56 protein-coding genes and 1 tRNA gene (2 of these 57 running past the window's edge) are annotated in these 56318 nt (G+C 71.0%); 23 read left to right on the top strand and 34 right to left on the bottom strand.

Annotated features, from left to right (window positions below):
* The 4 genes from arc to ACX80K_RS02760 all read right to left on the bottom strand — a co-directional run.
* Window positions 1-61, bottom strand: the start of a protein-coding gene (gene arc, locus ACX80K_RS02745; protein ID WP_459270330.1) for a proteasome ATPase. It extends 1697 nt beyond the left edge of the window; the window shows 61 of its 1758 coding nt (coding positions 1-61); it begins with the start codon at window positions 59-61; its stop codon lies off the left edge, out of view.
* Between the two features lie 294 nt (window positions 62-355).
* A complete protein-coding gene (locus ACX80K_RS02750) occupies window positions 356-1426 on the bottom strand; it encodes a tRNA (adenine-N1)-methyltransferase (RefSeq protein ID WP_459270331.1) in 1071 nt (356 codons plus the stop codon).
* Window positions 1427-1531: 105 nt separating this feature from the next.
* A complete protein-coding gene (locus tag ACX80K_RS02755; RefSeq protein ID WP_459270332.1) occupies window positions 1532-2686 on the bottom strand; it encodes a site-2 protease family protein in 1155 nt (384 codons plus the stop codon).
* A complete protein-coding gene (locus ACX80K_RS02760; RefSeq protein ID WP_459270333.1) occupies window positions 2683-3456 on the bottom strand; it encodes an HAD family hydrolase in 774 nt (257 codons plus the stop codon). The genes ACX80K_RS02755 and ACX80K_RS02760 overlap by 4 nt, the downstream gene beginning before the upstream one ends.
* Before the next feature lie 114 nt (window positions 3457-3570).
* Here ACX80K_RS02760 and ACX80K_RS02765 point away from each other — a divergent pair, with 114 nt between their 5' ends.
* A complete protein-coding gene (locus ACX80K_RS02765) occupies window positions 3571-4452 on the top strand; it encodes a PAC2 family protein (RefSeq protein WP_459270673.1) in 882 nt (293 codons plus the stop codon).
* 183 nt (window positions 4453-4635) lie between these two features.
* Window positions 4636-4893 (top strand): hypothetical protein, encoded by a 258-nt coding sequence (locus ACX80K_RS02770; RefSeq protein ID WP_459270334.1) that lies wholly within the window; start codon window positions 4636-4638, stop codon window positions 4891-4893.
* Between the two features lie 44 nt (window positions 4894-4937).
* Here ACX80K_RS02770 and mshC read toward each other — a convergent pair whose 3' ends face one another.
* Window positions 4938-6212, bottom strand: a complete 1275-nt coding sequence (gene mshC, locus ACX80K_RS02775; RefSeq protein ID WP_459270335.1) for a cysteine--1-D-myo-inosityl 2-amino-2-deoxy-alpha-D-glucopyranoside ligase — start codon at window positions 6210-6212, stop codon at window positions 4938-4940.
* A 23-nt stretch (window positions 6213-6235) separates the two neighbouring features.
* On the bottom strand, window positions 6236-7060 hold the full coding sequence (locus ACX80K_RS02780) for an undecaprenyl-diphosphate phosphatase (RefSeq protein WP_459270336.1): 825 nt from the start codon (window positions 7058-7060) through the stop codon (window positions 6236-6238).
* A gap of 50 nt (window positions 7061-7110) precedes the next feature.
* Here ACX80K_RS02780 and ACX80K_RS02785 point away from each other — a divergent pair, with 50 nt between their 5' ends.
* A complete protein-coding gene (locus ACX80K_RS02785) occupies window positions 7111-8043 on the top strand; it encodes an aldo/keto reductase (RefSeq protein WP_459270337.1) in 933 nt (310 codons plus the stop codon).
* A gap of 56 nt (window positions 8044-8099) precedes the next feature.
* Here ACX80K_RS02785 and ACX80K_RS02790 read toward each other — a convergent pair whose 3' ends face one another.
* Complete coding sequence (locus ACX80K_RS02790; protein ID WP_459270338.1) at window positions 8100-8408, bottom strand: hypothetical protein; 309 nt, start codon at window positions 8406-8408, stop codon at window positions 8100-8102.
* A 41-nt stretch (window positions 8409-8449) separates the two neighbouring features.
* On the opposite strand from ACX80K_RS02790, the gene ACX80K_RS02795 reads away from it, so the two are divergent.
* A complete protein-coding gene (locus ACX80K_RS02795; RefSeq protein WP_104179649.1) occupies window positions 8450-8683 on the top strand; it encodes a DUF5703 family protein in 234 nt (77 codons plus the stop codon).
* 91 nt (window positions 8684-8774) lie between these two features.
* Here the strand turns inward: ACX80K_RS02795 and ACX80K_RS02800 are convergent, their stop codons facing one another.
* The 3 genes from ACX80K_RS02800 to ACX80K_RS02810 all read right to left on the bottom strand — a co-directional run bounded on the left by ACX80K_RS02800 (window position 8775) and on the right by ACX80K_RS02810 (window position 11478).
* Window positions 8775-9941: an acyl-CoA dehydrogenase family protein gene (locus ACX80K_RS02800; RefSeq protein WP_459270339.1), complete on the bottom strand. Its 1167-nt coding sequence runs from the start codon at window positions 9939-9941 to the stop codon at window positions 8775-8777.
* 10 nt (window positions 9942-9951) lie between these two features.
* Complete coding sequence (locus ACX80K_RS02805; protein ID WP_459270340.1) at window positions 9952-11253, bottom strand: M20/M25/M40 family metallo-hydrolase; 1302 nt, start codon at window positions 11251-11253, stop codon at window positions 9952-9954.
* 141 nt (window positions 11254-11394) lie between these two features.
* Window positions 11395-11478: transfer RNA gene (locus ACX80K_RS02810), tRNA-Leu, on the bottom strand.
* A 273-nt stretch (window positions 11479-11751) separates the two neighbouring features.
* Here ACX80K_RS02810 and ACX80K_RS02815 point away from each other — a divergent pair.
* Complete coding sequence (locus ACX80K_RS02815) at window positions 11752-12024, top strand: hypothetical protein (RefSeq protein ID WP_459270341.1); 273 nt, start codon at window positions 11752-11754, stop codon at window positions 12022-12024.
* Window positions 12025-12063: 39 nt separating this feature from the next.
* On the opposite strand, the gene ACX80K_RS02820 is transcribed toward ACX80K_RS02815, so the two are convergent.
* From ACX80K_RS02820 to ACX80K_RS02845, 6 genes are all read right to left on the bottom strand, one after another.
* Window positions 12064-12807: a M50 family metallopeptidase gene (locus ACX80K_RS02820; protein WP_459270342.1), complete on the bottom strand. Its 744-nt coding sequence runs from the start codon at window positions 12805-12807 to the stop codon at window positions 12064-12066.
* Window positions 12808-12815: 8 nt separating this feature from the next.
* The gene (locus ACX80K_RS02825; RefSeq protein WP_459270343.1) at window positions 12816-14078 is read right to left on the bottom strand and encodes a kynureninase; all 1263 of its coding nucleotides are present in this window, start codon (window positions 14076-14078) and stop codon (window positions 12816-12818) included.
* 173 nt (window positions 14079-14251) lie between these two features.
* Window positions 14252-15226, bottom strand: a complete 975-nt coding sequence (locus ACX80K_RS02830) for a trypsin-like serine peptidase (protein WP_459270344.1) — start codon at window positions 15224-15226, stop codon at window positions 14252-14254.
* Window positions 15227-15379: 153 nt separating this feature from the next.
* Window positions 15380-16309: a MaoC/PaaZ C-terminal domain-containing protein gene (locus tag ACX80K_RS02835; protein WP_459270345.1), complete on the bottom strand. Its 930-nt coding sequence runs from the start codon at window positions 16307-16309 to the stop codon at window positions 15380-15382.
* Window positions 16306-17676, bottom strand: a complete 1371-nt coding sequence (locus ACX80K_RS02840; protein ID WP_459270346.1) for a 3-oxoacyl-ACP reductase — start codon at window positions 17674-17676, stop codon at window positions 16306-16308. The genes ACX80K_RS02835 and ACX80K_RS02840 overlap by 4 nt, the downstream gene beginning before the upstream one ends.
* On the bottom strand, window positions 17676-18989 hold the full coding sequence (locus ACX80K_RS02845; protein ID WP_459270347.1) for an acetyl-CoA C-acetyltransferase: 1314 nt from the start codon (window positions 18987-18989) through the stop codon (window positions 17676-17678). The genes ACX80K_RS02840 and ACX80K_RS02845 overlap by 1 nt, the downstream gene beginning before the upstream one ends.
* Before the next feature lie 64 nt (window positions 18990-19053).
* Here ACX80K_RS02845 and ACX80K_RS02850 point away from each other — a divergent pair, with 64 nt between their 5' ends.
* Together ACX80K_RS02850 and ACX80K_RS02855 are read left to right on the top strand one after the other, a co-directional pair.
* Window positions 19054-19818 (top strand): TetR/AcrR family transcriptional regulator, encoded by a 765-nt coding sequence (locus tag ACX80K_RS02850; RefSeq protein ID WP_459270348.1) that lies wholly within the window; start codon window positions 19054-19056, stop codon window positions 19816-19818.
* Window positions 19815-21935 carry an acyl-CoA dehydrogenase family protein gene (locus ACX80K_RS02855; RefSeq protein ID WP_459270349.1) on the top strand — a complete coding sequence of 707 codons (2121 nt, stop codon included), beginning with the start codon at window positions 19815-19817 and terminating at the stop codon, window positions 21933-21935. The genes ACX80K_RS02850 and ACX80K_RS02855 overlap by 4 nt, the downstream gene beginning before the upstream one ends.
* Before the next feature lie 107 nt (window positions 21936-22042).
* On the opposite strand, the gene glgA is transcribed toward ACX80K_RS02855, so the two are convergent.
* Window positions 22043-23236 carry a glycogen synthase gene (glgA, locus tag ACX80K_RS02860; protein WP_459270350.1) on the bottom strand — a complete coding sequence of 398 codons (1194 nt, stop codon included), beginning with the start codon at window positions 23234-23236 and terminating at the stop codon, window positions 22043-22045.
* Window positions 23237-23423: 187 nt separating this feature from the next.
* Here glgA and ACX80K_RS02865 point away from each other — a divergent pair, with 187 nt between their 5' ends.
* On the top strand, window positions 23424-24611 hold the full coding sequence (locus ACX80K_RS02865) for a glucose-1-phosphate adenylyltransferase (RefSeq protein WP_459270674.1): 1188 nt from the start codon (window positions 23424-23426) through the stop codon (window positions 24609-24611).
* Between the two features lie 99 nt (window positions 24612-24710).
* Here ACX80K_RS02865 and ACX80K_RS02870 read toward each other — a convergent pair whose 3' ends face one another.
* The 3 genes from ACX80K_RS02870 to ACX80K_RS02880 form a co-directional block, all read right to left on the bottom strand.
* A complete protein-coding gene (locus ACX80K_RS02870; RefSeq protein ID WP_459270351.1) occupies window positions 24711-25562 on the bottom strand; it encodes a transglutaminase family protein in 852 nt (283 codons plus the stop codon).
* Window positions 25559-26485 carry an alpha-E domain-containing protein gene (locus ACX80K_RS02875; protein ID WP_459270352.1) on the bottom strand — a complete coding sequence of 309 codons (927 nt, stop codon included), beginning with the start codon at window positions 26483-26485 and terminating at the stop codon, window positions 25559-25561. Before ACX80K_RS02875 ends, ACX80K_RS02870 begins: the two co-directional genes overlap by 4 nt.
* Window positions 26486-26563: 78 nt before the next feature.
* The gene (locus ACX80K_RS02880; RefSeq protein WP_459270353.1) at window positions 26564-28123 is read right to left on the bottom strand and encodes a circularly permuted type 2 ATP-grasp protein; all 1560 of its coding nucleotides are present in this window, start codon (window positions 28121-28123) and stop codon (window positions 26564-26566) included.
* A 110-nt stretch (window positions 28124-28233) separates the two neighbouring features.
* Here ACX80K_RS02880 and pepN point away from each other — a divergent pair, with 110 nt between their 5' ends.
* Complete coding sequence (gene pepN / locus ACX80K_RS02885) at window positions 28234-30840, top strand: aminopeptidase N (RefSeq protein ID WP_459270354.1); 2607 nt, start codon at window positions 28234-28236, stop codon at window positions 30838-30840.
* Here the strand turns inward: pepN and ACX80K_RS02890 are convergent.
* The 4 genes from ACX80K_RS02890 to ACX80K_RS02905 form a co-directional block, all read right to left on the bottom strand.
* A complete protein-coding gene (locus ACX80K_RS02890; protein WP_459270355.1) occupies window positions 30825-31901 on the bottom strand; it encodes a lipoate--protein ligase family protein in 1077 nt (358 codons plus the stop codon). The genes pepN and ACX80K_RS02890 overlap by 16 nt on opposite strands.
* A gap of 177 nt (window positions 31902-32078) precedes the next feature.
* The gene (locus tag ACX80K_RS02895) at window positions 32079-32336 is read right to left on the bottom strand and encodes a type B 50S ribosomal protein L31 (protein ID WP_055773464.1); all 258 of its coding nucleotides are present in this window, start codon (window positions 32334-32336) and stop codon (window positions 32079-32081) included.
* A gap of 97 nt (window positions 32337-32433) precedes the next feature.
* Window positions 32434-33258, bottom strand: a complete 825-nt coding sequence (locus ACX80K_RS02900; protein ID WP_459270356.1) for a TrmH family RNA methyltransferase — start codon at window positions 33256-33258, stop codon at window positions 32434-32436.
* A gap of 37 nt (window positions 33259-33295) precedes the next feature.
* Window positions 33296-34081 (bottom strand): ABC transporter ATP-binding protein, encoded by a 786-nt coding sequence (locus ACX80K_RS02905; RefSeq protein ID WP_459270357.1) that lies wholly within the window; start codon window positions 34079-34081, stop codon window positions 33296-33298.
* Between the two features lie 184 nt (window positions 34082-34265).
* Here ACX80K_RS02905 and serB point away from each other — a divergent pair, with 184 nt between their 5' ends.
* Window positions 34266-35150, top strand: a complete 885-nt coding sequence (gene serB / locus ACX80K_RS02910) for a phosphoserine phosphatase SerB (protein WP_459270675.1) — start codon at window positions 34266-34268, stop codon at window positions 35148-35150.
* Window positions 35151-35317: 167 nt separating this feature from the next.
* Window positions 35318-36151 (top strand): formate/nitrite transporter family protein, encoded by an 834-nt coding sequence (locus ACX80K_RS02915; protein ID WP_459270358.1) that lies wholly within the window; start codon window positions 35318-35320, stop codon window positions 36149-36151.
* A 31-nt stretch (window positions 36152-36182) separates the two neighbouring features.
* Here the strand turns inward: ACX80K_RS02915 and ACX80K_RS02920 are convergent, their stop codons facing one another.
* Entirely contained in the window at window positions 36183-36932 is a 750-nt protein-coding gene (locus ACX80K_RS02920; RefSeq protein ID WP_459270359.1) for an SDR family oxidoreductase, read from the bottom strand.
* A 54-nt stretch (window positions 36933-36986) separates the two neighbouring features.
* Entirely contained in the window at window positions 36987-37724 is a 738-nt protein-coding gene (gene fabG / locus ACX80K_RS02925; protein ID WP_459270360.1) for a 3-oxoacyl-ACP reductase FabG, read from the bottom strand.
* A 140-nt stretch (window positions 37725-37864) separates the two neighbouring features.
* On the opposite strand from fabG, the gene ACX80K_RS02930 reads away from it, so the two are divergent.
* The 3 genes from ACX80K_RS02930 to ACX80K_RS02940 are packed head-to-tail and all read left to right on the top strand — an operon-like array spanning window position 37865 to window position 39395.
* A complete protein-coding gene (locus ACX80K_RS02930) occupies window positions 37865-38284 on the top strand; it encodes a DUF3099 domain-containing protein (RefSeq protein WP_459270361.1) in 420 nt (139 codons plus the stop codon).
* The gene (locus ACX80K_RS02935) at window positions 38277-38567 is read left to right on the top strand and encodes a hypothetical protein (protein ID WP_459270362.1); all 291 of its coding nucleotides are present in this window, start codon (window positions 38277-38279) and stop codon (window positions 38565-38567) included. The genes ACX80K_RS02930 and ACX80K_RS02935 overlap by 8 nt, the downstream gene beginning before the upstream one ends.
* On the top strand, window positions 38568-39395 hold the full coding sequence (locus tag ACX80K_RS02940; RefSeq protein ID WP_459270363.1) for an SURF1 family cytochrome oxidase biogenesis protein: 828 nt from the start codon (window positions 38568-38570) through the stop codon (window positions 39393-39395).
* Here ACX80K_RS02940 and ACX80K_RS02945 read toward each other — a convergent pair.
* On the bottom strand, window positions 39392-39799 hold the full coding sequence (locus ACX80K_RS02945) for an MmcQ/YjbR family DNA-binding protein (RefSeq protein WP_459270364.1): 408 nt from the start codon (window positions 39797-39799) through the stop codon (window positions 39392-39394). The genes ACX80K_RS02940 and ACX80K_RS02945 overlap by 4 nt on opposite strands.
* Window positions 39800-40119: 320 nt before the next feature.
* On the opposite strand from ACX80K_RS02945, the gene ACX80K_RS02950 reads away from it, so the two are divergent.
* From ACX80K_RS02950 to ACX80K_RS02970, 5 genes are all read left to right on the top strand, one after another.
* Window positions 40120-41490, top strand: coding sequence for a nucleotide sugar dehydrogenase (locus tag ACX80K_RS02950; RefSeq protein WP_459270365.1), 1371 nt, complete (start codon window positions 40120-40122; stop codon window positions 41488-41490).
* Between the two features lie 39 nt (window positions 41491-41529).
* Window positions 41530-42525, top strand: coding sequence for an NAD-dependent epimerase/dehydratase family protein (locus ACX80K_RS02955; RefSeq protein WP_459270366.1), 996 nt, complete (start codon window positions 41530-41532; stop codon window positions 42523-42525).
* 95 nt (window positions 42526-42620) lie between these two features.
* Window positions 42621-44084 (top strand): polysaccharide deacetylase family protein, encoded by a 1464-nt coding sequence (locus tag ACX80K_RS02960; RefSeq protein ID WP_459270367.1) that lies wholly within the window; start codon window positions 42621-42623, stop codon window positions 44082-44084.
* A gap of 107 nt (window positions 44085-44191) precedes the next feature.
* On the top strand, window positions 44192-44953 hold the full coding sequence (locus tag ACX80K_RS02965) for a hypothetical protein (protein WP_459270368.1): 762 nt from the start codon (window positions 44192-44194) through the stop codon (window positions 44951-44953).
* A 50-nt stretch (window positions 44954-45003) separates the two neighbouring features.
* Complete coding sequence (locus ACX80K_RS02970) at window positions 45004-46335, top strand: glycosyltransferase family 2 protein (protein ID WP_459270369.1); 1332 nt, start codon at window positions 45004-45006, stop codon at window positions 46333-46335.
* Between the two features lie 15 nt (window positions 46336-46350).
* Here the strand turns inward: ACX80K_RS02970 and ACX80K_RS02975 are convergent, their stop codons facing one another.
* Window positions 46351-47949 (bottom strand): ABC-F family ATP-binding cassette domain-containing protein, encoded by a 1599-nt coding sequence (locus tag ACX80K_RS02975; protein WP_459270370.1) that lies wholly within the window; start codon window positions 47947-47949, stop codon window positions 46351-46353.
* A gap of 167 nt (window positions 47950-48116) precedes the next feature.
* On the opposite strand from ACX80K_RS02975, the gene ACX80K_RS02980 reads away from it, so the two are divergent.
* Genes ACX80K_RS02980 through ACX80K_RS02990 form a run of 3 tightly spaced genes read left to right on the top strand, consistent with a single transcriptional unit; the run spans window position 48117 to window position 50162 of the window.
* Window positions 48117-48755, top strand: coding sequence for a biotin transporter BioY (locus ACX80K_RS02980; RefSeq protein WP_459270371.1), 639 nt, complete (start codon window positions 48117-48119; stop codon window positions 48753-48755).
* Window positions 48748-49446, top strand: coding sequence for an energy-coupling factor ABC transporter ATP-binding protein (locus tag ACX80K_RS02985; protein ID WP_459270372.1), 699 nt, complete (start codon window positions 48748-48750; stop codon window positions 49444-49446). Before ACX80K_RS02980 ends, ACX80K_RS02985 begins: the two co-directional genes overlap by 8 nt.
* Entirely contained in the window at window positions 49443-50162 is a 720-nt protein-coding gene (locus ACX80K_RS02990) for an energy-coupling factor transporter transmembrane component T family protein (protein WP_459270373.1), read from the top strand. The genes ACX80K_RS02985 and ACX80K_RS02990 overlap by 4 nt, the downstream gene beginning before the upstream one ends.
* 70 nt (window positions 50163-50232) lie before the next feature.
* On the opposite strand, the gene ACX80K_RS02995 is transcribed toward ACX80K_RS02990, so the two are convergent.
* The 6 genes from ACX80K_RS02995 to ACX80K_RS03020 form a co-directional block, all read right to left on the bottom strand.
* Window positions 50233-50562, bottom strand: coding sequence for a metal-sulfur cluster assembly factor (locus tag ACX80K_RS02995; protein WP_105030674.1), 330 nt, complete (start codon window positions 50560-50562; stop codon window positions 50233-50235).
* 61 nt (window positions 50563-50623) lie between these two features.
* Window positions 50624-51391 carry a Fe-S cluster assembly ATPase SufC gene (gene sufC, locus ACX80K_RS03000; RefSeq protein WP_104179614.1) on the bottom strand — a complete coding sequence of 256 codons (768 nt, stop codon included), beginning with the start codon at window positions 51389-51391 and terminating at the stop codon, window positions 50624-50626.
* A 56-nt stretch (window positions 51392-51447) separates the two neighbouring features.
* Complete coding sequence (locus ACX80K_RS03005; protein ID WP_459270374.1) at window positions 51448-51807, bottom strand: non-heme iron oxygenase ferredoxin subunit; 360 nt, start codon at window positions 51805-51807, stop codon at window positions 51448-51450.
* A complete protein-coding gene (gene sufD, locus ACX80K_RS03010; RefSeq protein WP_459270375.1) occupies window positions 51807-53039 on the bottom strand; it encodes a Fe-S cluster assembly protein SufD in 1233 nt (410 codons plus the stop codon). The genes ACX80K_RS03005 and sufD overlap by 1 nt, the downstream gene beginning before the upstream one ends.
* A 107-nt stretch (window positions 53040-53146) precedes the next feature.
* Window positions 53147-54619: a Fe-S cluster assembly protein SufB gene (sufB, locus tag ACX80K_RS03015; RefSeq protein ID WP_459270376.1), complete on the bottom strand. Its 1473-nt coding sequence runs from the start codon at window positions 54617-54619 to the stop codon at window positions 53147-53149.
* Window positions 54619-55503: a helix-turn-helix transcriptional regulator gene (locus ACX80K_RS03020; RefSeq protein WP_459270377.1), complete on the bottom strand. Its 885-nt coding sequence runs from the start codon at window positions 55501-55503 to the stop codon at window positions 54619-54621. Before ACX80K_RS03020 ends, sufB begins: the two co-directional genes overlap by 1 nt.
* 128 nt (window positions 55504-55631) lie before the next feature.
* On the opposite strand from ACX80K_RS03020, the gene ACX80K_RS03025 reads away from it, so the two are divergent.
* Window positions 55632-56318, top strand: the 5' portion of a protein-coding gene (locus ACX80K_RS03025) for an ABC transporter ATP-binding protein (RefSeq protein WP_459270378.1). It continues 264 nt past the right edge of the window; the window shows 687 of its 951 coding nt (coding positions 1-687); its start codon is at window positions 55632-55634; its stop codon lies beyond the right edge, outside the window.

The raw sequence follows: 56318 nt of genomic DNA on the forward strand, positions 1-56318 counted from the left end.
CCGCGGGAGTGTCGGGGCCGCGTTGGTCAGCGGCTGGAGCGTAGTCGTCTGATTCGGGCATTCGGGTTCGCCACCTCATGTTCGACGTTCGGCTGTCTTTCGACCTTAGCGCAGAGCCGGGCCCGCGGTGCGCGGAGTTCCGCCCGGTGTCGACACTGCAGTGTCAACGCACAGAAAACACCCCAGTGTCGACGCACAGGAAACACCGCAGCGCCAGGGACGGCGACGCCGGCTTGGCGGTGCCTGCCCCGACTCCCCCGCGCCACCACAGGCGCCTCCCCGGCGTCGTCCCCGGGGTCGTCCTCGGGGTCGTCCTCGGGGTCGTCCTCGTGAGGGACCGGGGACGGATCGGCGACTACTCGACCGAGCCGCCGTCGGCGATGGCGTCGCGCCGGGCCTGGGCCTCCTCCGGCGGGAGGGAGCCGCGCTGGATGGTCGACGCCGCGTCACGCGCCACCCGGCGCAGGCGCTTGTCGGACACGTCGCGTTCGCCTACGGCCTGCGGGGTCCACGCGTTGAGGTCCTCCTCGCTGAAGCCGGTCTTCGACGGCCTGCGCTTCGGGGTGAATCCCGTGACCCCGTCCGCGAGGCGCCGCGTGGTGATGAGGAATCCGGTGTGGGCGACCATGCGGTGGTCGGGCCGGACGGCGAGGCCCTCGAGGTGCCAGCCGCGCACCATGGACTCCCACGCCTCCGGCTCGGTGAAGCGCCCGTCGGCGCGGACGGCCTCGGCGGTGCGGGACAGCTGGGTCACCGTCGCGACGTAGCTGATCCAGACCCCGCCGGCGGCGAGGACGGTGGCGACGGCGTCGAGGCATTCCCAGGGGGCGAGCATGTCGAGGACCACCCGGTCCACGGAGCCGGGCTCCTCCTCCACCAGCACCTGCTCCTGGAAATCGCCCAGCGTGATCCGCCACGCAGGGTGGGGCCCGCCGAAGATCGTCTCGACGTTGCCGCGGGCGATGTCGGCGAACTCCTCGCGCCGCTCGAACGAGTGCAGGGACCCGGAGTCGCCGACCGCCCGCAGGAGCGAGATCGACAGGGCGCCGGAGCCGACACCGGCTTCGACGACGCGCGCGCCCGGGTAGATGTCCGCCATCGTGACGATCTGCCCGGCGTCCTTGGGATAGACGACCGCGGCACCGCGCGGCATCGACAGCACGAAGTCGGACAGGAGGGGCCGTAGCGCCTGGTACAGCTGGCCGCTGGTGTTCTCGAGGATCGTGCCCTCGGAGGCGCCGATCAGGGTGTCGTGCTGCAGGAAGCCCTTGTGGGTGTGGAACGCGCCGTCGGGCGTCAGGGTGATGGTGTTCATCCGGCCCTTCTCGTCGGTCAGCTGCACCCGCTCCCCTGCGCGGAACGGGCCGCGGCGGGCTGCGGCGCCGTGCGGGGTCGACGATGCTTCGGGGGACGTGGGGGTGCTCATGGGGATCCTTCGGCGTGGGCCGGCGGAACCGGCGTGAACGGGCGGGGTGCGTGTGGGGGCGTGGACGGGCGGTCAGGGGTCGGGGCGGGTGGTGCCGGCTGCCCGTCAGGGGCCCGGGGTCCCCTTGCCGGTGATGGCGTGGACGACGGTCCGCTGGTGCAGGAGTCCGGTGACCGAGCCCTGGCGGTTGATGACGGCGTACTCGCTGCCCTCGAGCCGCGCGAGGAACTGGACCAGTTCCTGCCCCTCGGCCCATTCGGGGACGTAGGCCCCCGCGGCGAGGCGCCGGGCGGCCGCGTCGACCGGCGTGGTGCCCTCCGCCTCCTCGGGGACGGTGAGCAGCGCGGCCTCGTCGACGACGGCCTCCGGCATCCCGGAGGCGCCGGTGAGCACGACGGCGGCACCCGGGTTGTCCCGGAGCAGGCGCCGGGCGGCGGCGATGCTCGTCCCGGCGGGCAGGCCGATGGCGCGCTGCTGCAGTCTCCCCGCACTGATCGCCGGGAGCCGCAGGCGCATGCGTGCGTTCTCGATGGCCGCCGTCGCGCCCATCCACAGGAAGGCTCCCATCACGACTGCCAGGACGATGACGGTCAGGTCGGGCTGCAGCCCGCGGACCAGGGGCACGCCGACGACGATGCCGAGCAGCAGGACGACGATGATGCGGCCCGCCCAGCCGGCCGCGACGGTACCCCTCTCCTGGCTTCCGGTCGCCTTCCAGACCGCGCTCTCGACGAGGCGGCCGCCGTCGAGGGGCAGGCCCGGCAGGACGTTGAACAGGGCGACGAGGAGGTTGGCCCAGACGAGGATGGTGGTGAGGAGGTAGGAGACGGATCCGGGGGCCAGAGCCTGCAGGATCCCCCAGCCGATGCCGGCGAGGACGAAGTTGGCGGCCGGGCCGGCGAGGGCGACGAGCAGCGACCGCCCGGGTGAGGCGTTGAAGCTCGCGAACTGGGTGTGGCCGCCCCAGAGGTTCAGCACGATCCGGGTGGTGGGCCATCCGAAGGCGCGGGCCGTGAGGGCGTGGGCGAGTTCGTGGATCAGCACGGAGGCGGCGAGCAGCAGGGCGTAGCCCAGGGCCACGGCGTAGGCGCCCGCGCCGATGCCGGGGAACGCGTCGGTCACGCGGGGCCCGAACACCACCACGATGAAGATCGTGATGATGAACCAGGACCAGGCCAGGACGACGGGGATGCCGGCGATGCGTCCGAGGGACAACCCGGGGCTCGCCGGACGGCGAGCAGGCTGCTGGTCGCCGCTCATGCGTGCCCGTCCCCCCGCGCGCCGTCCGGCCCGGCGGGGTCGGGCAGGAGCGCCGCGAGGTCGGCGGGCGTCCGCCCTGCCAGGGTGTCCCAGTCGGTACGGCGGTCGTCGGGGGGCAGCGGGACGAAGTGCGGGACGGCGAGCGTGACCAGCCCGGCGGCGAGCGCCGACGTCACCCCGGGCAGGGAGTCCTCGACGGCGACGACGCGGTCCTTCCTCAGGCCGGGGTGGTCGGCGGCGAGGAGGTCGAAGCCGAGCTGGTAGGCCTCGGGGTCGGGCTTGCCGGCACGCACGCGGTCGCCGGTCACGAGGTGCCGGAAGGTGCCCTCCGGCAGCCGCGAGGCGACCGCCGTGGCGAGCAGCGTCTCCGACATCGTGACCATCGCGCAGGGGACGCCCTCCTCCCGGAGCGCTGCGAGGAGTTCCCGGGCTCCGGGCCGCCAGGGTACGGCGGAGCGGACGTCGGCCGCGACGCGCTCGGTGAGGTGCTCGATGATGGCGCGGAGCTCCAGCGCGACCCCCGCTTCCTGGAGGCGGGCGGCGGAGTATTCGAGCGCCTGGCCCACGAGGGCCGTGGCCTGCTCGGTGCTCCAGTCCCCGCCGTGGGCTTCGACGAGTTCCTTCTCCGCCCTGATCCAGTACGGCTCCGTGTCGACGATCGTGCCGTCCATGTCCCACAGCACCCCCTGCAGCCCCCGGAGGTCCGCGCCGTCGCCGCCGGGGTCCGTTCGGGACAGGGTGCGGACGGTGCCGGTGGGGTGGTTGGCCATGCCTCCAAGTCTACGGTGGGCCCCCGCCCCGCCCGTACGTCAGCTGTGCGCGTAGCGGCCCGGGCCCGCCTGACATGCCCGCGCACCGGGGTCTAGGGTGAGAACGTGGACAGCATCGAAGACAACCAGCCGACCGGCATACAGGACCTTTTCCAGGATGCCGGCGAGCCCGAGCGTCGGACCACGATCCTGCTCGCCGCCTTCGAGGGCTGGAACGACGCCGGCGAGGCGGCCAGTGACGCCCTCAAGTACATGGGCCGGTTCTTCGGCAGCGAACGGATCTCCACGATCGACGCCGACGAGTTCTACGACTTCCAGTTCACGCGCCCCATGATCAAGCGCAACTCCTCGGGCCAGCGGCGGATCAAGTGGCCCAACACCCGCATCAGCAAGACGGTGGTCCCCGACTCGAACGTGGACCTGATCCTCGTCAACGGCGTCGAGCCGTCCTACAAGTGGCGCGCCTACACGGCGGAGCTCGTCGCGCTGGCGAAGGAGCTGAGTGTGGACTGCATCGTCCTGGTGGGCGCCCTCCTGGCGGATGTCCCGCACTCCCGCCCCATCCCGGTGACGGTCACCTCGGACGACGACCTGGTGCGCGAGAGCCTGGACGTGGAGCCCTCCACCTATGAGGGACCGATCGGGATCGTCGGGGTGCTGGCCGAGATGGGCCTGCTCGCCGACATCCCCACCATGTCGCTCTGGGCCGCCGTGCCGCACTATGTAGGACAGTCGCCCTCCCCGAAGGCGCAGCTCGCCCTGCTGAACAAGCTCGAGGAGATCCTGCAGGTCACGGTGGACACGCACGTGCTGACCGAGGAGTCGGAGGCCTGGGAGCGCGGCGTCGACGAGCTCGCCACCGAGGACCCCGAGGTCGCCGCCTACGTGCGCCAGCTCGAGGAGGCGAAGGACACCGTGGACCTCCCGGAGGCGAGCGGCGAATCGATCGCCCGCGAGTTCGAGCGCTACCTGAAGAAACGGCGCCGCGAGCAGTAGCGCCGCGCGCCGCAGCACAGCGCCCGGGAACGCTCCACGACACTCGCCCGGCTCCCGGTACGCCCCGGGCCGGGCCGGAGTAGAGTCGCAGCGTCAAAGGGTTCGGAGGCACCGCCTCGCTCGAACCGCACTACGCGCCCTGCACCGGGAATCGTGCCGCCGGTGGGGCTGATCGGAGGCCCCGTGACACAGCAGCCGTACCACGACCCGTCCGGACCCCTGCCCCCGGAGGCCGGCAAGGCGAGGACGGCGTCCCTCGTCCTCGGGATCATCGGCATCTTCTTCCTCGGCCTCATCCTCGGTCCGCTCGCCATCATGCAGGCGAACAAGGCCGAGCGCCTGGGGGAACGCTCGAGCGCGGGACGCGTCCTCGGTTGGATCGCGACGGCCCTCGGGGTGGCAGCGCTGATCTTCGGTGTGATGCGGATCGTGCTGCAGTGACGGCGCGGGACTGACGCCGCCGAACCGCTCCGGCGGGTCGGGGGCTAGAGCCGGACGCCGAGCAGGGCGTCGACGGCGTCCGCGAGGTCCTGCGAGCCCCCACCGTCCCCGGCGGAACCGCGGAGCTCCTCCGCCAGGGCGTCCACCGCGGCCAGGGCGGACGGCGCATCGAGGTCGTCCGCCAGGTGGGCACGGATCTGCGCGCGGACGGCCTCGACGTCGTCCTGGCCCGCGCGGGCGGCGGCCTCACGCCAGGCCGCCAGGCGGTCGACCGCCCCGGCGAGCACGCCGTCCGTCCAGGCCCAGTCCGAGCGGTAGTGGTGCGCGAGGATGGCGAGCCGGATCGCCGCGGGATCCACGCCCGAGCGCCGCAGCGCCGAGACGAGCACCAGGTTCCCGCGGGACTTGCTCATCTTCTCCCCGTCGAACCCGACCATGCCGGCGTGCGCGTAGTGGCGGGCCAGCGGCGTCCCGCCGGCGGCCCAGGCGTGCGAGGCGCTCATCTCGTGGTGGGGGAACACGAGGTCGGAGCCGCCGCCCTGCACCGTGAAGGGGGCCGGGAGGAAGCGCTGCGCGATCACGGCGCATTCGATGTGCCAGCCGGGCCGGCCCTCGCCGAGGGACCCTCCGGGCCAGCTCGGCTCGTCCACCCGGGCCGCGCGCCAGAGGAGCGGGTCGAGGGCGTTCCGCTTCCCCGGCCGGGTCGGGTCGCCGCCCCGCTGGGCGGAGAGTTCGAGCATCGTCGCGCCGTCCAGGTGGGAGACCTGGCCGAGGAACCAGCGCGCGGCGTCGTCCTCGTGGAGGGCGGCGCAGGCGTCGAGGGAGAAGTAGATGTCGCCGTCCGGCTCCCCCGCCCGGCCCGCGACGGGATACGCGAGGCCGCGTGCCACCAGGTCCTCGACGACCGGAACGATCCAGTCGATCGCCTCGACGGCGCCCACGTACTCGTCCGGCGGCAGCACGTTCAGGGCTTCCATGTCCTCGCGGAACAGGGCGATCTGGTCGGCGGCGAGGTCGCGCCAGTCCACGCCGGTCGCCGTCGCGCGCTCGAGGAGGGGGTCGTCGACGTCGGTGACGTTCTGGACGTAGCGGACGGTGGATCCCGTGTCACGCCACGTGCGGTTGAGGAGGTCGAACGCCACGTAGGTGGCGGCATGGCCGAGGTGGGTCGCGTCGTAGGGGGTGATGCCGCAGACGTAGAGGCTCGGCTCGGCATGTCCCTCGAGCGGTGCCGGCTCCTGGGTGGCGGTGTCGAACAGGGTGATGTCCGACTGGGTGCCGACGAGTTCAGGGACAGGAGTCGAGTTCCACGCAATCACACGTTCTACCTTACGGCCCGGCGTCAGGCGCTGATGACGCCGAACCCGAGGAGCGCGTAGAGCGCGAGACCGAGCAGGATGCGGTACCAGACGAAGAGCCCGTAACCGCGCGTCGTGACGAACCTGAGGAACCAGCCGATGATGGCGAAGCCGACGACGAACGCGACCACCGTCGCCAGCGCCGTCTCCGGCAGGCCGTACGGACCGGTCTCGTCGAAGCTCTTGACGAGCTGGAACACGCCGCTGCCGAACACGGCGGGGATGGCGAGGAGGAACGAGTAGCGGGCTGCGGCCTCGCGGGTGTAGCCCATGAGCAGGCCCGCGGTGATGGTCCCGCCCGAGCGCGACACGCCCGGGACGAGCGCGAGGGCCTGCGCCAGGCCGTACAGGATGCCGTGCCGGTAGGTGAGGCTCTGGAGGTCCCGCGTCTGGCGTCCCACCCGGTCGGCGACGGCGAGGATCAGCCCGAACACGATCAGCATGGTCGCGACGAGCCACATGCTCCGGAACGTCCCCTCGATCTGGTCCTGGAACAGGAGCCCGAGCACGACGATCGGGACGCTGCCGAGGATGACAAGCCAGCCCATGCGGACATCCGGGTGGTTCCGCGGGACCCTGCCCCGCAGGGCGCCGAACCAGGCCCTGACGATGCGGACGATGTCCCGCCAGAAGAAGACGACGACGGCCGTCTCCGTCCCCAGCTGCGTGATCGCGGTGAACGCCGCACCCGGGTCCTGTGCGTTCGGGAGGAGCTCGCCGACGATGCGCAGGTGGGCGCTCGAGGAGATGGGCAGGAATTCGGTGAGGCCCTGGACGAACCCCAGGATGACTGCTTCTATCCAATGCACCCTTACGACCCTAGGCCATGCGGCGGGGCCCAGGCTTTAGGCTTGGCCTCATGCAACGGCGAAACGTGGGAACGAGCGGCCTGACCGTCTCGGCGCTGGGACTCGGCACCATGAACTGGGGGCAGGAGGTCGGCGAGGAGGCTGCCCGCGAGCAGCTCCGCCTCTTCACCGACGCCGGGGGCACGCTCGTGGAGACCGCGGCCCGCTACGGCGAGGGCCAGGCGGAGGCCATGCTGGGCGGATTCATCGGCGACACGGTGGCGCGTTCCGAACTGGTCCTGGTGGTGCAGGGCGGGACCATCCGCTCGGGCAGCCAGCGCCTGGACGCCTCCCGGCGGGGGCTGCTGGACTCGCTGGACGCGTCGCTCTCACTGCTCGGCACCGACCACGTCGACGTGTGGCTCGCGCCCTCCCCCGACGCCGCCGTCCCGCTGCAGGAGACGCTGAGCGCACTCGACGTCGCGTACGCCAGTGGCCGCGCGCGCTACGTGGGCGTCTCCAACTACTCGGGCTGGGAGTTCGCCCGGGCTGCGGCGACGGCCTCGTTCCCGCTGCTCGTGAACGACGTCGAGTACTCGCTCATCAGCCGCGGCGCCGAACGGGACGTCCTGCCGTCCGCCGAGGCCTTCGGAGCGGCGATCCTGGCGTGGGGGCCGCTGGGCCGGGGTGTGCTCACCGGGAAGTACCGCGGCCGGATCCCCTCTGAGTCACGGGCCGCCTCGGACGTGTGGGCGCCGTACGTGGAGCCCTATCTCTCCGGCAAGCCCCAGCGCATCACCGAGGCGCTCTGCACGGCGTCGCGTGGGCTCGATCTGCAACCGCACGAGCTCGCCCTGCGCTGGCTGCTCCACCGCCCCGGGGTGGCCGCGGCGATCGTGGGCGCACGGACGCCGCAGCAGCTCAAGGAACTGCTGCAGACCAGCAGCGCACCCGTGGCAGAACCGATCGCGGAGGTCCTGGACGAGGTCTCGGCCCTGATCTGAGCCCCGGGCCCGACCTGCGCAGGCCGGCGACTGCCGTGCCTCGCGTCAGGACGCCGTCAGTTCTCCACCTCGGCGTCGACCAGGTCGGACGCGTAGTCCGCTTCCTCGTCGTCGGTGTCCTCGTCGTCGCCGTCCTCGTCCTCGTCGTCCGGGTCGTCGTCGGTGTCCTCGTAGATCTCGAGCGGGGTCACTTCGCCGAAGGCGTCGTAGAGGGCCTCCTCGTAGACCTCGAACGCGTCGGCGATCCCCAGGTACGCGGATTCCACCGCGGGATCGTTGTCGTCCCGCTGTGACGCCGCGGCCGCCAGATGCTCTTCGAGGGCCGTCACGAGGGACTGGAGCGCGACACGCGGATCTATGCTCATGGCCTAGACGTTATCGGTAAAGTGATCGGAATTGGAGGGATATGCGAGAACATTTTCTGAATGCCACGGCCGTCCGGAAGCGTGATTACGGGCTGCAGTACGAGTACCTGGTCCTGACGGTGAGTGCCCGTGAACCCCTGCCCGCGGCGCGGAAACTACTGACCGAGCATGCCGAGTACGGCAAGTGGGAACTCGAACGCAGCTGCATCTACATGGGCGGTGACAGGCGTTACTGGCTGCGCCGCAAGGTCCTGCGGGTGGAACGCACCGCGTAGCGCCGGCAGCGCAGCGCACCGGGGTCGCGACCGGCTCCCCGGCGCCTCCCTTCGACGGATGATCCGCGGGCTTCCCGCGGGTGCATGCGTGTCAGGTCGACGGCGGGCCGAGGAGTGCCGTGGCGACCGTGGCCCGCGCCGATTCCACCGTCGACGGATGGAACTGGCCCGCCAGGGCGTCACGATGCAGCCGCACCGCCTCGGAGTCCGCCGAGAAGCCCGATCCCCCGCCCACGTGCAGCGCGGTCCCCGTCGCGGCGACCGCCGCTTCGACGGCGTGGGTCTTCAGCGTCACCAGGCGGGGGAACCATGCTGACCCGAGGTCGGTCCGGGCGTCCAGATCCTGCACCACGGCGCGGAGCTGGGCCTCGGCCGCGGTCCGCTGCATCGCGGCGGCCGCAAGGGTGTTCCGGAGGACCGGGTCGTCGGCGAGCGGGCGGTCCGCGACCATGCTGCGACGCCTGGTCAGGGCCTGGGCCGCGAGGTCGAGTGCCCGATCCGCGATACCCAGGTACACCGCGGCGATCAGGCTCTCGAACGCGGCGAAGATGCCGAACACCAGCAGGTCGGCGTTCGGTCCCACGGGTACGCGCCGGAACACGGCGCCCTCGGGCACGCGGACTCCGGAGAGCCGCGTCGTCGACGACTGCGTGGCGCGCATCCCGAGCGGATTCCAGTCCTCGACGATCTCCACCCCGGGCGTCCCGCGGGGTACGAAGGCATGGAGGATCACGTCGTCGCCGTCCCGGCCCTCGAGCTTGCCGAAGATCCCGAGCCGCGTCCAGACCGGTGACAGGCTCGTGAAGACCTTCGTGCCGGTGAAGCTGAAGCCGCCGTCGGGCAGGCGGTCCACCCGCGTCAGCGAGTCGAACAGGACGGCGTCGTTGCCCGGCTCCGAGACGCCGAACGCGAAGACCTCCCCGCGCCCCGCGTCCGCGAGGACGCCGTCCAGCGAGGTGTCCCCCCGGTCGGCGAGGAGCCCGGCGACCGCCGTCCACACCAGGTGCATGTTGATCCCGAGGGCCGTCGCGGGTGCGGCCGCGGCAAGCAGTCGTTGGGCGGCGGCGGCGCCGGCCATGCCGCCCGCGTCGCCGGGCGGCATGTCGACCAGCAGCCGGAGGTAGCCGGCCGCCTCGAGCTCGGCGAAGTCCTCGGTGAAGAACACGTTGGCGGCGTCGTAGCCGGCGGCCCTCGCGCGGAAGCGCTCGAGCAGTCCTGCGGGCAGGATCCGTCCCGCGTCGGGTGGCCCCGGGTTCACGGCCGCCGGCTCAGTAGCGCGTGAGCAGGCGGGAGAGCACCTTGGCGCCGAAACGCAGGGAGTCGGCCGGTACGCGCTCGTCGACCCCGTGGAACATCCCGGTGAAGTCGAGCTCGTCGGGCAGCTGCAGGGGCGCGAAGCCGTACCCGGTGATACCGAGCCGGCTCAGTGACTTGTTGTCCGTGCCGCCCGAGAGCGTGTAGGGCAGGACCTTCGCGCCGGGGTCCTCGGCGTGCAGGGCGTCGATCATCGAGTCCACGAGGTTGCCGGCGAAGGGCACCTCCAGGGAGGTGTCCTTGTGCTCGTAGCTCACGTCCACCCCCTCGCCGGCGAGTCCGCGGATGATCTCCAGCACCTGGTCCTGCTGTCCGGGCAGGGTACGCACGTCGATGAGTGCCTCGGCGGTGCCGGGGATGACATTGTGCTTGTACCCGCCCTTCAGGACCGTGGGGTTGGCGGTGTTCTGCAAGGTCGCCCCGACGAAACGCGCCACGGTGCCCAGTTCCTTGAGGATGATGTCGGGATTGTCGGGATCGAACTCGACGCCGGTGAGCTCGGTGACGCCGTCGAGGAACTGGCGTGTGGTGGGCGTGAGCTCGATGGGCCACGAGTGGTCGCCGATGCGGGTGACGGCGCGCGCCAGCGCGGTCACGGCGTTGTCGGTGTTGATCTGCGAGCCGTGGCCCGCGCGCCCGTGGGCGACGAGGCGCAGCCAGGAGATGCCCTTCTCCGCGGTCTGCAGGAGGTAGGTCCGCTGCCCGCCGATGGTCGCCGAGAACCCGCCCACCTCGGAGATGGCCTCGGTGGCCCCTTCGAAGACCTCCGGCTTGTTGTCGACCAGCCAGGACGCACCGTACGCTCCGCCGGCCTCCTCGTCGGCGAAGAACCCGAAGATGAGGTCGCGGTGCGGCTTGACGCCGTCCCGCTGCATGGAGCGCAGGACGGACAGGATCATGGCGTCCATGTCCTTCATGTCGACGGCGCCACGGCCCCAGATCAGGCCGTCCTTCTCCTCGCCGCCGAACGGGTCGACCGTCCAGTCCTCCTTCTGCGCGGGCACCACGTCGAGGTGGCCGTGGACCACGAGGGCGGGCAGCGACGGGTCCGAGCCCTCCATGCGCGCGACGACGGACGTGCGCCCCGGGGCTGCCTCGAAGAGCTGCGTGGACAGGCCCACCTCCTCGATCAGCCCGGCCGTGTACTCGGCGGCCTGCCGCTCCCCCGGCCCCACGTTGTCCCCGAAGTTCGAGGTATCGATCCGGATCAGTTCCTGGCAGATCCTGACAACTTCATCTTCGGGTGGGATGCCCACGTGGTCCTCCTGGGTAGCGGTTGCCTCCAGCCTAGCGAGTACGCACCCCGGCGGGCGCGGATCCGTCATGCGCGCCTCGGAGCATCGTCGGGGGACGACGAAAAGGCCCCAGCCAGATCTCTCTGACTAGGGCCTTCACTGTGCGCGGAGGGGGACTTGAACCCCCACCCTCAATAAGAGGACTAGCACCTCAAGCTAGCGCGTCTGCCATTCCGCCACCCGCGCGGGTGGTGATTCGCGGTCGAAACCGGCGAAAGCAACGAGAGAAACTCTAGCACGAGTCCGACCGCGTTGTTGCATCGGGAGGACCGTCGCGGAGGCCGTGGCCCGGCGGATCACCAGCACCGGTGCCTGCCGCGCCGCGTTCCGGATCGCCCTCCGCGAGGCAGCCCAGCGCAGGGCTCCCGGGTGCTGCGAGCGTGCGTATGCTGTTTTCAACACCGCCGAAGCACCGCCCCGTCCCCGGGGACGGTGCCCCGAGTGCATGGAGTGGACGACGTGGACGGAACGAACCCCGACCGGGAGCAGTACGCGCGGACGTACGACGCGATGAAGCGCGCCAACATCTCACCCGGCGAACTCTGGGTCCATTACTTCAGCATGGGCGGCGGTGTGGACGAGTACGAGGTCAACGCGTACCTGCACGGTCTGATGGAGCTGCCGGACCATGAGCGGGACTGCGTCTCCCAGGCGGTCAACGAGCTCTTCGACGACCTGTGCCGCGAGCAGGGCGCGCCCTACAGCTCGGGCCACACCCGCCGCTGCGACTGACCGGCCCCTGACCGCCCCGCGCGGGGTCGCCAGGGCGTGTCAGCCCGCCGCCCGGCCCGTGATGAGCGCCAGCGGTCCGAGGCACTGCATGAGGGCCGCCCCGATGACGAGCGCGAACGAGCCGAGCCAGACCGGGGACGGGATGCGCGTGGCGGTCTGCAGCAGGTGCGCGTCGGAGGAGTCGAGGTCCCGCCGTCGGATGTGGACGCGTACCACCTTGACCCAGTCCCGGCAGGAACCGACCAGCAGGGCGATGCCGAGGACCAGGCAGGCGTAGCCGGCGGGCGCCGCTCCCCCGAACCAGACGAGTGCGAGGGATGCGGCAGCACTGCCGCCGAGGATGAGGACGCCCTGCCCGTTGCGGATCAGGACGAGCGCGGCCACCAGGAGCAGCGCTCCGCCGGAGAGGGCCGCCGCGGCCCAGCCGTGGGCCGCACTCCAGACGAGCGCTGCGCCGACGACGGCGGGCACCGGGTACCCCCAGAACGTCGTGAAGGCCCTCCGCCAGCCGCGACGTCCCCTGCTCGTGGTCGTGCCGGAATGGTCGAGGCGCAGGGTGATGCCGGTGACGCGCTGCAGTGTCAGGAGGGCCGCCGCCGCGTGGCCGAGCTCGTGCACCACCGTGACGAAGAGCCCGAAGAACCGCCACGACCGGCGCGGTACGGACAGGGCGGCGGCCACGAGGACGATCGCGACGAGTCCGGGCACGCCGATCTCGGGCGGGAGGGCGCGCGTGAAGCCGGCGGCGATCCGCTCCCAGAGCAGGGCGGGGTCGAAGGGCACGACCGGGGCTATCGGCCCGGGGCGGCGGCGGCGCCGACGGCCGTCCCGGTGCCGGCCGCCAGGCGCGCGGCGATGCCGTCGATCGCGACGGCGACCTCGGCGAAGGACGTCGAGAGCGGCGACAGGCCGAGGCGGATCCCGTCGGGGTTGCGGTAGTCGGGGATGACGCCGTCCTGCCACAGCTCGGGCACCATCGCGGCGAAGGCGGGGTGATCGACGGTGATGTGGCCGCCGCGGTCGGAGGCCGCACGCGGGGAGGCGAGGACGACGCCGTACGGGGACAGCAGCTCCTCCGCCGCATCGGCGGCGAACGCGGTCAGGAGCTCCGACTTGCGGCGGACCGCGGGCATGCCGACCTCCTCGATGAGGTCCAGCATCTCGCGCATCGCGAGCATCCCGAGGATGGGTGGCGTGCCGGAGACCAGCCGCCGGATACCGGCCGCGGGCTGGTAGGCGGAGCCCATCGCGAAGGGGTCGGCGCTGCCGAGCCAGCCGAGGATCGGCTGGTCGAGGGTGGCCAGGTGGCGCTCCGCCACGTACGCCCAGGCGGGAGCGCCGGGACCCCCGTTGAGGTACTTGTAGCTGCAGCCCGCGGCGAAGTCGACGCCCCAGGCGTCGAGTTCGGCGGGAACCGACCCTACGGAGTGGCTGAGGTCCCACAGGACGAGGGCGCCGGCGTCGTGGACGATGCCCGTGATGGCGGGGACGTCGGCGATGAATCCCGAGCGGTAGGCGACATGACTGAGGAGCACGAGCGCCGTCTGCGGGCCGACGACGGCTGCGACGTCCTGGGGGGTGGCGCCGCCGTCGTACGCGACGTCGATCCAGCGCAGCGTCAGCCCCCGCTCCCGGGCGATGCCCTCGACGATGAACCGGTCCGTGGGGAAGTTGTCGCGGTCGACGACGATCTCGGTGCGGTCGGAGCGAGCCGCCACCGCCGCTCGCGCCAGCTTGTACAGCAGGACGCTCGTGGAGTCCGCCACGATGCACTGGCCGGGCTCCGCGCCGAGCGTCACGCGTCCGAGTTGGTCGCCGATCCTCTCCGGCAGCTCGAGCCAGCCCTCGTCCCAGCCCCGGATCAGGCGCCCGCCCCACTGGTCCTCGACGAACGCGGTGAGAATGTTCACCGTGCTCGCGAGGGGGCGGCCGAGGGAGTTGCCGTCGAGGTAGGACTGCACGGCCTCGGCGCCGAGGAAGCGCTTGCGGTGGTGGGCGAGCGGGTCGGCGGTATCGAGGTCCGCCGCGCGTGCGGCGAGGGTGGGGCCGGTCATGGCCCCAGTCTAGGTCGACCCGCCCGGGGGGGCGGTCGCGGCGCGGCCCGAGGGGCGTACGCGGACGCGGCAGGAGACACGGACGCGGCCGGAGACGCCGACGGGCGGCCCCCCGGAGGAGGGACCGCCCGTGGCGTCGAACCGCTGTCAACAGAGTGGGACCTGCCGGCGGCCTACCGGCTGGCCGCGGTGGAGTATGCCGACTGGATGGAGGTGCCGAAGTACGGCCCGTACATGACATTGGCCTGCGTGTTGTAGCCGAAGCTGTTGACGGAGTTCTGCGTACCGGCTGCACCGGACCCGACGAACCAGGGGCCGCCCGAGGAGCCGCCGGTCATGTCGCAGGGGATGCCCTGCGACTGGGTGCCGCCGATCCGGTCGGCGGAGGACGCACCGGAGCAGCTGTAGAGGCGCTCGCCGTTGAACGGCGCCGCCGCCGGGTAGCCGTACGCGGTGTAGGTGAGGTTGCGGGCCATGTTGAAGCCGATGCTCGACGCACCCACCGTGGCGGCGAGTGTCCTGCCGTTGAGGGTGTTCACGACGGCGAATGCGCCGTCGTAGTTGATGTCGCCGCGTGAGACCCACTGGGAGGCCGCGTGGAGCGAGCGCGCCGTCCACTTGCCGTAGGGAGCCGCGCCGTTGTTGTACGCGGGGACGAAGACGAAGTTGGTGACCCAGCCCGTGGCGACGTCGTAGGTGCAGTGACCGGCGGTCGCGACCGTGCTCTGGTTGCCGCTCTGCACGGAGTTGGCGGAGCAGACGTAGTTCTGCCCGGCCTGGGTGAAGAAGACCTTGCCGATGCGGGACACGGCCGGCTGGGCGATGGCCCGCGGCTGGACGACGGGCTCCTTCGGGGCCTTCGCGACGGACTCCTGGCCCGCCTTCGGCATGATCGAGCGCCCTTCGGCGGCCCAGCCGGAGTTGATGGTGTTCGCCGGCTTCGCGCTCTTCATGCGGTCGGCGGTCCAGTAGGCGTCGAGCGCCGCCTGGCTCTGGTCCTGCGTGTGGGACTGCGTGGTGGGGGTACCGGCGACGACGGTGTCGACGGAGGGAACCGGTGCTGCCTGGACGGGACCTGCTGTCATCAGCGCTGATGCCATCAGGGCCGACGCGGCGATCAGACCGGCTTTGAGACCTCGAGAGTTCACGAAACTCCTCTTTCCATACTGTGGGCCAGCCCTCGTGGGCTGGTCCCTGGAGTGTGCCCTGAGGGCGTCGGCCCTGCCAGTGTAAATGACGACTTGGCGTGAACTTCCCCTGAAAATCACCGGCCCTCTGGACAGGGCCCCACCGGCATGGAACTATCCCGCGCGAACCCACCCTGTGAAATGCGGCCGCCGGCGCTTCGTGGACCATCCGGTCACCTCGACGACGCTGCCGGTGCCGCCGCCGTCGTGCTCCGTGTGCGCGAACGACGTCGTCACGGTCCCGGGCAGGAGCACCGGTGCGGCGAAGTCGATGCGCCATGACAGGGCGCCGTCCGGGGCCGGTACGGCCTCGTCGACCATGCGTGCGGCCAGGTACATGCCGTGCGCGATCGCCGTCTTCATGCCCAGCGCCCGCGCGGTGGGTCCGCTGAGGTGGATGGGGTTCCAGTCACCCGAGACGGCCGCGTAGCGCCGTCCCGTGTCGGCGCCGAGCCGCCAGAGGCCCGTAGGCGTCGGGGCGGAGTACGCGGGGCGTTCCTCGTCGGGCCGGGTGGCCGGGGTCGCGCCGTCCGTGCGGAGGCCGCGGGCCAGATAGACGGAGCGGCCCGTCCAGACCCGTTCGCCGCCGACGGAGGCCTCGATGACGAGGTCCACCTGGGTCCCCGCGGAGTGGGGTCGCAGGTCCTCCGCCCACGCGACGACGTCGAGCGCCTCGAATGCACCGACCTGCCGGACCTGCTGCACCTCGTTGCTGAGGTGCACCATGCCGAGTAGCGGCAGCGGGAAGTCCGGCCGCGCCAGGACGCTCATCGCCACGGGGAAGGCGAGGGTGTGCACGTAGGCCGACGGCAGGGCGTCGCGTGCGGCGGAGCCGAGGAGATGCTGGAATCGCGTCAGTGCGCCGAGGTCCGCGACGATGCCGTCGACGCGGTGGCGGGCGGTTGGCAGGGAGGACGGCAGGGAGGACGGCAGAGTCCCCCGCCGGACGGTGCGCTGCGCGGCGAGCAGGATCGCCCGCCGGTAGAGCGCGGGAAGGCTGGCCGTCCCGGGCAGGGTCACCTCCTCGGCGAGTGCGCCGCTCACGCGCCGACCAGGTTCTGCCCGCAGACGCGGAGCACCTGTCCGTTGACCCCTGCCGCGGCGTCGGAGGCCAGGAAGGCGATCGTCTCGGCGACGTCGACGGGCAGCCCTCCCTGCTGCAGGCTGCTCAGGCGGCGTGCCACCTGGCGGGTGAGGGGCGGGATCTTCGCGGTCATGTCCGTCTCGATGAAGCCGGGCGCGACCGCGTTGATGGTGCGGCCGCCGTCGTCGAAGGCTGCCGCCTGGGCCCGGACCATGCCGATGACCCCGGCCTTCGACGCGGCGTAGTTGCTCTGGCCGCGGTTGCCGGCGATGCCGCTCGTCGAGGCGAGGCTGATGATGCGGCCCGTGTCCGAGAACACGGGAGAGGCGAGGAGCCGCTCGTTGATGCGCAGCTGCGAGGCGATGTTCACCGCGATCACGGAGTCCCAGCGGGCCGCGTCCATGTTGGCGAGCAGCTTGTCCCGCGTGATGCCCGCGTTGTGCACCACGATGTCGAGGGCGCCGTAGCGCTGCCCGACGTGGTCGAGGATGCGCGTGGCGGCGTCGGGTGCCGTGATGTCGAGCTGCAGGGCCGTCCCGCCGACGCTGTTGGCGACCCGGGCGAGCTGCTCACCGGCGGCGGGCACGTCCACCGCGACCACGCGGGCTCCGTCGCGGGCGAGGACCTCGGCGATCTTCGCGCCGATGCCTCTTGCGGCGCCGGTGACCACGGCCGTCCTGCCCGTCAGGGGCCGGTCGGGCGTGTCCTCCGCCGTCGGACGGGCCGTGGCGCCGGCGGCGCTGCCCCCGGGCGTGGCGGCGACCTCGATGAACTGGCCGTCCACGTACGCGCTCCTACCGGACAGGAGGAACCGGAGGGCGCCGAGGGTGGTGGGGTCGGTGGTCGTGGCGGTGCCGCGCAGGATGATCCCGTTGGCCGTCGCGCCGCCCCTCAGTTCGTGCGCCACCGACCGGAGAGCGCCGTCGATGCCCTGGCGGGCCGCGGCCTCCGCGGGATCCGCGGTGTCGGCGGAGGACCGGAGGACTCCGATGACGCGCCCGCCCGGGACGAGCAGCCTCACGGCCTGCCCGAGTTCGAGCATCGGTGCGGCGAGGTCCTCCGGCGAAGCCGCGCGGTCGAGGACGACGACGGCCGCGCTCAGCGTCTCGCCCGGCAGGACGTGCCGCCGCACCTCGACGTCCCAGCCGAGCAGGACGTCGGCGAGCGCGTCGGCGCCGGCCCCGGAGCCCGTGACGAGCACGGGGTGCGCGGCGAGGGCCTCCCCCGGCGTGTGGCGCCGCAGCACCGAGGGCCGCGGCAGGCCGAGGGCCTTGGCGATCCTGCCGGGCAGCGGCGTGTTGACGAGGTCGAGGTAGCTGTCTCCCATCAGTTCCTGGCCTCGAGGATCGCGACGACGCCCTGGCCGCCCGCGGCGCAGACCGAGATGAGGCCTCGGCCGCCCTGCTCGGACAGCGTCTTGGCGAGGGAGGCGACGATGCGCCCTCCCGTTGCCGCGAAGGGGTGCCCGGCGGCGAGGGAGGAGCCGTTGACGTTGAGCTTCGCCCGGTCGATGCTGCCGAGGGCGCCGTCGAGGCCGAGGACCCGCTTGCAGTAGTCGGCGTCCTCCCAGGCCGCCAGCGAGCTGAGGACCGTCCCGGCGAAGGCCTCGTGGATCTCGAAGAAGTCGAAGTCCTCGAGGGTGAGGCCGTTGCGTGCGAGCAGGCGGGGCAGGGCGTGGACGGGTGCCATGAGCAGGCCCTCGTCGCCGTGGACGAAGTCCACCGCTGCCGCCTCGGCGTCGACGATGTTCGCGAGCATGGGCAGGTTGTTGGCGGTCGCGTACTCCTCGCTGCCGAGCAGGACGACGGCGGCGCCGTCGGTGAGCGGCGTGGAGTTGCCGGCCGTCATGGTCGCCGGGGTGTCGAGGGACTTCCCGAAGACGGGCCTGAGCGTGGCCAGCTTCTCGAGCGAGGTGTCCGCGCGGAGGTTCGCGTCCTTCGTGAGGCCCCGGTACGGCGTCAGGAGGTCCGAGAAGAACCCGCGCTCGTAGGCGGCCGCGAGGTTGCGGTGGCTGCGGAAGGCGAGCTCGTCCTGCGCCTCGCGGGAGATCTCCCACGCCGCGGTGGTGAGCGCCTGGTGCTCGCCCATGGACAGGCCCGTGCGGGGCTCCCCGGTCGTCGGGGCGTTGGGCGAGAGGTCCTTCGGGCGGAGCGTGGCGAGGGTCTTCACCTTCTGCTGCGTCGTCTTCGCACGGGAGAGGTCCAGCAGCACGCGCCGGAGGCCCTCGCTCACGGCGATGGGCGCGTCGGAGGCGGAGTCGACGCCCCCGGCGATCCCCGACTCGATCTGCCCGAGCTTGATCTTGTTCGACAGCCCCACCACGGTCTCGAGGCCGGTGGCGCAGGCCTGCTGCAGGTCGTAGGCGGGCGTCTCGGGCGAGAGTGCCGAGCTGAGGACCGCCTCGCGGGTCAGGTTGAAGTCGCGGGAGTGCTTGAGGACGGCGCCCGCGGCGACCTCCCCGATGCGCTCCCCCTGGAGCCCGAAGCGGGCCACCAGCCCGTCCAGGGCGGCGATGAGCATGTCCTTGTTGGAGGAGTAGGCGTACGCGCCTCCCGAGCGTGCGAAGGGGATGCGGTTGCCGCCGATGACGACTGCCGTGCGGGGTGAGGAGGCGTGCTGTGCCCCGGCCTGATCTGCCATGGAAGAGCTCCTGGTACGAGAGGGTGGATTACCGATACCTAGCGTACCTGATACGCTGGGTATCATGAAGCTCGCGTCGGCCCTGAAGGGCGCCTCCCCGAAAGCGCCGGGTGGCGCCCCGGCAGCGTCCGATGGCCGGTCCAGCCGGTGGGAGAAGCACCGCGCGGAGCGGCGCCGCCAGCTCATCAGGACCGCCCGGCGGGCCGTGGACTCCCTCGGCCCGGGCGCGTCGATGGAGGACATCGCGGCGGCCGCCGACACCTCCAAGTCGGTGTACTACCGCTACTTCGGCGACAAGACCGGGCTGCAGCGGGCCATGGCGGAGGTCGTCATCGGGCAGATGCAGCAGAAGGTGCTCGACGCGGCGAAGTCCGCCTCGACACCCCGCGAGGGCCTGTACTCGATGGTGCTCGCCTACCTGCAGATGGCCCAGACCTCCCCCAACGTCTACGCCTTCGTGACGCGCGTGGGCATCGCGGAATCCACGGCGGCCGACGACGGTCCCCAGGACACGCTCGCCCACTTCCTCGCCGCGATCACCGGGATGATCTCGCGGCCCATGCGCGCCTACCTGCTCTCCCCCGACCGGCCCGCCGGTCCCGACGACGCCGCCCCGGAGTACTGGCCGGCCGCGGCGATCGGCATGGTGCGCGCCGCGGGCGAGAGCTGGCTCTGTGCACCCGAGAGCCCCGACAGACCCACCGAGGAGCAGATGGCCCGCCACATCACGGGCTGGCTCTTCGACGGCATCAGCGGGCACGAGGACCTCGTGCCGGCGGCCGCCCCGCCTTCCCCCGCAACCCGCCGACCAGCGAAGGACACGCCATGACCGACACCATCTCCAGGCCGCAGCAGATTCCGGCGACGGTCGACATCAGGGACGACGACCGGGCCACCGTCGACACCGCCGAGCTCGGGGAACTGCTCCTCGGCAGGTGGGCACACGTGCGCCGCGTGGCCCGCGAACTCGCGGGCCGCCCCGAGCTGCACAAGATCGAGGGCCTCACGCACACCGACCACCGCCTGCGCTGCTTCGACCAGCTCCACTACCTCGTGGGCCAGAGGGCCGTGCACCGCGCGTTCCCGAAGGCCTTCGGCGGGGACGACGACAACGGCGGCAACATCGCCGGCTTCGAGGAGCTCGTCGTCGCCGATCCCTCGCTGCAGATCAAGGCCGGGGTGCAGTGGGGTCTCTTCGGGTCCGCCGTCATGCACCTCGGCACCGAGCAGCACCACGCGGCATGGCTGCCCGGCATCATGAACATGGAGATCCCCGGCTGCTTCGCCATGACCGAGACCGGCCACGGCAGCGACGTGGCCAGCATCGCCACCACGGCCACGTTCGACCCGGCGACGGACGAGTTCGTCATCGACACCCCCTTCCGTGCCGCGTGGAAGGACTACATCGGCAACGGGGCCGTCGACGGTCGGGCGGCCGTCGTCTTCGCGCAGCTCATCACGAACGGCGTGAACCACGGCGTCCACGGCCTCTACGTGGAGCTGCGCGACGCGGACGGGTCCTTCAAGCCCGGCGTCGGCGGCGAGGACGACGGCATCAAGGGCGGCCTCAACGGCATCGACAACGGACGCCTGCACTTCACCGGCGTCCGTGTGCCCAGGACCAACCTGCTGAACCGCTACGGCGACGTCGCCGAGGACGGCACGTACAGCTCGCCCATCGCCTCTCCCGGGCGCCGCTTCTTCACGATGCTCGGCACCCTCGTGCAGGGGCGCGTCTCGCTCGACGGCGCCGCCGTCGCGGCGAGCAAGCTGGCCCTCACCGCCGCCATCACCTACTCGACCCAGCGCCGCCAGTTCAACGCGTCCTCGAACCTCCGCGAGGAGGTGCTGATGGACTACCAGCGGCACCAGCGCCGGCTCCTGCCGCGCCTGGCCGCGACCTACGCCGCGTCGTTCGCGCACGAGGAACTCCTCGAGAAGTTCGACGGCGTCTTCTCCGGCGAGCACGACACCGACGAGGACCGCCAGGACCTCGAGACCCTGGCCGCGGCCCTCAAGCCGCTCAGCACGTGGCTGGCCCTCGACACGCTCCAGGAGTGCCGCGAGGCGACCGGCGGCCAGGGGTTCCTCATCGAGAACCGGTTCGCCTCGCTGCGCGCCGACCTCGACGTGTACGTGACCTTCGAGGGCGACAACACGGTCCTGCTGCAGCTCGTCGCCAAGCGCCTGCTGACCGACTACGCCAAGGAGTTCAAGGGCGTCGACTTCGGTGTGCTCGCCCGCTACGCCGTGTCCCAGGCCGCGGGGAAGACCCTGCACCGCTCCGGTCTCCGGCGCGTCGCGCAGACGGTGGCCGACTCCGGGTCGGAGAAGAAGTCGGCGATCGCCCTCCGCGACGAGGACACGCAGCGCCAGCTGCTCACCGACCGCGTGCAGGCCCGCGTGGCCGACGTCGCCGCGGTGCTGCGGGGGGCGAAGGGCAAATCGCAGGAACAGTCGGCGGCGCTGTTCAACGAGCACCAGGACGAGCTCATCGAGATGGCGCACGCCCACGCGGAACTGCTGCAGTGGGAGGCGTTCACCCGCGGGCTGAAGAAACTCGAGGACCCGGGCACGCGGGAGGTCCTCACGCGCCTCCGCGACCTCTTCGGCCTGTGCCTGATCGAGAAGGACCTCGCCTGGTTCCTGATGAACGGGCGGCTCTCCTCACAGCGCGCCCGGACGCTCGACGGCTACATCAACCGCCTGCTCCTCAAGATCCGCCCCCACGCGCTCGACCTCGTCGAGGCCTTCGGCTACGGGCCCGAGCACCTGCGATCGGCCATCGCCGGTGGCGCCGAGCAGCAGCGCCAGGAGGAGGCGGCGGAGTACACGCGCCGCCGCCGCGCCGGCGGGGACGCCCCCATCGACGAGAAGACCCTCCTGGCCCGGGACGCCCGGGAGAAGAAGGCGAAGAAGGCCGCCAAGGTGCGCGCGAAGCGCTGATCCCGTCGAGAGGCAGGAACGACCACCTGTCGGGTCCCCGACCGGTCGTTCCTGCCCTCTCGCAGTGGAGCGGCACGCTCAGGGGGGGTGCCGCCGCCGAAGTACTCCTAGAGGACGCTCCGGTACACCTCGAGCGTGGTCTCGGCGATCGAGTCCCAGCCGAAGTGGCGCTCCGCCCGCTCCCGGCCGGCCGCGCCCATGGCGGAGGCCCTGGCCGGATCGGCGACGAGCGCGTTCAGGGCCGCCGCGAAGTCGGCGACGAACCCCTCGGGGTCCAGCGGCGTCCCGGTGCCGTCCTGCACCTGCTCGAGGGGCACGAGCGTGCCCGTCACGCCGTCGTCGATCACCTCGGGGATCCCGCCGGTGGCGGAGGCGACGACGGCTGCGCCACAGGCCATCGCCTCGAGGTTCACGATGCCGAGGGGCTCGTAGATGGACGGGCAGGCGAACACCGTGGCGTGGCTCAGGATCTGGATGACCTCGCGGCGCGGCAGCATCCGCTCGATGAGCACCACCGAACCCCGCTTCGCCCGCAGGTCCGAGATGAGCACCTCGGTCTCCGCAGCGAGCTCCGGCGTGTCCGCGGCCCCGAGGCAGAGGACCAGCTGCACGTCGGCGGGCAGGTGGGCGGCCGCCCGGAGGAGGTAGGGCACGCCCTTCTGGCGCGTGTTGCGCCCCACGAAGACCACGCTCGGCCTCGCCGGGTCGATGCCGTGGGCGCGGAGGGCGTCGTCGTCCTCGTCACGGGCCCACAGGGCCACGTCGATGCCGTTGTGCACCACGTGCACCCTGGCGGGGTCGACGTCGGGATAGCTGCGGAGGATGTCGGCCCGCATGCCGGCCGAGACGGCGATCACGGCGGCCGCGGCCTCGTAGGAGGTCTTCTCCACCCAGGACGAGAGTGCGTACCCGCCGCCGAGCTGCTCGGCCTTCCACGGACGCAGCGGCTCGAGGCTGTGGGCGCTGAGCACGTGCGGGATCCCGTGCAGGAGCGAGGCCAGGTGCCCGGCCATGTTGGCGTACCAGGTGTGCGAGTGCACGACGTCGGCACCACCGATACCCTGCAGCATCTGCAGGTCCGTGCCGAGGGTCTGCACCGCGGCGTTCGCGGCGGTGAGGCCCTCCGGGACGCCGTAGGAGAGCACCGAGGCGCCGTGGTAGTCCTCCGGCCGGGGCGCGCCGAAGGCATGGACCCGCAGGTCGACCTGCGGGGCGAGGACGCGGCTCAGTTCGGCGACGTGCACCCCCGCGCCGCCGTAGATCTCGGGCGGGAACTCCTTGGTCACAATGTCTATTCGCACCATCCCAACGTAGTGCAGTGCGTCGGAGTCCTCTAGTGTGAGGAGACCGGAAGGGTTCCGGGATGGATCGATGCTCGATCGGCCACCCATCGGGAACGCAGAACACTCAAGGAAGAGCGGGGGGTCAGAAGTGGCACCGAAGAAAGTACTTGCCGTGGTCTTGGCAGGCGGGGAAGGCAAGCGGCTGATGCCGTTGACCGCGGACAGGGCCAAGCCGGCCGTACCGTTCGCCGGGAGCTACCGGCTCATCGACTTCGCGCTGTCGAACCTCGTCAACTCCGGCTACCTGCAGATCGTGGTGCTCACCCAGTACAAGTCCCACAGCCTCGACCGGCACATCTCCGAGACGTGGAGGATGTCCACGCAGCTGCAGAACTACATCGCCTCCGTGCCGGCGCAGCAGCGCCGGGGCAAGAGCTGGTTCCTCGGCAGCGCGAACGCGATCTACCAGTCCCTGAACCTCATCCACGACGCGCAGCCCGACATCGTCGTCGTCATCGGCGCCGACCACGTGTACCGCATGGACTTCGAGCAGATGGTGGACGCCCACGTGAGGAGCGGGGCGTCCGTCAGCGTCGCCGCCGTCCGCCAGCCGATGAACCTCGTGGACCAGTTCGGCGTGATCGAGACGGCGCAGGACGATCCGGGCCGGATCGCCGCGTTCGTCGAGAAGCCGGCGACGACACCCGGCCTGCCTGATGATCCGGACAGCTTCCTCGCGTCCATGGGCAACTACGTGTTCACGACGGACGCCCTCGTGAAGGCCCTCGAGGACGACGCAGCGCGTCTCGACACCAAGCACGACATGGGCGGGGACATCATCCCCTACTTCGTGGAGCGCAACGACGCCGCGGTGTACGACTTCACGACGAACGACATCCCGGGGGCGACCGACCGCGACCGCCAGTACTGGCGCGATGTCGGCACGATGGACTCCTACTACGACGCCAACATGGACCTCATCTCGCCCCTGCCGCTGTTCAACCTCTACAACCTGCAGTGGCCGATCTACACGCGGCAGAGTGTCTCCCCGCCGGCGAAGTTCGTCCGCAGCTCCTCGGGGCGCTCGGGTGAGGCCCATGATTCGATCGTCTCGGCAGGCGTCGTCGTCTCCGGCGGCGCCGTCCAGAACTCCGTGCTGGCGACGGACGTGTTCATCGCGGAGTCGGCCGAGGTGACCGGGTGCGTCCTCCTCGACAAGGTCAACGTCGGGGCCGGCGCCGTGGTGCGCCGGGCCATCATCGACAAGAACGTGCGGATCCCGGCGGGGGCGAAGATCGGGGTGGACGCCGAGCTGGACCGTCGCCGCGGTTTCTCCGTGACGGACTCCGGCCTGACGATCGTCAGCAAGGGCCAGGTCGTCTCCCCCGCCTGATCAGGCGGCCGGCACGATCCGGCACGATCCGGTGACGGAGGAGGCCCCGACGCACCGCCGGGGCCTCCTCCGCGTCCGGGCGGACGCACTGCGGTGCTGCTACGCGAGCCTCGTGATCGCGACCGTGACGTTGAGCGTCGACCCTCCGCCGCCGGACAGGATGCCCTTCAGCGGTGAGACGTCGCGGTAGTCGCGGCCGCGCGCCACGGAGACGTGGAAATCGCCGACCGGGCCGCTGTTCGTCGGGTCCCAGCCCCGCCACTCGCCGTCGTACCACTCCACCCAGGCGTGCGACTGCCCGGCGACGGTCTCGCCGACGGCGGCGCTGCGGCGGGGGTGCAGGTAGCCCGAGATGTACCGGGCGGGGATGCCGAGGCCGCGCAGGGCCCCGATGGCGACATGCGCCAGGTCCTGGCACACGCCCTTCCGCTCGGCCCAGGCGTCGCGGGCGCTCGTCTGCACGCCCGTGGCCCCCTGCACGTAGTCCATCTGCGTCCGCAGCCAGTCGAAGACGGCCCGCGCGGAGTCGTGGGGGTTCAGGCCCTGCGTCGCCTCGGCGACGAGCTCCCGCACCTCATCGCCAGGCTCGCTCAGGTCCGTCTGGCTCAGCCAGTCGGCGAACCCGTCGCTCAGGGCCGGTGAGCCCAGGTCCTCCCAGGAGAGGATCTCGCCGTCGCCGGGCACACGTTCGAGCCGGCTCACCTCGACGGTGGAGACGGCGGTGACCTCGAGGTGCTCGTGCGGCACATGGACGTCGAAGGACGTCACGCGCGTCCCCCAGTAGTCCCGGTAGGTGCCGACCGCGGCGCTCGACGGGCTGACCTTCAGCGTGGACTCGAGGACCACCTGCTGCGGATCGGTGAGCGGCGTCATCCGGGCCTCGTTGTAGGACAGGGAGACGCGGCCGAGGTAGTCGTAGCCGGTGCGGTGTTCGATCAGCAGGCGTGTCATGAGACCTCTCCGACCCAGGACAGCTCGTCGGCCTGGGAGAAGTACGTACGGGAGACGGCGTCCGAGGCCCGGGCGCAGGCCTTCTGGACGCGGTCCATGTGCTCGGGCAGTTCCGACATCAGGTCGCGGGTCTGGTGGAACTCCAGGAACGTGCGTGCCTGGCCCACGATCCGGCTGGCGTCGTTGATGAAGCCCACGCGCCGGTAGGCAGGGTTCAGCTGGGTCAGGCATTTCTCGGCGTCACTGAGCGCATAGACGATCGAGCGCGGGAACAGGCGGTCGAGGAGCAGGAACTCCGCCGCCTGCTGGTCCCCGAACGACGCCCGGCGCGTCCGCAGGAACGATTCGTAGGCACCGGCGCACCGCAGCATGTTGACCCAGGAGAGGCCGGCGGCATGCACGTCGTGGGTGGAGAGCATGCGGGCCGTCATGTCGGCCCGCTCCAGGCTGCGCCCGAGCACGAGGAACTGCCAGGACTCGTCGTGGCTCATGGTGGTGTCCGAGAGCCCCCGCACCATGGCGGTGCGCTCGACGACCCAGTGGCAGAACCGGTACGTCCCGACGACGTCCTTGCGGTGCTGGCTGAGGCCGTACCAGGTGGTGTTCAGGCTCTCCCAGACACTGCTGGAGACCGTCTCCCGGGCGCGCCGTGCGTTCTCCCGCGCGGCGCCGAGGGCGCCGGCGATCGACGTGGCACTCGACCGGTCGTACGCCAGGGCCTGCAGGAGGTCCGAGAGGTCGGTGTCCTCCTTCTCCGGCCTGCTGCCCATGACGCCCATCAGCTGCCGGGAGGTCTCCCGCTGCTGGGCCAGGGGCATCTGGTTGAGCCGTTCCAGGTGGACGTCGAGGATACGCGCCGTACCGTCGGCCCGCTCGACGTAGCGGCCGATCCAGAAGAGCGATTCAGCGATGCGGCTGAGCATGGGTCCTGCCTTCCAGGGTTCTCGGGGCGGAGGGATGCGCTGCAAAGCGGGCGGCGGGGAGCCGGGTCCGTCCCTGCATCATTGCTGCTGCGACTGCTGGTCCTGCCAGTTGCTCTCGATCGGCCAGACGCTGGTGCGCTCGCGGACGGCGACGGGGCCCTCCTGCGGCGCGGCGTCCCCGACGGGCCCCCGGACCTCGCCGTCGACCACCCAGGTGTCCTTGGACCCTCCGCCCTGGCTCGAGTTCACGATCAGCGAGCCCTCCTTCATGGCCACGCGCGTGAGCCCGCCGGGCAGCACCCACACCTCCTCGCCGTCGTTCACGGCGAAGGGGCGCAGGTCCACGTGGCGGGGGCTGAACTGGCCCCCGGACATCGTGGGCACGGTGGAGAGCTGCAGGACGGGCTGTGCGATCCAGCCGCGCGGGTCCTCGAGGATCTTCGCGCGGAGCGTGTCGAGCTCGGCCCTCGTCGCGTCGGGACCGATGACGAGGCCCTTGCCCCCGGAGCCGTCGACGGGCTTCACGACGAGCTCGTCGAGGCGGTCGAGGACCTCCTCCCGGGCGGGCGCGTCCTCGAGCCGGTAGGTGTCGACGTTCGCGATGATCGGGTCCTCCCCCAGGTAGTACCTGATGAGGTCGGGGACGTAGGTGTAGACGAGCTTGTCGTCGGCGACGCCGTTGCCGACCGCGTTCGCGATCGTCACCATGCCCGCGCGCGCGGCGTTGACGATGCCGGGGCAGCCGAGCACCGAGTCCGCGCGGAACTGCAGCGGGTCGAGGAACTCGTCGTCGATGCGCTTGTAGATGACGTCGACGCGCTGCTCCCCCGCGGTCGTCCTCATGTAGACGCGGTTGCCGCGGCAGATGAGGTCGCGGCCCTCGACGAGCTCCACGCCCATCAGCCCGGCGAGCAGCGTGTGCTCGAAGTACGCGGAGTTGAAGACGCCGGGCGTCAGCACGACGATGGTCGGGTCCTCGACGCCGGGGGGCGCGGTCTTCCTCAGGGCGGCGAGCAGGCGGCGGGGATACTCCTCGACGGGGCGGACGCGCTGCTGGCCGAACGCCTCGGGCAGGCCCTTGGCCATCGCGCGCCGGTTCTCGAGCACGTAGCTGACGCCGCTGGGCACGCGGACGTTGTCCTCGAGGACGCGGAAGGTGCCCTGCTGGTCCCGGACGACGTCGATCCCGGAGATGTGGACGCGGACCCCGCCCGCGGGCGCGAATCCTGCGACCTCGCGGTGGAAGTGCGCGCTGGAGGTGATGAGGCGGCGCGGTATCACGCCGTCGGAGACCACCGCCATCTTGTCGTAGACGTCGTCCAGGAACGCCTCGAGGGCCTTCACGCGCTGCGCCACACCGCGCTCCAGCGTGTCCCAGTCGCTGCCGGCGATCACGCGCGGCACGATGTCGAGGGGGAAGGGACGCTCCTCCCCCGCGAAGTCGAACGTGACGCCGCGATCGAGGAAGGTGCGGGCCATCGAATCGGCGCGGGCGGTCACCGCCGCGAGGTTGAGTTCGTCCAGCGCGGCCGCCACCTGACCGTATTCGGTCCGCGGCAGCTGTCCCGTGTCGAACATCTCGTCGAAGGCGGGCGTCTTGCGGGCGGCGGCTGCGTAGTCAGCGAAAAGCTCGGACATGGGACCAGAGTGCCATGGATCACCCCCCCGGTACACAGCCGCACACACCGGTACACGCGCCGTTAATACGCCGGAAACGAGGCCGTCGCGGTGCGTGGTTGAATGGCCGGATGGAGAACGAGAATCTGGGCCGCGACGAGGCGGCTGCCCGGTCCGACCTGCTGCGGACCGAGAGCTACGCCGTCGACCTGGATCTCTCGGGGGCGCGGGACCCGGGTGTCGCCACGTACCGGACCACCACCACCGTGACCTTCTCCTGCCGGCGGCCCGGGAGCTCCACGTTCCTCGACTTCATCGGGGACGTCACGGCGCTGGAACTGAACGGGCGGCCGCTGGACCCCGCGGCGGCGGACGGCGCGCGGATCGCGCTGCACGACCTCGCCGGGCACAACACGGTGACGGTCGAGGGACTGGCCCGGTACAGTTCGAGCGGCGAGGGGCTGCACCGGTTCGTCGACCCCGCGGACGGGGAGACCTATCTCTACACGCAGTACGAACCCGCCGACGCCCGCCGCGTCTTCGCCTGCTTCGAACAGCCGGACCTGAAGGCGTCCTTCTCGTTCGGTGTCACCGCGCCCGCCGGGTGGACGGTGGCCTCCAACGGCGCCGAGGTGGCGGTCGCGCCCGTCGAGGTGGCGGATGCTCCGACCTCGAGGTGGACCTTCGCCCCGACCCCCCGCATCTCGACGTACATCACCACGGTGCTCGCCGGCCCGTACCACCGGGAGACCGGCTCGTGGACCGGCGCCGCGGGGACGGCGGCCGACGGGCTCGATATCCCGCTCGCCCTCTACTGCCGCCGCTCGCTGGCGCCCTCCTTCGACGCCCCGGAGATCCTCGACACGACGCGGCGCGGCCTGGACTTCTTCCACGACCTGTTCGACTACCCCTACCCCTTCGGCAAGTACGACCAGGCGTTCGTGCCGGAGTACAACCTCGGCGCCATGGAGAACCCCGGCCTCGTGACGTTCACGGAGAACTACGTGTTCCAGTCGGCCGCCACCGAGGCGCAGCGCGAGGCCCGGGCGAACACGATCCTGCACGAGATGGCGCACATGTGGTTCGGGGACCTAGTGACCATGTCGTGGTGGGACGACCTCTGGCTGAAGGAGTCCTTCGCCGACTACATGGGAGCCCTCGCGGTTGCCGAGGCCACGCGCTGGGAGACCTCGTGGGTGAGCTTCGCGAACCGCCGGAAGACGTGGGCCTACGTGCAGGACCAGCTGCCGACGACGCACCCGATCGTCGCGGACATCCCGGACCTCGAGGCGGCGAAGCAGAACTTCGACGGCATCACGTACGCCAAGGGCGCCTCCGTGCTGAAGCAGCTCGTCGCCTTCGTGGGCCGGGACGCCTTCACGGCCGCAGCCCGGCAGTACTTCCGGAAGCACGAGTACGGGAACACGACGCTCGCGGACCTCCTCGACGTCCTCGCCGACGCGACGGGCCAGGACCTCGCGGGCTGGTCCCGCGCCTGGCTGGAGACCTCGGGCGTGCCCTCGCTGCGCGCGGAGGTGACCGCAGCCGGCGGCGTCCTCTCGGACGTGACCATCGTCCAGGACGCGGTGGACCCGGTCACGGGCCGGGACGAACCCCGGCCGCACCGGATCCGGGTGGGCCTGTACACGTTCGACGACGGCGGCTGGCTGGTCCGCACCGCGTCCGAGGCCGTCACCGTGGAGGGAGCGCGGACGCCGGTGCCCGCCCTCGCCGGGACGGCGCAGCCCGCCCTCCTGCTGGTCAACGACGACGACCTCACCTACGCCAAGGTGTCCTTCGACGAGCGGTCCCTCGCCACGCTCCTGACGTCGGTCCACCGGCTGCGGGACCCCCTGGCACGCGCCACCTGCCTGACCGCCCTCTGGTCCGCGACGCGGGACGCGGCCATGCCGGCGTCGTCCTACCTCGATGCGGTGATGCTCGCCGCTCCTGCCGAGACCGGGGTGGGCGTGCTGCAGGTCCTCCTGGCCAATGCCCGGACCGCCGTCGAGGGATTCGCCCCGGCCGCCGGCCGCCCGGCGCTCCGCGACAGGATGAGCGGCTTCCTGGCGGAGGGACTGCGTGCCGCGGAGCCGGGGTCCGACCTGCAGCTCGCCTGGGCGCGGGCCCTCGCCGCCGCGGCCCGCACCGCACCGCGCGCGTGCGGCGTCGTCCGGTCCGTCCTCGACGGCGAGGAGGAGATCGCCGGACTGCGCCTCGACGCCGAGCTGCGCTGGTTCTTCCTCCAGGGCCTCGCCGCGCAGCAGCGGGTGCGTCCCGGGGAGCTGGAGGCCCGACGCGGCGAGGACGCGACGGCGTCCGGGCGCGTGGGCTTCACGCTGGCCTCGGCGGCCATCCCCGACGCCGCGATCAAGGAGGCCACCTGGGAGGAGGCCGTGCGCGGCGAGCGGTTGTCGAACGAACTGCTCGGCGCCGCGATCGAGGGCTTCCGGATCGGCCCCCGCGACCTGCTGGGACGGTACGAGGAGCCCTACTTCGAGGCGATCCGCGGCGTCTGGGCGACGCGCGGGATCGAGATGGCGAGCAGGATCGTCCGGGGGCTGTACCCGGGCCACCAGGACCTCGAGGGTGCGCCGGAGCGGCACCCCGTCGTCCTACGGACCGACGCCTGGCTCGCCGGGCACGCCGACGCACCCGCGGCGCTCCGGCGGATCGTCGTCGAGGAGCGGGACCACCTGCTGCGTTCCCTGCGGGCGCAGGCTCAGGGCACGCGGTAGAGCCAGTCCTCCGTGCCGAACTTGCGGTCCACGAGCTCCTCGGCGCGTCGCAGCTCGTCCCCGGACAGCGTGGCGTCCACGGCGCCGTAGCGGCGACGGAAGGTGGAGATCAGGACGTCGATGATCTCCTCGCGTGTCCTGCCCGTCTGGCGGCGCAGCGGATCCACGCGCTTCTTCGCGCTCCTCGTCCCCTTGTCCGACATCTTCTCCTTGCCGATCCGGAGCACCTCGAGCATCTTGTCGGCGTCGATGTCGTAGCTCATGGTCACGTGGTGCAGCATGCCCCCGTTCGCGAGCCGCTTCTGTGCGGCGCCCCCGATCTTCCCGAGGTCGGTCGCGATGTCGTTGAGCGGCTGGTACCAGGCCCTGATGCCGAGCTCCTGCAGCGCTTCCATGACCCACGCGTCGAGGAAGGGGTACGACTCGGCGAAGCTCATGCCGTCGACCAGGGACTGCGGCACGTAGAGGGAGTACGTGATGGCGTTGCCGTGCTCCATGAACATGGCACCGCCGCCGCTGATCCGCCGGACCACCGTCACGCCGTGGCGGGCCGCGCCCTCCGGGTCCACCTCGTTGCGCACCGACTGGAAGCTGCCGATCACGACGGAGGGCGACTGCCACTCCCAGAAGCGGAGCGTGGGGTTGCGGGCGCCGGTGCCGACGTCGTGCGTGAGGACCTCGTCCATCGCGACGTGCATGGCCGTGGAGAGCGGCGTGGGCGGGATGATCTCCCACGCGTGGTCCGAGAAGGCGGTGGCCCGGCCCAGCGCGCGACGGACGGCCGTGGCGATCGCCTCCGGCGAGAACCCGAACAGGACGGCGGACGGGTCCAGGCGCACCGTGACGGCGGCCGCGAGGTCCCCGGGTGCCGTGTCGGCGGGGAGCCCCTCGAGTGCCGCGTTGATGTCGAGGAGCGCCTCGTCCGGCTCGAGGAAGAAGTCACCGTTGACGGAGACGTCCGCGAGGCGACCGTCCCGGACGGCGAGGTCAACGGCCGTGAGCTTGCCGCCCGGTGTCTTGTACTCGCCGTGCAGGCGGGACGTGTCGGATGCCTGTGTCATTGCTGGACCTCCCCGGAGCGCCCGCTGCCGGGCGCGTCGGTGTCGTGGTGGGTGTCGTGGTGGGTGTCGTGGTGGGTGTCGTGCACGTCGCCTTAAGCGGGAAAAGCCACGCCGGATGGGCGTGGCTTTTCCTCGGGGACGGCGGGCTCTCGCCCGGGGTTCCGGTGCGGAGCTCGGCTACTTCTTGCCGCCGAAGCCCTTGAAGCGGGCGTTGAAGCGCTCGACGCGGCCTGCGGAGTCCATGATGCGCTGCTTGCCCGTGTAGAACGGGTGCGACTCCGAGGAGATCTCGACCTCGATGAGGGGGTAGGTGTTGCCGTCCTCCCACTCGATGGTCTTGGCGGAGCCGACCGTGGACTTGGTCAGGAACGCCTTGTCGGAGGCCAGGTCGCGGAACACGACCGACTGGTACTTGGGGTGGATATCAGACTTCACGGGACTACCTTCTCTGGTTGCCTGGATTTTGCCAGGCACGGGAATGGAGGTGGCAACTGGGCCAGCTAGCAATACTAGCGCAGGAGCCGGGCCGCCGCTAAACCGCGGGCGGGCCGCCGTCGTACCGGCACTCCCAGAAGGCGACGGCGGCCGCGGCGGCGACGTTCAGCGAGTCCACTCCCCCGTGCATCGGGATGGTCAGGGCGACATCGGCCTCGGCGAGAGCGGCGGCGCTCAGGCCGTCCCCCTCGGTGCCGAGGAGGAGCGCGAGCCGGTCCTGCTCCCGCGCGGCGAAGGCGCCCAGCGGCACGGCGCCGGGCACGAGCGCCAGGGCCGCGAGGGTGAAGCCGGCGCCGCGCACGGCGGCGAGGTCCTCGGGCCAGGCGCCGAGCCTCGCCCAGGGCACCTGGAGGACGCTGCCCATGCTGACGCGCACCGCCCGCCGGTAGAGCGGGTCGGCGCTGCGCGGGCTGACCAGGACGGCGTCGATCCCGAGTGCGGCGGCGGACCGGAACACGGCGCCGAGGTTGGTGTGGTCCACCATGTCCTCGATGACCACGAGGCGGCGGGCGGAGGCCAGGATCCCCTCCAGCGGCAGCGGCGCGGGGCGGTGCATCGCGGCCAGGGCGCCACGGTGGAGGTGGAACCCGGTGACCGCCTCGAGCGTCGCCTGCGGCGCGACGAAGGCCGGCACGGAGGGGAAGCGCGCGAGGACGTCCGCCAGGTCCGGCACCCACTTGGGCGCGAGCAGGAACGACCGCGGAGCATGACCGGCGTCCAGCGCACGGCGCAGCACCTTGGGACCCTCGGCGATGTAGAGGCCCTCGGCGGGCTCCCGGGCGAGGCGCAGCTGGACGTCGGTGAGGTTCCGGTAGTCCGCGAGGCGCGGGTCGTCGGCCGCCTCGAGGTGGATGAGCGGCATCAGCGGACCGCAGGGCTTCCGCCGGGGTCGCCGGGGGTCACGCCCGGGCGACGGCGCTGTAGCGGCCGTTCTCCTCGGTGAGCTTCAGGGCGACGTCGAACGCGGTACCCAGGTTCTCCTCCGTCAGCACGCCGCCGATCGGGCCGGCCGCGACGACGGCGCCGTCCCGGAGCAGCAGCGCGTGCGTGAAGCCCGGGGGGACCTCCTCGAGGTGGTGCGTGACCAGCACCATGGCGGGGGCCTCCTCGTCGCGTGCCAGCTCGGAGAGGCGCTGCACGAGGTCCTCGCGGCCGGCGAGGTCGAGGCCTGCTGCCGGCTCGTCGAGGAGCAGCAGCTCCGGGTCCGCCATGAGGGCCCGGGCGATCTGGACGCGCTTGCGCTCCCCCTCGCTGAGGGAGCCGAAGCGGCGGTTCAGGTAGCGGGACACGCCCCACGCGTCGAGCAGGCGGAACGCCCGCCGCTCGTCGAGGCGTTCGTACTGTTCACGCCACCGTCCGGTGACCCCGTAGGACGCGGTGACGACGACGTCCAGCACCGTCTCGTGATCGGGTACCTGGGAGGCGAGGGCGGCCGAGGCGAGGCCGATCCGCGGGCGCAGCTCGAAGACGTCGACGGCGCCCATGACCTCGTCGAGGATCCCGACGACCCCGCGGGTGGGGTGCAGGCGTGCGCCGGCGAGCTGGAGGAGCGTAGTCTTCCCGGCCCCGTTGGGACCCATGACCACCCAGCGCTCACCCTCCCGGACCTGCCAGTCGATGTCATCGAGGAGGGTCTTCCCACCCCTGACGAGGCTCACTCCCGCCAGTTCCAGAACGTTGCACATGGTCCTAGACACTAGGCTAAGGAGCGGCTCCGTGGCGAAACCGCCGGGCCTCGCGGGCGGCGGCCGTCGTCGCCCCGCGGATACGCCCCGGCAGACGCGTCCGGCGGCACTCGCGCGGTACGCGCGGCCACCCCCGGAGCGACGGGCAGACGGCGCCGGCCACGGCGCGGACAGGAGCAGGCCCATGCGGGACGACGCCAGGGTGGTCGCGTACGCCCGACACCTCGACGACGGGCACCGCGACGGCCTGAGTTCGGCCCTGCGGGGGCTCGGTGCCGAGGTACGGGCCGCGTCCACCGCCGCGACGGCCACCTATGACATCGTGACCCTCGACGTCTCGCTCCCCGCCGACGCCTCCCGCCTCCGCGCCGGGCTGTCCCGCTGGTGCTCCGCGACCGGCGTGGGCGCGGCCCTCGTCCCTGCCCCGGTGTACGCCCCCGGTCCGAAGCTGCTCGTCATGGACGTCGACTCGACGCTCATCAAGCAGGAGGTCATCGAACTGCTCGCTGCCCACGCCGGCCGCGAGGCGGAGGTGGCAGCGGTGACGGAGGCGGCCATGCGCGGCGAGCTCGACTTCGCCCAGTCCCTGCACCACCGGGTGCGCGCCCTCGCGGGCCTGCCGTCCTCGGTCGTCGACGACGTCGTCGCCCGGATCGAGCTCAGCGACGGTGCGGAGCAGCTCGTCGCGGCGTACCTCGACGCCGGGCACCGGGTCGGGGTCGTCTCGGGCGGCTTCTCCCAGGTCCTGGCGCCCCTCGCCGAGCGCCTCCGCCTCTCGTTCGCGCGGGCGAACGATCTCGAGGTCGAGGCGGGCATGCTCACCGGGCGCGTGACGGGGGCCGTCGTCGACCGCGGCGAGAAGGAACGGGTGCTCCGCTCGGAGGCCGGCCGCTCCGGGGTGCCCCTCGCGTCGACGATCGCAGTGGGTGACGGAGCGAACGACCTCGACATGCTGGCGGCGGCGGGACTCGGCGTGGCGTTCCGGGCGAAACCGGCCGTGCGGGCCGCGTCCGACGCCGCACTGGACCTGCCCGATCTCGACGTCGTGCGGTACTTCTCGGGCCTCTGACGACCGGCGGCACCCACACCCAGGCCCCGATGCCCAGCGGAAATCCGGCCACCCCGGAGGCTCCCGCCGGTGGCACGATGGCTTCCGACGCGGACCCCGCCGGCCCTGCCGGCCGCCGCGGTCCAGGACAGGCGCCGGATCCCGGCCGCCGCGGGCAGAAGGGCACGATGAGCGAGGAACGCAGGCGGGAACTGGGCGGGACCGACGCCCCGGTCGAGGACGAGCTGAAGCAGTCCTTCGACAGGACGACCGGTGAGGGGGCCGAGAGGCTGCACCGGACCCTGAGGAACGTCCTCGTGACGGGGGTCTTCGGGGGCTTCGAGGTCGGGCTCGGCATCATGGCGTACCTGGCCGTGATGCATGCGACGGGCGACCACCTGCTCGCGGGCCTCGCCTTCAGCGCCGGGCTGGTCGCCCTGATGCTGGCGCACAGCGAGCTGTTCACCGAGAACTTCCTGATGCCGGTGGCCGCCGTCGTCGCCCGGCAGGGCAGCGTCGCGCAGCTCGCGAGACTGTGGGGCGGGACACTCGTCGCCAACCTCGCGGGCGGCTGGGTGTTCATGTGGATCGTCATGCAGGCGTTCCCGCAGTGGTCGGGCACGGTGAGCACGAGTGCCCACCACTTCGTCGACGCGCCGTTCTCGCTGCAGGTCGTGGCGCTGGCCGTGCTCGGGGGCAGCACGATCACCCTCATGAGCAGGATGCAGCAGGGCACGGAGAACGACGTCGCGCGGATCGTCGCGACCGTGATCGGGGGCTTCCTCCTCGCGGGCCTGCAGCTCTTCCACTCGATCCTGGACTCGCTGCTGATCTTCGCGGCGATCCACTCGGGAGCCGACATCGGCTACGGGCGATGGCTGGCCTGGTTCGGCTACACGGTGGTGTTCAACATGCTGGGAGGGATCGTGCTGGTCACGCTCCTGCGCCTGGTCCGCACGAAGGAACTGATCGCGCAGAGCCGGGCAGAGGCGCCGGCGGACCCGGAGGCGCCCCACGGCTGAATCGCTGGGCGCCTCCGGCCGGGCGGGAGGATCAGCCCTTGGCCAGGAAGTCCTCGGCACCGCCCACGTACTCGGTGTGGCCGGTCGGGACGTCGGCGGTCGCCATCCTGACGATCTCGGCCGCGAACTCCGCGACCGAGTAGAGGCGCCCCGCCTCCTGGCGGCGGGCCTCGATGGCGCCGGGGGTCGCGCGGTCGAGCAGGGTCGCGGTGACCGTGCCCTCGATCATGTCGCCGGACACGACGACGAGCGTGATGCCCTTCTCCTCGAGCTGCGGGATCAGGGCACGCAGTGCGTCCTCGCCGGCCCGCTTGCTGCGGGCGACCGGCTCGTAGGCGTCCATCGTCTCCACCTTCTCGATGAAGTGCGCCTGGTGGCTCGTGACGAAGACGACACGCGAGCCCGCGGGCATGACGTCGACGGCGGCGGTGAGCATGGCCACCTGCGCGTCGCGGTTGAGGCGGAGGGCGTAGTCCTCCCCCATCGACGTCTCCATGCCGCCCGATGCGTTGAGCACGAGCAGGTCGAGCCCGCCGAAGCGGGACACGGCGGCATCCACCAGGGCCGCGGGCCCCTCGTCGGTGGTCAGGTCGGCGCCCACGGCGACGGCCTTCCCGCCGGCCGCCTCGATCCCGGCGACGACCTTGTTCGCGCGGGGCGCCTTCTGCCGGTAGTTGACGACGACGGCGGCGCCCTGCGCTGCCAGCAGCTGCGCGACGTCGGCTCCGATGCCGCGGGACGATCCGGTGACGATCGCTGTGGTTCCCTCGAGGGTGGCCATGATGCTCCTTCTGCTCGAAATCTGCTCGAAATCTGGACTGGGGTGCTGGAGGCGTCAGTGGCCCATGCCGAGGCCGCCGTCGACGGGGATGACGGCGCCGGAGATGTAGGCTGCGGCGTCGCCTGCCAGCCAGGCCACCACGCCGGCCACTTCGTCCGGGGAGGCGAAACGCCCTGCGGGGATCGTGGCGAGGTAGCTCTTGCGCGTCTCCTCGGGCAGCTCCGCCGTCATGTCGGTGTCGATGAAGCCCGGCGCGACGACGTTGGCCGTGATGCCCCGCGATCCCAGCTCGCGCGTGAGGGACCGGGCGATGCCGACGAGGCCCGCCTTGGAGGCGGAGTAGTTGATCTGGCCCGGGGCGCCGTACAGGCCCGTGACGCTCGAGATCAGGATGACGCGGCCGCGCCGGAGGCGGATCATGCCGCGCGACGCCCGCTTGACCACCCGGAACGCACCGGTGAGGTTGGTGTCGATGACGTCGGTGAAGTCCGCCTCGGTCATGCGCAGGAGCAGGACGTCCCGCGTGATGCCGGCATTGGCGACGAGGACCTCCACGGGGCCGTGCTCGGCCTCGACCCGGCTGAACGCGGCGTCGATCTGCTCCTCGCTCGTCACGTCGGCCCTGACGCCGAGCATGCCCTCGGGAACCTCACCACTTCGGTAGGTGATGGCAACCTTGTCGCCGTTGGCTACGAACACCTTAGCGATAGCAAGGCCGATGCCCCGGTTGCCGCCCGTGATCAGGACGCTCCGACCGGTCGCCGTCGTCGTGCTGTCTGCATCAGGTGCCAAGGGGAGAACTCCTCTGTCTATGGGCCGGAGGCGGTGCACACCGTCTCCGCCGAACTGTCCCGACGATCCTAGCGGCGCATCCCTCGACTTCGGGAACGGGGCCCGGAGTGAGACAATTGAGGGAGTCTTTTTGGAGTGTGATGAGCAACAAATCGAAGCACAACACAGACGTCCACAGCATCTCCGACGCTCGTGTCGGTCACAGCGACGAGATGCGGACCCGCATGATCCGGTACACGGTGTCGATGAGCATCCGTCTCGTCTGCTTCATCCTGGTCTTCGTGGTCCCGTACGTGTGGCTGCAGTGGGTCATGATCGCGGGGGCCGTGTTCCTGCCGTACTTCGCCGTGATCGTGGCGAACGGTGGCAGTGACACGAGCAACATCCGGCACAGCGATGCGCTGATCGACCGCGCCCCGGTCCGCGAGATCGAGGCGAGGGTCCTCGACTCCGCTCCCGACGACGGCGACGCCGTCCTGAGCGGGGAGGTCCTCGACGACACGCCTGCGCCGCACGGCTCCCACGCCGCCGGTTCCGGCAGGTCCGGCGCCGATGCCTGACGCAGTGCCCCCCGGAGGACCCGCCGTCGGCTCGACGGCGGGTCTCTCCCTGTTCCTGCCGCCGCGCCCGGCAGGCGCCCCCGTGTGCTCCCGCAAGGGCTGCCGGGACGACGCCGCCTGGCAGCTCCTCTGGAACAACCCGCGCATCCACACGCCCGAGCGCCGGAAGGCGTGGGCCTCGTGCCCCGGCCACGTCGCGTGGTTCGAGGAGTACCTCGGGGACCGGGGCCTCTGGAAGCAGACCCTCCCCCTCACGCCCGACCGACCGATGGAGACCCGCTAGGTGTACCGCTTCCTCGTGTCCGCGCGCTGGCTCGGCTGGCTCGCCATGGTGATCGTGCTGGCCGCGGGCTGCGTGGGCCTCGGTCGCTGGCAGCTCGACCGCCGCGAGGAGGTCGTGCAGGACATCCAGCGCATCGAGGCCAACTACGATGCCCCGCCGGCGCCCTACGTGCCGGGGACGAACGGTTTCGACAGCTACGATCCCGACCGCGAATGGACGCCCGTCACCTTCACCGGGACCTACGACGTCGCCCGCCAGGTGGTGGTGCGCAACCGTCCCCTCAACGGGCAGCCGGGCTACGAGGTCCTGACGCCCCTGCGGCTCGACGACGGCACCGCGGTCGTCATCGACCGCGGGTGGCTCCCGATCGGCAATGCCGAGGCCGGGCGCCCGGACGAGGTCCCCCCACCGCCGTCGGGCCGGGTCGAGGTCACGGCCAGGACCAAGGCGGGTGAACCGGCGGTCAACCGTGGCGCCCCCGAGGGCCAGGTGGCGTCGATCGACCTGTCCGCGCTCGCGGACCGCCTGGACTACCCGCTGCAGGACGCCGCCTACGGCCTCCTCGCCCTGGAGCGGCCCGCGGCAGCCGAGACACCGGTGGCGGCGCCCAAACCGTCCATCGACGAGGGCCCGCATCTCTCCTACTCCATGCAGTGGTTCGCGTTCGGCGTGCTCGCCTTCGTGGGCCTCGGGTATGCGGCGCGCCAGCAGCGCAGGAGCGACGCCGAACAGGACGGCACGGCTCTGCAGCGCCCGACCCGCCGGCGCCGTGGGCCGTCCTCGGAGGAGGAGGAGGACGCCATCCTCGACGCGCAGGGGATCCGCTAGGACCCCTCGGGTCCGGCTGCCGGCCAGCCCAACGCCTCCCGGTCCGCCGCGGGCAGGGAGGAGACCACCAGGTCGTAGGAATCCTCGATCATGTCCCGCACCGTTCCGGGCGGGAGGTCCCCGTCGAGCCGCACCCCGTTCCAGTGCCTCTTGTCGAGGTGCCACGCGCCCGTGATCTCCGGATGCGCGGCGCGCAGCTGCACCGCCAATGCCGGTTCGCACTTGAGGGAGATGGACGGCGGGCGGGCGTCCACGCCCGTGAGGGCGAAGATCTTCCCGGGAGTCCCCGTTCCGCCGCGACGATCGGCCCGGACCCGGAAGGCCGCGGTACCCGGGCCGAACGGATAGTCCTCGTAGGCGCCCGGGAAGGACAGGCACGAGGTCCGGAGCCAGTCGAAGTCCACGCGACCACCCTAGCGGCAGCCGGCCGGGCACGAGTAGCAGCCAGTATGGTAGCCGCCGCACGTCGGTCGCGCCAGTAATCGCCCCTGCCCCTCCGCGTAGCCGTAACGGGACTTCGGGTGGTACTTGCAGGTGTTCCGGACCGGAGTCGAGTGGAATTCACTCGTGCGTGCGCGCAGGGCCCTTCGTAGAGTTTTGGCGACGGACGATGAATTCGTCGACTGTCGTAAATGTTCCAAGGCTCCGAATCAGGGATTCCGGGCATTTTGTCGGGCACCTCACCGACCAGCGACGGAACCGCCGATCAAAAAAGGACGAAGTTATGACTGGAAATCTGGTTGCTGGTCCGAAATTGTCGAACAGGCACAATGCACCGCAGCTCCTGGAAGCTCCCGCCCCGGTCTTCGAACCGGCGCCGGAACAGCAGGAACAGGCCTTCGAATTCGATGTCGCAATAGTCGGCATGGGCTATGTCGGACTGCCGACGGCGCTCGCCTTCACCGCCGCCGGCGCCAGGGTACTCGGCGTCGACGCGAGCACCTCGCGCCTGGACGTCATCCGCAACGGACGCGCGGACCTGGTGAACTCCGACCGGGAACGTCTGACCCGGGCCCTGGCCGATCCTTACTTCGAGCTCACCTCCGACTCCACCCGCCTGTCCCAGGCGGCCGCCGTCATCATCTGCGTCCCCACACCGGTGGACGCCTACCTGGTCCCCGACCTCGGCATCCTCAGCAGTGCCTGCCAGACCGTCGTCGAGCAGGCGGTGAGCGGCCAGTTGCTGCTCCTCACCTCCACGACCTACGTCGGCTGCACCCGTGACCTGCTCGCGACCCCGCTCGCACGCCGCGGTCTGGTGCCGGGCAGCAATATCCACCTGGCTTTCAGCCCGGAACGGATAAACCCGGGTGCCGACAATTTCGCCCACGAGGACGTCCCCCGCGTCGTGGGTGGAATCACGAAGAGCTGCACGACGGCGGCCGTGGCACTCATCGGCACGTACACCCGCTCCATTCACGTCGTGAGTTCCGCGGACGCCGCGGAAATGACGAAACTCGTCGAGAACACCTTCCGCGCCGTGAATATCGGTCTGGCGAACGAATTCGCCGATATGTCGCATTCTTTGGACCTCGACGTCATGGAGGTGATCGGCGCCGCGGCGACGAAGCCCTACGGCTTCATGGCCTTCACGCCGGGCCCGGGGGTGGGCGGCCACTGCATCCCCTGCGATCCCCACTACCTGCTCTGGCAGATGCGCAAGCTGCGTCTGTCGACACCGGTGATCGAACAGGCGATGAACGCGATCGCCGCCCGGCCCGGCAAGGTGGTCGACCGCATCCGCAAGATCCTGTCGGACCGCGACATGGGCCTCCACTCCGCGCGGGTCCTCGTCGTCGGCGTGGCCTACAAGCCGGATGTCGAGGACCTGCGGGAGTCCCCCGCACTGGAGATCCTCGCGAGCCTCATCGACGAGGGTGCCGTGGTGGGCTACCACGACCACCTGATCCCGACCGTGCGACTGGCCGACGGGACCATGCTCGAGCACGATGCCGACCCCGGAGCGTTCGAGGCCGACCTGGTGCTCCTCCATACCGCGCACAGCTCGGCAGACGTCACCTGGATCTCCCCCGAGGTCCCCGTGCTGGACTCCACGTTCCGCCTGGCCCTCGGAACGAACATTTTCCATCTCTAGACGCATCAGCCTCGAAACGAACCAGCTGGGAGAACAAGCATGAGAACTGTCATCACGGGCGGTGCCGGCTTCATCGGCAGCCACCTCACCGAGTACCTGCTGGAGGCGGGCGACACCGTCACGGTCCTGGACGACCTGTCCACCGGCTCCCTCGAGAACCTAAAGGACGTCTGGGACAACCCGTCCTTCACCTTCCGCGAGGGCAGCATCCTCGACCGGGACGCCGTCCGGGAGGTCGTCACCGGATCGGACCGCGTCTTCCACCTGGCGGCAGCGGTGGGGGTGCACCTGATCGTGGATCACCCCCTCGAGAGCCTCCGCACGAACATCCACGGCACCGAGGTCGTGCTCGACGCCTGCCGCGATGCGCGGGTGGATCTCCTGCTGGCCTCCACCAGCGAGATCTACGGCAAGAACACCGCCGACCGGTTGTCGGAGGACTCCGACCGCATCCTGGGCTCCCCGCTGAAGTCCCGGTGGACCTATGCGGCGGCGAAGGGGATCGACGAGGCCTTCGCCCACGCCTACTGGCGTGAGTACGGGCTGCAGGTCTCCATCGTGCGGCTCTTCAACACCGTGGGTCCGCGCCAGACCGGCCGCTACGGCATGGTCGTGCCGAACCTCGTGGGCCAGGCCCTCCGTGGCGAGCCGCTCACCGTGTTCGGTGACGGCAGGCAGACGCGCTGCTTCTCCTACGTCGGGGACATCATCCCGGCGATGGTGCGCATCGCCGAGGAGCCCGCGACCCGCGGGCTCGCGGTGAACCTGGGGGGCCTGCAGGAGATCTCCATCCTCGACCTGGCCGAGCGGGCGGTCAAGCTGCTCGGCAGCAGCAGCGTCATCAGTCTGGTCCCCTACGAGGAGGCCTACGGCGCCGGCTACGAGGACATGCGGCGCAGGGTCCCTGACAACTCCCTCGCAGGACGCCTCGTCAGGTTCAAGCCGACCACGACCGTGGACACGATCATCCTGAAGGTGGCCAAGTCGATGCTCTCCACCGCCCCGGGTGGGGTGCCGGCCGGGGCCACTAGGTGACGCGAACCCGCCGACGGAGGGCCAGAGGGGCCCTTCGCGGCGGGGCCGCGGGCCCGGGTGACCGGACGCACGGGCATCCTACGGACCTGTTCAGCATGACCGCGACACTGTTCCTCGTCGTCCTCCTGCTCGGTGCGTCGATCAGCGGATCGGTGCCGGCGCACTCCTCGGTGGGCGCCGAGCCCTCGGTCGGCGCGCCACGGACGATGGTGAGCCTGACGTTCGACGACGGACACGACGACCAGGTCGATGCCGCCCGGGTCCTGGCGGACTACGGGCTTCGAGGCACGTTCTTCGTGTCGTCGGGCCTCATCGCCGACGAGCCCGGGCCGACGGATCCGGCGCCCACGAAGATGACACTCGCCCAGCTCCAGGACCTCCAGGCCGCCGGCCACGAGATCGGCGGCCACACCGTGACCCATGCCGATCTGGCCGAGATGGACGCGGAGGAAGCGCAGCGCCAAGTATGCAACGACAGGACCAAGCTGGTGGAACTCGGACTGGACGTCACCAATTTCGCCTATCCCTACGGGACGGCGAGCCGTGACCTGGAGCAGATCGTCGCGGGGTGCGGCTACAACAGCGCCCGCGGCCTGGGCGACATCCGGAGCCCCGAGCTGCCCCGGGTGACCTTCACCTGCGAGGAGTGCCCGGTCGCCGAGACCACCCCGCCGGCCGATCCCTTCAGGACCAAGGCACCGAACCAGGTGGAGAACACCTGGACACTGGCCGACCTGCAGAAGACCGTCACCGATGCCGAGACCACGGGCGGGTGGCTGCAGCTCACCTTCCACCACATCGACGCCACCGGCACGTCGCTGTCCGTCCCGCCGTCGGTGTTCGACGCCTTCGCGGGGTGGCTGGCCGCACGCGCCCCGCTCGGCACCGTGGTCCGGACCGTGGACGAGGTGATCGGAGGGCCGCAGCAGGCGACGGTCGAGTACCCTCCAGCACCACGCGCAGGGAACCTCCTCCGCAACCCCGGCCTCGAGACGCCGAGCCACGACAGCGCATTGCCGGCCTGCTGGCAGGGCGTCGGCTGGGGGGAGAACCGCCCGTCCTTCACGGTGGTGGAGGACGCCCACTCGGGCGACGCGGGCAGTCGGCTGGACCTGGCCGACTACGTGGGAGGCGACGCGAAACTCCTGCCGACCCTCGACCTGGGCACGTGCTCCCCGCCCGTGGAGTCGGGCAGGGCCTACGACCTCGGCGCCTGGTACAAGTCCACGGGAGAGACGCAGTTCGAGATCTACGTCCGCGACTCGGACGGGAGCTGGACGCACTGGACCTCGAGCCCTCCCTTCCCCCCGACCGACGAGTGGACCCACGCGACGTTCACCACGCCGCACGTCCCCCGCGACGTCGACGGCCTGAGCTTCGGCCTCAACCTCCGGGAGGCCGGGACACTCGTCACGGACGACTACAGCCAGGAGGTGGACATCACCTGGGACGAGTTCCTGACCCGTAGCGTCGCCGCCACCTGGGCCCAGGTCCGCCGCGCCTTCACGGCACCCTTCGACAACCCGGCGTCGCTGAGCATCCTGGCCTCGCCATGGTGACCACGGGAACGGGCCCGGGCGCCCAGGCAGCACGCGCTGCGAACGATCGACCGGCGGAGAACTCCCGCCGGACCCTCCACGAACCGCCAGCGAGAAAGGATCCACCGGTGGCAGTCCGCACGCGATCCCCCCGGCGCACCATCGTGCTGGCGGTCGCGGCTGTCGCGCTGCTCGTCGTCGGCACGACGGCGATCGTCGCCACCCAGGGGAAGGACAAGTACCCCTGGCACACGGACATCGTCTCCACGACCTTCTGGGTGGGCGAGATCCACGATCCCGACGCGGAGGACGGCAGCCAGGAGTACTCCACCTACGACTCGCGGTGGATGGAGAGCTACGGCGGGTGCGACGGCATCCGGACCTCCGACGGCTGCAGCACGGAGCCGCGCGTGGCCTCCAACGGCTACTTCCCCAGCAGCATGACGCCCCTGCAGAACCCGTTCTACCTCGACCTGCCGTTCGACGACCTCAACAATCCCGAGGCCTTCGCGCAGCGCGGCACCGTCATCCCCTGGGCGGCGGAGGAGGCCGCGGAGAACCCGGCGCTCCTCACGAGCAGGCAGCACAGCTTCATGAAGAACCGCTGGGTGAAACTGAGGAAGGGTTCCGCCGTGTGCTACGGGCAGATCCAGGATGCGGGACCGGCGGTGTACGACGACAGCGCGTACGTCTTCGGGACGGACGACCGGCGTCCCGCGAGCACCGAGTACAGCGGTGCCGGCCTGGACGTGTCGCCCGCCATCAACGGCTGCCTGGGGTTCAGTGACCTCGACGGTCAGGACGACCGCGTCGACTGGCAGTTCGTCGACGAGGAGGACGTCCCGGACGGGCCCTGGCGGCGAATCGTCACCACCAGCCAGGTCCAGTGAGCGGGCACCGCGATGATCCCCTTCACCCCTCGTCCCGATAATGGAGAATCATGGATGTCCTGACCTACGTAGTCGTGGTCCTGCTGGTGATCGGTGTCAGCACGACCTTCTGGAGCCTCGTCGGTCTCGGCCGCAGCGTCGGGGAGGTGTTCGGCCGCCTGACGTCCACCCGTCGGGGAGGGCCCCCGCGGGGTACGCCCGACGTGAGCCAGGTGGCGGTCCTGATCGCCGCCCACAACGAGGCGGCCTCGATCGAGCAGTCGCTCCGTGCGGCGTCGGCGCTGGTGGCCCCCGCGAACATCCACGTGGTGTCCGACAGGTCGAGCGACGCCACGGTCCCCATCGCGCAGGGCATGGGCGTCAACGTCCTCGACCTGACGGTCAATCGTGGCAAGGCCGGCGCTCTCGCGGAGGGGATCCGGTACTTCGAGCTCTGCGACCGCTTCGAGGTGGTCCTCATCCTCGACGCCGACACGCGCCCGACCAGGGAGTACCTGACGACCGGCCTCCCCCTCTTCGCCGACCCGGAGGTCGCCGCCGTGGCCGGCCGCGCGAAGTCCATCGTCGGAACGGGCCGCCGCCCCCTGCTGGGGCGGTTCCTCGTGGCGTACCGGGACAGGCTGTACCTGATCGTGCAGCTGCTGCTCAAGTACGGGCAGGCGGCCAAGGGCGCCAACGTGGTGAACATCGTGCCGGGCTTCGCGAGCATGTACCGCACCTCGGTCCTGCGGCACATCGACGTCGCGGGCCGCGGGCTGGTCATCGAGGACTTCAACATGACGTTCGACGTGCACGCGAGGAAGCTCGGGCGCATCGCCTTCCATCCCTCCGCGGCCGTCGCGTACACGGAGGATCCCGACAACCTCGGGGACTACATGCGCCAGATCCGGCGCTGGAACCTGGGGTTCTGGCAGACCGTCCGGCGGCACCGCTTCCGGTTCTCGAAGTTCTGGGTCAACCTGTGGATCCACATCGTCGAGATCGTCGTCAGCGGGATACTCCTCCTGACGCTGCTGCCCCTGCTCGCACTGTCCCTGGTCTTCGACGCGCTGCCGGCCGAGATGCAGCAGGTACCGCAGCCGGTCGACTGGATCGCCAACGCGCTGCCCCTGGAGGCCGTGCTCGTGGGTGTCCTCCTGCCCGACTTCCTGCTGTCGGTGCTGGCGGCCGTGCTGCTCAGGCGCCCGTCGTACCTGCTCTTCGGGCTGCTGTTCCCCCTGGTGCGCATGCTGGACGCGGCGATCTGCCTGAGCCAGATCCCGAAGGCGTTCACGGCCGGATCGAGCGGGATCTGGACGAGCCCGCGACGCCGGGCGGCGGTCGGTCACGCACCGATGCGCACGGTACCCGCCCTCGAATCCCGTGCTGTCGATGCGGCGTGACGGCTGCTGCCGAGGTCAGGCCAGCGTGACGAGTTCCAGGTAGTCGGAGTTCCACAGGTCCTCGACGCCGTCGGGCAGCAGGACGACGCGCTCGGGATCGAGGGCGTCCACCGCCCCCTCGTCGTGGCTGACCATGACCACGGCCCCGCTGTAGTTCTTGAGCGCGCCGAGGATCTCGGCGCGGCTGGCCGGGTCGAGGTTGTTCGTGGGCTCGTCGAGCAGCAGCACGTTGGCGGAGGACGCGACGATGGTGGCGAGTGCCAGGCGGGTCTTCTCGCCGCCGGAGAGCACACCGGCGGGCTTGTTGACGTCGTCGCCGGAGAACAGGAACGAACCGAGGATGCCGCGCACCTCGGCGTCCTGCATGTCCGGCGCCGAGGACTTCATGTTCTCGAGGACGGTCCGCTGCGTGTCGAGCGTCTCGTGCTCCTGCGCGTAGTACCCGACCTTGAGGCCGTGGCCGGCGATCACCTTCCCGGTGTCGGGCGTGTCCACCCCGGCGAGCATCCGCAGCAGCGTCGTCTTCCCCGCGCCGTTGAGCCCGAGGATCACCACCTTCGAACCGCGGTCGATCGCCAGGTCGACGTCGGTGAAGATCTCGAGCGAGCCGTAGGACTTGCTGAGGCCCTCGGCCGTCATGGGCGTCTTGCCGCACGGCGACGGGTCGGGGAAGCGCAGGGCCGCGACACGGTCGGAGGCGCGCACCGCGTCGAGCCCGCCCAGCAGCCGCTCCGCGCGCTTGGCCATGTTCTGGGCGGCCACGGCCTTGGACGCCTTGGCGCGCATCTTGTTCGCCTGGTCCATGAGGACGTGCGCCTTCTTCTCCGCGTTCGCACGCTCGCGCTTCCGCGCACGCTCGTCCGTCTCGCGCTGCAGCTGGTACCGCTTCCAGCCCATGTTGTAGATGTCGATCGTCCCGCGGTTCGCATCCAGCTGGAACACCTTGTTCACGGTGGCCTCGAGGAGCTCCACGTCGTGGCTGATGACGATCAGGCCGCCCTGGTGGTTCTTGAGGAACTCGCGGAGCCAGGTGATCGAGTCGGCGTCGAGGTGGTTCGTCGGCTCGTCGAGGAGCATGGTCTCGGCACCCGAGAACAGGATGCGGGCGAGCTCCACGCGCCTGCGCTGGCCGCCGGACAGGGTCTTGAGCGGCTGGTTGAGGATGCGCTCGGGCAGCGAGAGGTTGGAGGAGATGGACGCCGCCTCGGCTTCGGCCGCGTAGCCGCCGCCCGCGAGGAAGGCCGCCTCGATGCGGTCGTACCGGGCCATCGCCTTGTTGCGTACCGACGTCTTCTCGCTCGCCATGTCCTCCTGCGCCTGGCGCAGTTCCCCGACGACGGCATCGAGGTTGCGGGCGGACAGGATGCGGTCGCGGGCGAGCTGCTCCATGTTCGGCGTCCGGGGATCCTGCGGCAGGTAGCCGATCTCGCCCGAGCGGGTCACCGTGCCCCCGGCGGGCAGCGACTCGCCCGCCAGCACCTTCGTGAGCGTCGTCTTGCCGGCGCCGTTGCGCCCCACGAGCCCGATCTTGTCGCCCTTGTCGACCCGGAAGGAGACCTCGTCCATGAGCAGGCGGGCTCCGGCCCGGAGCTCCAGGTTCGATACGCTAATCACGGTGGGGCCTTTCGATGGTGCCGGAGACGGCGTTTGTTGTAGGAATCCCACAAGGGAGTCCCTGATGACCGGCGCTAGTCTCGGTACAGAAGCAGTTGCGGCTGGAGGAATCCGACAGATCACCGGAGTGGCCGGTGCGACTCCGGCCCGCTGAAGGAGGATGTGCCATGCAGCCAGCCGGGAAAACCGATGCAGGACCGGCCCGCACCCGCCGGCCGTCGTCCCGCAAGCGGTGGGATGCCACCGATCTCTCGCTGGTCGCGGTCTTCGCCGCCCTCATCGCCGCCCTTGCAATCCTACCCGGTATCCCGGTGGGTCCGCTCGGGGTGCCGATCACACTGCAGACGCTCGGGGTGATGCTCGCCGGGATCGTGCTCGGACCGGCCCGTGGAACGGCCGCCGTGCTGCTGTACCTCGTCGCGGGCCTGATCGGCCTGCCCGTGTTCAGCGGTTTCAGCGGAGGCTTCGGCGTGCTCGCCGGGCCGTCGGCCGGCTACCTCGTGGCGTTCCCGCTGGCGGCCCTCGTCTCCGGCCTCCTGGCCGTCGCCGTCCTCCGCCGGGCGGAGCGCTTCCGGACGCTCCTGCTGTTCCTCGCGTGCCTCGCGGCGAGCCTCCTGACGATCCACCCCCTCGGGATCGCCGGGCTGGTCGTCAATGCGGGCCTGCCCCTGCGGGACGCGATCGTCGTCGATGCGGCCTACCTGCCCGGGGACGTCCTGAAGAACCTCCTGGCCGCGGTGCTCGCCGTGTCGGTCCACCGCGCCTTCCCGCGGCTCCTCGCCGGGCGGCCCGTACCGCGTGCTTGAGTTCAGCGGCGCAGCGGTCCGCTCGGACGACGGGAGGACGCTCCTCCATCCGCTCACCCTCACCCTGTCCGAGCGGCGGGTCTCGGTGATCGGGCCCAACGGGTCCGGCAAGTCGACCCTCCTGCGCCTCGTCAACGGCCTCCTCGTCCCCACCTCGGGGTCGGTCGCCGTCTTCGGCCGGGACACGCGGTCGCAGGGCCACGCCGTGCGGCGCAGCGTCGGGTTCGTGTTCACCGATCCCCTGTCGCAGCTCGTCATGCCCACGGGCCGCGAGGACGTGGAACTGTCCCTGCGCAGCCGGAAGCTGCCGGCTGCGGAGCGGCGACGGGCCGGCGCAGCCGTCCTGCGGCGGTTCGGCATCGAGCACCTGGCCGACCGCAGCATCTACGACCTCTCCGGCGGCGAACGCCAGATCCTGGCCCTCGCCGTGGTCCTCGCGGTGGAGCCGCGCGTGCTCGTCGCCGACGAGCCCACCACGCTGCTGGACCTCCGCAACGACGCCCGCGTCCGGGCGCTCATCGCCGGACTCGACCAGCAGGTCGTGTTCACGACCCACAACCTGGACTTCGCCCTGGAGAGCGACAGGGCGCTCGTCGTCGACGACGGCCGGATCGTGTTCGACGGGCCGCCGGCGGACGCGGTGGCCCGGTACCGCGAGCTCGCGGCGACGTCGGCGGTCGGTGGGCCGTGAGGGGCTACGGCAGCACGCTGGGGCTCTACCAGCCCGGCTCCGGCTTCCTGTACCGGACGCCGCTGCCGGTGAAGGCTGTCGTGTCCCTCGCGTGCGCCGTCGTCGTGATCGCGTGGCGGTCACCGGCGACCAGCGCCGTCGCGCTCGTCCTGGCCCTCGGGGCCCTGGCGCTCGGGGCGCACCGGTCCCCCGCGCGGATCCTCCGGATGCTGCTGCCCGCGGCGCCCGTGCTCGGGCTCCTCGCGGTCTACCAGGGCGTGTCCCAGGGGTGGCTGCACGCCGTCGCGGTCATCGGCGGGATCGCGGCCTGCCTGCTCGTGGCGCGGGCCGTGACCCTCACGACCCCGACGCAGGACCTGCTCGACGGCGTGGCGCGGCTCGCACGGCCGTTCCGCGCGGTCGGCGCCGACCCCGAGCGGTTCGCCCTCGCCCTGTCCATCATGCTGCGCAGCATCCCGTACCTCGCGGGCCTGTTCGTCGATGTCCGCGAGGCGGCGCGTGCCCGCGGGCTCGACCGGCATCCGCGGGTCGCAGTCACGCCCCTGGTGATCGGCGCCGTCGCCTACGCGCACCGCACGGGGGAAGCACTCGCCGCCCGCGGCCTGGGCGGTGCCGTGGACGAGGACAGCGTCGAGGAGCAGCACCCCGGCGACCGTGAGCCCGGTGCGGCTCGGACCCCTCCCCGCGCCGAGGGCGGGGACCGGACCGACCCGTGAGACACGGGAGGGCGGCCCCGGCTGTCCCCGGAACCACCCTCCTGCACGGGCGTCGCGCCCCTGCGACACCTCAGATGTTGAAGCCGAGCGCCCGCATCTGGTCGCGGCCGTCCTCGGTGATCCGCTCGGGACCCCACGGCGGCATCCACACCCAGTTGAGTCGCCACTCGTCGACCACGCCGTCCAGCGCCTGGCCCACCTGCTCCTCGAGCACGTCCGTCAGCGGGCACGCCGCGGTGGTCAGGGTCATGTCGATCAGGAGGGCGCCGTCCTCCGCGTAGTTCAGGCCGTAGAGGAGACCGAGGTCGACGATGTTCACGCCGAGCTCCGGGTCGATCACGTCCCGCAGCGCTTCCTCGATGTCATCCAGCGCGGTCTGCGCCTGCTGCACGTCACTCATCCGACTCTTCCTTTCAGGCGGTGTTCAGGTCGATCGGCACACCGTGCCGAATCGTAGGGTCCTAGGCCTCGACCGCGGACTGTGCCGTGAACCGATCGTAGCCCTCTTCCTCGAGGCGGTCCGCGAGTTCCGGCCCGCCCTCCTCGGCGATCCTGCCGGCGACGAACACGTGCACGAAGTCCGGCTTGATGTAGCGCAGGATGCGCGTGTAGTGGGTGATGAGCAGGGTGCCCATCTCGCCCTTCGAGTGCTCGCGGTTGACGCCCTCGGAGACGACCTTGAGGGCGTCGACGTCGAGGCCGGAGTCGGTCTCGTCCAGGATGGCGAACTTGGGGCGGAAGAGCTCGAGCTGGAGGATCTCGACGCGCTTCTTCTCGCCGCCGGAGAAACCCTCGTTCACGTTGCGCTGGGCGAAATCCGCGTCGATGCGCAGCTGGGCCATGGCCGTCTTGACGTCCTTGGTCCAGTGGCGCAGGCTCGGGGCTTCGCCGTCGAGCGCGGTCTTGGCGGTGCGCAGGAAGTTCGTCATCGTGACGCCCGGGACCTCGACCGGGTACTGCATCGCGAGGAAGAGCCCGGCACGGGCTCGCTCGTCGACGCTCATGGAGAGGACGTCCTCCCCGTCGAGGGTGATCGAGCCGCTGTCGACCTTGTAGCGGGGGTGGCCGGCGATGGTCGACGCGAGGGTCGACTTGCCGGAACCGTTGGGGCCCATGATCGCGTGGGTCTCGCCGGTGTTGATCGTCAGCGTGACGCCCTTGAGGATGGGGACGTTGCCCTGCTCGGTGTCGATGCTGACGTACAGGTCCTTGATTGCAAGTGTGGTCATCGTGTTCTTTCTTCATCGCCTGCTGCGCAGGACGTGGGAGGTTCGGACGGCGCCGGCTAGCCGAGCTGCGGGGCGGGCGCTCCGTTGGTGACGTTGGTGACGTCCACGTAGACGTTGCCGTCGTGGACCTCGAGTGCGAACACCGGGACCGGCTCGTAGGCCGGGAGCTGCAGCGGGGCGCCGCTCCGCAGGTCGAACTGGGAGCCGTGGCCCCAGCACTCGATGGCGCAGCCCTCGACGTCGCCCTCGGACAGGGAGATGTCGGCGTGGGAGCACGTGTCACCCAGCGCGTGGATCTCGCCGTCGGAATCGCGGACGACGACGACGGGGTAGTCGTCGATGAGGACGCGGAGTGCCTGCTTGACCTGGACGTCGTCGACGCTGCAGATCAGCTCGCCGCCGGGCGCATCGGCCATCAGAGGTTCCCCGCGGCGAGTTCGCGCTCGACCGACGCGGACAGGCGCTCCTCGAGCGCGGGGACCTTGATCTGCTGGATGACCTCGGTGAGGAAGCCGCGGACGACGAGGCGGCGTGCCGCCTTCTCGGGGATGCCACGGGCCATCAGGTAGAAGAGGTGCTCGTCGTCGAACCGGCCGGTGGCGCTGGCGTGGCCCGCGCCCTCGATGAGGCCTGTCTCGATCTCGAGGTTCGGGACGGAGTCCGAGCGCGCGCCGTCCGTGAGGATCAGGTTGCGGTTGGTCTCGTAGGTGTCCGTGCCCTCGGCCGCCTTGCGGATCAGCACGTCGCCGACCCACACGGTGTGGGCGTCGACGCCCTGCAGGGCGCCCTTGTAGGTGACCCGCGACTTGCAGTTCGGGACGGCGTGGTCCACGAGCAGGCGCTGCTCGAGGTGCTGGCCGGCGTCGGCGAAGTACAGGCCGTACATCTCGACCTCGGCACCGGTGGCGGTGAAGATCGACGACGGCGTGAGCCGTACGAGGTCGCCGCCGAGGCTGACGACGACGTGCTTGTACCGTGCGTCGCGGCCCACCTTCGCCTGCTGCGAGGACACGTGCACGGCGTCGTCGTCCCATTCCTGGACACTCACGACCGTCAGCTGCGCCCCGTCGCCGACGATGATCTCGACGTTCTGGGCCAGCGTGGCGGAGCCGGAGTGGTCGAGCACGACGACGGCCTTCGAGAAGGCCTCCGCGTGGATGAGGATGTGCTGGGCGGCGGCGTCGGAGGTCGATCCGGTGACCTCGACCATGACCTCGCCGTCCGCCACCGTCTCCTTCGGGATGGTGATGACGGTCGCCTCGGTGAACGCGTTCCATGCGGCGGCGGACACGCGGTCCTCGGGGGTCGCGGCCGAGCCCAGGCGGGCGTCGCCGCGGCCGACGGTCTCGACGGTGACGTTGCCGGCACCGCCGACCTCGATCCCGGGAGCCGTGCCGCTCAGCGCGTCCGTGTGGAGCCCGCGGAGGCGCTTGAGCGGCGTGAACCGCCAGTCCTCCTCGAGGCCGGTCAGCGTCGGGAAGTCCGCGAGGTCGAAGGACCTGCGGCGCTCCCCCCGGGACGCCTCGGGCACCACGGGCGCGTTGCCGTGGCTGTGCTTCTTGAAGCCGAGCTGCTCGGTGCCGTCGTCCCCGCCGGGCAGGCTCTCGCCCTCCTCGGTGAAGCCGTCGATGACGGCGCGGGTGTCCACAGTGCCGGAGGGAGCACCTATGCGTGCCTTGTCGGCAGACCGTCCGAGTTCGGTCCGCTCTCCCTCAGACGTGGTGTCGGGTGAAATCTGGGTGGTGTCAGCCATCGCTAGCCCACGGCCCCTTCCATCTGCAGTTCGATCAGCCGGTTCAGCTCGAGCGCGTACTCCATGGGCAGTTCACGGGCGATCGGCTCGATGAACCCGCGCACGATCATGGCCATGGCCTCGTCCTCGGGGAGCCCGCGGGACATGAGGTAGAACAGCTGTTCCTCGCTGACGCGCGACACGGTGGCCTCATGGCCCATGGTGACGTCGTCCTCGCGGATGTCGACGTACGGGTACGTGTCGGAGCGCGAGATGGTGTCCACCAGCAGGGCGTCGCAGCGGACCGTGTTCGCCGAGTGCTTGGCGCCGTCGCGGACCTGCACGAGGCCGCGATAGGCCGCCCGCCCACCGCCGCGCGCGACCGACTTCGAGATGATCGACGACTTCGTGTTCGGTGCGATGTGCACCATCTTCGACCCGGTGTCCTGGTGCTGTCCCTCGCCCGCGAAGGCGATCGAGAGCGTCTCACCCTTGGCGTGCTCGCCGACCAGGTAGACGGCCGGGTACTTCATGGTGACCTTGGAGCCGATGTTGCCGTCGATCCACTCCATCGTGGCGCCCTCGTGGGCGATGGCGCGCTTCGTCACGAGGTTGTACACGTTGTTCGACCAGTTCTGGATGGTGGTGTACCGGACGCGGGCGCCCTTCTTCACCACGATCTCGACGACGGCCGAGTGCAGCGAGTCGGACGTGTAGATCGGGGCGGTGCAGCCCTCGATGTAGTGCACGTAGGAGTCCTCGTCCGCGATGATCAGCGTGCGCTCGAACTGGCCCATGTTCTCGGTGTTGATCCGGAAGTAGGCCTGCAGGGGGATCTCGACGTGGACGCCCTTCGGCACGTACACGAAGGACCCGCCGGACCAGACCGCCGTGTTGAGCGACGCGAACTTGTTGTCGCCCACGGGGATGATCGAGCCGAAGTACTCCTTGAAGATCTCCGGGTGCTCGCGGAGCGCGGTGTCGGTGTCCAGGAAGATGACGCCCTGGCGCTCGAGGTCCTCGCGGAGCTGGTGGTACACCACCTCGGACTCGTACTGGGCCGCGACGCCGGAGACGAGGCGCGCGCGCTCCGCCTCGGGGATGCCGAGCTTCTCGTACGTGTTGCGGATGTCCTCGGGGAGGTCCTCCCACGTGTTGGCCTGCTTCTCCGTGGAGCGCACGAAGTACTTGATGTTGTCGAAGTCGATCCCGGACAGGTCCGCGCCCCAGGCGGGCATGGGCTTCCGGTCGAAGTACTTGAGGCCCTTGAGGCGGAGGTCGAGCATCCACTCGGGCTCGTTCTTCTTGGCGGAGATGTCGCGGACGACCTCCTCGCTCAGGCCGCGGCGTGCGTTGTCGCTCGCCTCGTTCTTGTCGGCCCAGCCGTACTGGTACGTGCCGATGCCCTCGAGCTCCGGATTCTTCTCCAGGATGTCGCTGATCACCGACTCCGGCACTGCCGACGCAGCTGGCTTGCGGTCTACTTGATCCGTCATCACGGCCTTCCTTGCTGATGGATGGATAACGTTGCTGGGGCGGGCGGCGCTGCTGCCGGGTCGACCGGCGGTGCTGCGGGCCCGGAGGCGTCGAGGGCGCCCGGTGCGGGCACCGCCGTCGTCCGTCCCAGGGGTATGTGGGTGGTGCAGACGTGCCCGCCGGCGGCGAGTGTCGAGAGGCGGCGCACGTCCACGCCGAGGAGCCGGGCGAAGACGCCGGTCTCCTGCTCGCAGAAGGCGGGGAAGGCGGAGGCGAGGCCCTGGATGGGGCAGTGGCCCTGGCAGAGCTGGACGCTCAGCATGACGGGGCGGGCGGCGGGGACGCTTCGCACTCCGCTCCCCTGCGGACGGCCGACGGTCTTGGTGGACCCGACGAAGCCGTCGGTGGTCAGGGCGGCGGCGAGGGCACGGGCGCGGGCCTCAAGATCGGGACCAGCGGCCTCCACGATGGGCCGGTAGCGTTCCTCCATGCCGGAGAAGCGCGTGCGGGCGAACTCCTCGATGGCCTCGGGGCCGGCCGCGGCGCCCAGCTGCGCGAGGGCGGCCGTGGCGATGTCGAGGTAGTCGTTCCCCATCTTGGCCTGGCCCCGCTGGCTGAGCACGTAGCGTCGCGCAGGGCGTCCTGCGCCGGTCGCGGAACTGCGCGCCCGCTTCACCTCGATCAGGCCGTCCGAGGAGAGGGCGTCGAGGTGGCGGCGCATGGCTGCGGGGGTGAAGCCGAGGCGGTCGCCGAGTTCGGCGGCGCTGACGGGTCCCCGTTCGAGGACGGCGGACAGGACACGGTCGCGCGTACGCTCGTCGGGGTCCGGGGAGACGATCTGCGCGCCACGGTCGACGGGCATGCCGACGGCCGGTGCGCTTGCGGCACGGGGTGTTGCAGTCATGGTCCACTCCTCCCATCGGCGACACAATAGACAACATAAGCATGACGTAATGTATTCCGCCCGACCACTTAGGCGAGGCTACCCATCGGCGACTCAGGGCTGATTACTACCTGACGTAGAATAAGGGCGTGCCGACACCTCCCCCCGCCCTCGAGATCGACGGGCTCATCAAGGATTTCGGCCCCGTCGGCGCCCTCGACGGGCGTATGGTGCGCGTGCTCGAGGGCGTGAGCCTGACCGCGGCGCGCGGGGCCGTGACCGTCCTCCTCGGTGCCAACGGAGCCGGGAAGACGACGACCCTCGAGTGTGCCCAGGGGCTGCAGCGCGCTGACGGCGGCGTGGTGCGCCTGCTCGGCGAGGACCCCTACCGGGCCTCGCCGGACCTCCGCGCGAGAGTCGGTGTGATGCTCCAGGACGGCGGGTTGCCGCCGTCCGTGCGCCCCCTCGCCCTCCTGCACCATGTCGCGTCCATGTTCAGTTCCCCGCTGCCGGTCGACGCGCTGGCCGAGCGCCTGGGGCTCGACGAGTTCGGGACGGTCTCGATCCGCAGGCTCTCCGGCGGCCAGAAGCAGCGCCTGGCCCTCGCGTGCGCCCTCGTGGGTCGGCCCGAGGTGGTCTTCCTCGACGAACCCAGCGCCGGGCTCGACCCGCAGTCCCGCACCATCGTCTTCGACCTGATCCGGGAGCTGCGCGCCGACGGCCTCGCCGTCATCCTGACCACGCACCTGCTCGACGACGCGCAGCGGCTCGCGGACTACGTCTACATCCTCGAGGGCGGCCGCACGGTCGCCGAGGGCACGGTGGCCGCCCTCACC

Source organism: Arthrobacter sorbitolis (assembly GCF_054510995.1).

Coding starts and splice junctions, on each gene's coding strand:
- ACX80K_RS02750 (WP_459270331.1), bottom strand. CDS start 1,426: ATGAGCACCCCCACGTCCCCCGAAGCATCGTCGACCCCGCACGGCGCC.
- ACX80K_RS02755 (WP_459270332.1), bottom strand. CDS start 2,686: ATGAGCGGCGACCAGCAGCCTGCTCGCCGTCCGGCGAGCCCCGGGTTG.
- ACX80K_RS02760 (WP_459270333.1), bottom strand. CDS start 3,456: ATGGCCAACCACCCCACCGGCACCGTCCGCACCCTGTCCCGAACGGAC.
- ACX80K_RS02785 (WP_459270337.1), top strand. CDS start 7,111: ATGCAACGGCGAAACGTGGGAACGAGCGGCCTGACCGTCTCGGCGCTG.
- ACX80K_RS02790 (WP_459270338.1), bottom strand. CDS start 8,408: ATGAGCATAGATCCGCGTGTCGCGCTCCAGTCCCTCGTGACGGCCCTC.
- ACX80K_RS02795 (WP_104179649.1), top strand. CDS start 8,450: ATGCGAGAACATTTTCTGAATGCCACGGCCGTCCGGAAGCGTGATTAC.
- ACX80K_RS02825 (WP_459270343.1), bottom strand. CDS start 14,078: ATGACCGGCCCCACCCTCGCCGCACGCGCGGCGGACCTCGATACCGCC.
- ACX80K_RS02840 (WP_459270346.1), bottom strand. CDS start 17,676: ATGGGAGACAGCTACCTCGACCTCGTCAACACGCCGCTGCCCGGCAGG.
- ACX80K_RS02845 (WP_459270347.1), bottom strand. CDS start 18,989: ATGGCAGATCAGGCCGGGGCACAGCACGCCTCCTCACCCCGCACGGCA.
- ACX80K_RS02850 (WP_459270348.1), top strand. CDS start 19,054: ATGAAGCTCGCGTCGGCCCTGAAGGGCGCCTCCCCGAAAGCGCCGGGT.
- ACX80K_RS02855 (WP_459270349.1), top strand. CDS start 19,815: ATGACCGACACCATCTCCAGGCCGCAGCAGATTCCGGCGACGGTCGAC.
- ACX80K_RS02865 (WP_459270674.1), top strand. CDS start 23,424: ATGCCGTTGACCGCGGACAGGGCCAAGCCGGCCGTACCGTTCGCCGGG.
- ACX80K_RS02870 (WP_459270351.1), bottom strand. CDS start 25,562: ATGACACGCCTGCTGATCGAACACCGCACCGGCTACGACTACCTCGGC.
- ACX80K_RS02875 (WP_459270352.1), bottom strand. CDS start 26,485: ATGCTCAGCCGCATCGCTGAATCGCTCTTCTGGATCGGCCGCTACGTC.
- ACX80K_RS02880 (WP_459270353.1), bottom strand. CDS start 28,123: ATGTCCGAGCTTTTCGCTGACTACGCAGCCGCCGCCCGCAAGACGCCC.
- pepN (WP_459270354.1), top strand. CDS start 28,234: ATGGAGAACGAGAATCTGGGCCGCGACGAGGCGGCTGCCCGGTCCGAC.
- ACX80K_RS02890 (WP_459270355.1), bottom strand. CDS start 31,901: ATGACACAGGCATCCGACACGTCCCGCCTGCACGGCGAGTACAAGACA.
- ACX80K_RS02900 (WP_459270356.1), bottom strand. CDS start 33,258: ATGCCGCTCATCCACCTCGAGGCGGCCGACGACCCGCGCCTCGCGGAC.
- ACX80K_RS02905 (WP_459270357.1), bottom strand. CDS start 34,081: ATGTGCAACGTTCTGGAACTGGCGGGAGTGAGCCTCGTCAGGGGTGGG.
- serB (WP_459270675.1), top strand. CDS start 34,266: ATGCGGGACGACGCCAGGGTGGTCGCGTACGCCCGACACCTCGACGAC.
- ACX80K_RS02915 (WP_459270358.1), top strand. CDS start 35,318: ATGAGCGAGGAACGCAGGCGGGAACTGGGCGGGACCGACGCCCCGGTC.
- ACX80K_RS02920 (WP_459270359.1), bottom strand. CDS start 36,932: ATGGCCACCCTCGAGGGAACCACAGCGATCGTCACCGGATCGTCCCGC.
- ACX80K_RS02930 (WP_459270361.1), top strand. CDS start 37,865: ATGAGCAACAAATCGAAGCACAACACAGACGTCCACAGCATCTCCGAC.
- ACX80K_RS02935 (WP_459270362.1), top strand. CDS start 38,277: ATGCCTGACGCAGTGCCCCCCGGAGGACCCGCCGTCGGCTCGACGGCG.
- ACX80K_RS02950 (WP_459270365.1), top strand. CDS start 40,120: ATGACTGGAAATCTGGTTGCTGGTCCGAAATTGTCGAACAGGCACAAT.
- ACX80K_RS02955 (WP_459270366.1), top strand. CDS start 41,530: ATGAGAACTGTCATCACGGGCGGTGCCGGCTTCATCGGCAGCCACCTC.
- ACX80K_RS02960 (WP_459270367.1), top strand. CDS start 42,621: ATGACCGCGACACTGTTCCTCGTCGTCCTCCTGCTCGGTGCGTCGATC.
- ACX80K_RS02970 (WP_459270369.1), top strand. CDS start 45,004: ATGGATGTCCTGACCTACGTAGTCGTGGTCCTGCTGGTGATCGGTGTC.
- ACX80K_RS02980 (WP_459270371.1), top strand. CDS start 48,117: ATGCAGCCAGCCGGGAAAACCGATGCAGGACCGGCCCGCACCCGCCGG.
- ACX80K_RS02995 (WP_105030674.1), bottom strand. CDS start 50,562: ATGAGTGACGTGCAGCAGGCGCAGACCGCGCTGGATGACATCGAGGAA.
- sufC (WP_104179614.1), bottom strand. CDS start 51,391: ATGACCACACTTGCAATCAAGGACCTGTACGTCAGCATCGACACCGAG.
- ACX80K_RS03005 (WP_459270374.1), bottom strand. CDS start 51,807: ATGGCCGATGCGCCCGGCGGCGAGCTGATCTGCAGCGTCGACGACGTC.
- sufB (WP_459270376.1), bottom strand. CDS start 54,619: ATGACGGATCAAGTAGACCGCAAGCCAGCTGCGTCGGCAGTGCCGGAG.
- ACX80K_RS03020 (WP_459270377.1), bottom strand. CDS start 55,503: ATGACTGCAACACCCCGTGCCGCAAGCGCACCGGCCGTCGGCATGCCC.